Origin of the sequence: Methyloglobulus sp. (genome assembly GCF_046714055.1) — a bacterium.
GTDB lineage: Bacteria > Pseudomonadota > Gammaproteobacteria > Methylococcales > Methylomonadaceae > Methyloglobulus.
Genome location: NZ_JBKKBJ010000103.1, coordinates 1 through 40378, shown reverse-complemented (window position 1 = coordinate 40378; position 40378 = coordinate 1). Strand labels below are relative to the sequence as shown.

The following is a 40378-nucleotide window of genomic DNA, read 5'->3' as shown; positions in this document are numbered from 1 at the left end:
TGTCATAGCTTAAGGCTTTACGTTCCAGGTCTTCGGCAATTTTGTGTTTGCCGCCATGCACCACACGCGCATCCAATAAACTCTGGAAAATGGTTTGCCTAAATACGCTGGTGGTAAACATCATCTCTGACATGATGTTGGCCAGCAGGTGTCCGCTAAATTTACGCCGCACCCTTCCTCGTAGATGCTCGGGTGTTGCTACACGGGTAGGTGACAGGATATGGATGGTTATTTTTGGAAATAAGCGTAAGCGGACGACCTTGTGCAGTCTTGAAAAATGGGTATATTGTCCGCCCGAAATACGGATGGGCAGGACAGTAGCCTGTGATTTATCAGCGACCATACCCGTGCCATCATAGACTTTCATCAGTCCACCGGTGACCGTAATACGCCCTTCGGGAAAGATAACGGTGCGGGTATCGTTACGCAAATGGTGGATCAAATCCTTCAGGGACATAGGATGGGTGGGATTCATCGGAAAAATCTGCGACAAACCCAGGAAAGGCTGCAACCACCAACGCTGCGAAATATGCGTGTTAATGGAAAAAGTGATGTCATCCGGCAGAAAAACCCACAACAATAAAGGATCGAGAAAGGACGTGTGATTGGCAATAATCAACACCCGCTCCCCGGCTTTTTCATAATTTTCCACACCATTGATTTCAACCCGGTAAATCAAGGTCAGGATTAATCCCACGATCTTGCGTAACACTTTTTTCAGCATAACTACCTCCTGACATTATCTTAGCAGACGTTAAAAATCTGGGGATGATAAAAGTTTTGTAGGGTACGCTGTGCGTACCTTCCAACGTTTAAAGGTACGCACAGCGTACCCTACAAACCTTCGTGTTCTTCGTGGCCTTCGTGGTAGAAATTCTTTAGATATTAAGATCAGTTATGACCGAGAACATCGTCAATCGCCTGCATAATCCGGTGGGTTTCGGTGAGGGCGACGATGATTTTTTGGTAATGCAGGATGTCTTCAAAGGTTAGTGTCCTGCCGTGGCGGTCTTTTAGCCATTTTTGCGCGGGTTGGTAGCCGCCGATGTAGAATTCCCAGGCGATGACGGGGACGCCGTCAAAGTATTGCTGGTCGTTAATCCAGACCTTGCCATTGTCGAAATCATTATTGTTGATTTTGCGGGTGACGGTATTGTCGCCATCCATTGGGTACGTGGTGATAAGGTCATTCACCACCGGACTATCGACCCACAGGGATGTGGGGAGTGCGGCAGAGGGCATGGAACCCTCGCCGCCCAGTAAATGGAGCTGGCGCAGTTCGCTGCCCAGTTTTACCAACGGCCAGAAGGTGTGCGGGTCTGGATAAGGGATGCGGGGAAAGTCGGTTTTCAGGAATTCCTTGTAGGTTTCGCGGTAGTTGGGCGAATGCAGCACCGCATAGATGTAATCGAGCAGGTCGATGGGAGCGAAGCCTACAGGCGCAACATTTTTGTCCCCAGGTTGCCTGATTTCTGTTGCTTGCATGTCTTCAAGAGGCGCGTCATACCCGCCGGGATGCGGGTATCCAGTGACAGGGATGTTAAGGTATCCCATCCCTGGTCTCTGGATTCCGGCGACCTTCATGGATGAAGGAAGTGCGGACGAGGATATGGAATCATCGCCGCCAATCCCTGCCGGAATGACGGTGGATTTTTCCGGCGTAAAGGTCAAGCCCAGCTTTTCCGCAATTTGCTGGACGATGACAGGGTTCAGGTTGGGCTGTCTGGCGTTGGATTCTTGCAGGGATTGTTGTCCAGTGGTTTCCGGGTAGAGGTAGAGAGGGAAAACAAGACCTGCGCCATATTGACCAGCTACCCCAGTAAAATTAATGTCGCAAATCGTATTACATACAAAAAATCCGAATTTTTCCGTAATTGCCTGTCTTGGAAAAAGTATTCCCACATTTTCGCCTTTCAGAAAATGTTGCATGACTTTCTCACGACCTCTTTCGATTAGGTCAAATGAATAGTAAATATACCTGTTATCAAATGGACGGTAGTGGATTTTCTTAATACTGTTTTTATTGAAGATTCCATGTCGTTTAGAATCTATCCATTCTTCTTTTTCATTTAGAGCCAATTTATTTTTTAATTCTTCGTTGGTGGCGGAAGACGAATAAAAACTTTCTATCCGACTGGATAGGGTGTTTTTATCAATATCAACCACAAAATCATCTCGATGGGTTTTAATGCCACTCGAATTAACCGGAAACAACTCGCTCACCGAAAAGCCCTGTTGGTACTGCCCCAATACCCCATAATCCTTAGCCACAAAAAAATACTCCGGCGCACGGCATTCAATCCTCTGCCACGGCAAGGTATTGATGCCGTTATCCAGCAACGTCCGGTATTTGTCTTTACGCAGGCCATAGCTATCCAGGTGGTAAACTTCGGCTAAGGGTTTCTCCATCAGGAAAAATCCTTTTAAAGATTAAGAGGCGGCAACGGTTCCCGACCATTTGCCGCACTTCCACCGTCCCTGGCGGTCGGCTGAATGTCCTTACTAATGACATCCTTAATATAGTCATTTAACGACTTGCCACATTCTGCGGATTTTTTAGCGGCTTTTTCATGCAACTCCTGGCCGATCCTGATATTGAACGAGCCTTTAAAGGGCTTTTTAGGCTCCCGGGTTAATTCTTTACAGGTCGCAAGATAGTCATCAACTGAATCTTTAAAGTCGTTTTCAAGTTCTTCCAAAGTATTACCTTCATACAAGATCAAATCAGTGATATTGAGAATCTTGCCAAATAAGCAGCGATCTTTTAGGCTGGTTTCAATTGAGCCTTGATAACCTTTGTAATTAAAACAATTCATTTTTTAACCTCTCAATAATTTCTTTTCGCACATAGTGCTTAATCGCTTTATCTGGGTGGGGTTTGTGCGTCTTGATAATGGTATTGGTTTCTTTATGGAAAAATTTAACACGCGAACCTGCACCTTCGATTTTAATGAAATCCAATAACGTCATGAGCCGCTCAAGTTCATCCCAGGTAAATTCCGATTCGGATTTAAGTTTTTCAATTAACTTATCTTTCTTACTCATGGCGTTATTGTAAAGCAACTATTATTTAGTTGCATAATTTTTAAGTTTGACAAAAATATTGATGGAAACGCCCTGCATAATGTCGAACACGTTCTCATCCTTGCCGCCATCAACTGTGGTTTCTTTCTTTTTGCTGTTGCCGTGCAGGTCGAGGATATAAATCTTGTCGAAGGTTTCCAATAAGTGCTTACGCATTTGTCGGTGGATTACGCCGTCGATAAAGCTGTTATTGGAGATATACGCCAATATGCCTTCGCCGTTCTTTTCAATAAAATGCGAACCGTACCGGATAAACATGATGTAATCGTCCGACAAGGGCTGGATGTTTTTTTCGTTGAGGTCTTTTTTGTAATCGGCAACCAAGCGTTGTATCCAGTCGCCTTTATTGCTGCTGCTGACCGAATATGGCGGGTTGCCCATGACCACCATCACTGGGGTATCTCGCGCTTGATGTTGTTGGCCTCGTTGGATTCCTTTGCTAACCAGGAGGCAAACAGGGTGCCGGTGTCAGGGTGGGATTCTTCCAGCGAATTGGTCAGGTAGATGTTCAGGCGCGGCTGTTTTTTGGGTTTGTAGCCGGTTTCTTTCAACAACAAGTCCAGCTTTAAATGCGCCATGGAGTAAGAGGCCATGAGGATTTCAAAGCCGTGTACCCGTGGGATTAGGTGCTCTTCTACGTACTGGCTCCAAACGCCTTGTTGACCCTTAAATTTTTGGTGGATGTGTTTGATTGCGGCGGCCAAAAAGGCCCCCGTCCCTGTTGCAGGGTCGAGTATCTGGACTTTATGGACTTCCTTATCGGCCTTTTCCAGTTGGGTGTAGTTGGTTTTGCCCTTGCCTTTGATGACGGGCAGTTCAACCTGAATGGTGGTTTTGCTGTTATCCGCCAGACCTAACGGCAAGTTGAAGTCGGTTTTTAGGATATCATCGACGGCGCGGACGATAAAATCAACGACAGGTTCTGGCGTGTACCAAACGCCCCGGCTTTTCCTGAGTTTGGGGTCGTATTCAGCCAGAAAGGTCTCGTAAAAATGGATGATGGGGTCGGTTTGCCGGGTGGCTTTGCCGAAGTCTGCCAGAATTGCCCTAACATCGGCGGCGCGAAAGATGTCCGCCAAGGCATCGACTATCCAGGTAATGCGGCTGTCCAGATCATAGCCCGCTATGTATTGGAACAGTTTTCGCAAGAACGGGTTGCTGTGCGGGATAAGTTCGGCGGCTTCCTGCCGGGAAAAGGTGTCCAGGGTTTCATCATGCAGCCGAGCGGCAAACATGCCGTAAGCAATAGTTTGGGCGTAGATGTTGGCAAATTGCCTAGGGTCTATGTCATGCAGCAGTATGGATAAAGGCATCCATTTGGTCGCGCAGGGTGTTGTCGGCTTCCTGTTGCTGGTCGTTGCTTAAGGCAGTCTCGATAATATTGGCAAGCAGTTTGGCTTTCCCGGCCATCATATTGGCAAGTTTGGATGGCGATTTGATGGTTTGTCCGCGATGTGCGGCAAAATCCGTCATCAGGTCGGTGAAGTGCTTGAACTGCTCCGGCTTGGGTTGGAGTTGCCCCCCTTTAATGTCAGCCAACCGAATACTGGTGATTGGTAAACCATCCCAGAAAAACCGGAATTCCAGGTAGTCGGTGATAATCAGGTTGTCGAGCGAGTTTTTGTAGCGGTCGAACTGCTCTTTGTAGTCTTTGTTGTCCAGGGATTTTCCGATGTCCTTGGCTTCTATGTAACCCAGCGGAATGTGAGCCTTGATCAAGATATAATCTGGCGCACCGCAAGCGATATGGGCAGGCTCATTGGTGACCAACACGCCGGGCAATAGGGTTTCCAGCAGCGCCTGTAAGTCGCCACGGTAGCTGTGCTCGCGGGAAATGCCCGTTTTATAACGCTGGTTTATTTTGCTGAGATAATTTTGGACTTTATCCATGATTTCGTCCCTTTGAGTTTTTTGTGGGAACTATAGCATTTTGCCCGTGACATCGCTTGAACAGGAAAAATTTATCGCACAAGGCTATGATGCAAACATTTGAAAATTCTAGAGCCTTGATTGTGCAGAATTAACAACGCGTGAAAATACTTAAATCTATATTTCAAAAATATTAAGTGCTGTTTCGCGCCATCCCAAGCCTAACCGACTACCATATCAAAGCACTGTAATTACAGGGTTTTATTGTTTCTACTTGTTGCATTCAGTCCCACGCAAGCGCATAATATCCGTATACCAAAGTGAGTACCAAATTTTTCATAGTACACATGGGAGGGATTATGGCAAACAAAATAACCGATTTAACGATCAAAAGCTGGTTTGTCGGACGTTTTGAAGGTAGGGCGTGTAGCAATGGCCTGTATCTTGTTTACCGTGAAACAATGGCTACCCCATTATGGCGATTCCGTTACCGTTTGTCTGGGCAACAAAGGCAAATGTTTATAGGCAGCTATAAGGATTTATCCCTTGCCGAAGCCACGAAGGAAGGCAAGCGGCTTAATGCCTTGGTTGCGTTGGGGCATGATGTGGCGAAAGAAAAACAAGACCGTAAACTGGACGGAACGCCACATAAAAACTCAGGAGCTTGGGGTAGTTGGCCGAAATTAATCCTGGAAGGCGCAAGTTTATTAGGTAAGCGGTCGGCAGTAAAGGTGTTACTTGAAGGAGAAAAAGCTGCGGAAGCAGATTACGCTGCAGCACTAAAGGATCCCGCTTTGTCAGCAGATATTCATACTTTGATTGAAACGAAACTGCTTCCTACCCAACAATCACATATCCGCTCTTTAGACCGGGTTTTGGATGCGATACCTGCTTAGGGATTCACAAGCTATTAGCTTACCTTTTCATAATGTCACAGAAATACGTAATGTTATATTTAGCAGCTTGACCCATCCTGTAAGATGGGTAGAGCGAAACCCATCTTACAACTCATTGTTTATAAACACACAAACCACTTGGCTTTTTCAATTGCGTCCTAGCGTTGTTGATACTCCTAATACCTCTCCGCTAAGCTTATTGTTATGCAAAAATGATTATTACCATAATATATAACTGCCATAGGATGCATCTTAGCGTATATTGGTCATATGCCAACCGAATGGATGACAAACAAATTGTCACTACAACTCTTAAGATAAACAACCAACCGTCATATAAAGAGCGATAAGTTTGGTTATATTACGGGATATGAGGATCAGGCTACCTCATTTCGAAAGTCCGCCGAAGTTATCTTGTTAACCACCATCATGGCGGAGATAATCGGTGATGCATCAACGAGTACAGCTTGTTAATGCAATTGACCGGCCATCAACCATCTGAATTATGAGATATTATGATTTCTTTCCCTAGGCTTGAATGCTGGAATAATATGACAAAAATGGCAACCGTTGTGGCGGAGGTTGACAAAAAACGGGTGCTTTGCCGCATCTCGTATGAGAGTCTGAGAGCTAAATTTGGAGCCTCAGATGATAAGCTTATGCAGTCAATAGCCCAACATCGTACGGATATACAAGAGGCAGCGAGAAAGCTCATAGAGCGGGATTATTATGAAGAGGACGGTTCCGTTCTGATCCAAACTGACGACCTCTAGTAGAAACCAGAATTGCGCCCGCATCGATGAGTCTGGGTGCAGGAAATACACTCTCATTTTACAAGAATCCATCCGACAAACTAATGTAGTTCGCGCATTTATAAGGGAATTACAAAGAAGCTTCCGACAACTTAATGAGGTGGTGATTTTAGCTAAAATTAAAGAGGCTTGTTCGCATGTATCCAGTCACTGTTTGCTGGTTGCAATTGTCACTACCGTTTTATTAGCTTTTAGACTCTTTCTTGGATTTTTTTGCGGCCTTCTTTTCTTTTGGGCTTAGTGCAGGTTTTTTCTTGTCTTCTTTATTACTTTTTTGTTCTTTGCTCATTAGTCTTTTTCCAAATGATTGTGGGGGGCTGAAATTAAGTGCAGATAGGATTGGAAATTCACTGCTCGGTGAATTAATTTGATACTCAGGTATCAGCATACTCTCATGCAGTAGAAAGAACAACTTATTGCAGGAGATCTCTTATAGCCAATTTCCGCTGCCAAATGCATAAAGGGTTTGCCAGATGCCTTGGTTAGGTATGATGTCGAGTTCTTTATTGCTCACACAACAGCCCAATTAATTCATCAAACGCCTATACAAAGAAATTATGCCTACATCCCGACAAATCATTGATCAAACAAAAAAATGGATAGATAACGTAGTGGTGGCTTGTAATTTTTGTCCTTTTGCCGCTCAGGTAGTCAAGCAGAAAAAGGTCCATTACGAAGTTGAAACTAGTACGGTTTCGAATATCTGTATGGGTGCTGTGTTACGGGAACTAACCCGATTGGATAATGATATCAATATTGAAACCAGTTTCCTGATATTTCCGTATACATTCACACAATTTGATGATTTCCTTGAACTGGTATCACTTGCCGAGAAACTATTAAAACAAAACGGATACGTCGGCATTTATCAATTAGCTAGCTTTCATCCCTTGTACCTGTTTGCCAACTCCCCTGAAAATGATGCCGCAAATTATACCAACCGTTCTGTTTACCCCATGCTGCATTTGTTACGAGAAGCCAGCATTGACAGGGCTTTGGAACATTATAAAAGCTCGGAAAACATTCCGTCCGCCAATATCGATTTTGCCCGGGGAAAAGGCTTATCCGCCATGAAGAAGCTAAGAGATACTTGTTTTTAGGGCTAGATGACTCCGTTCGCAATCTTTCTCAATTGTGTGCAAAGCACAAAATAGCTCGTTATTTACCCTGCTGAATAGATTTCTAAACATCACTTACCTGTTGTGTATTGATTTTTGAAAACACCGTTTCATTCAGCCATTACCTAGCAAGAGGCTCACAATGAAGGCGAACAGCAACACCATTTTTGGCGGTTTGTTGCCGTGGAAAGTAAAATTCAACAGGATCAATACTTTTCGAGGCCATATAAAAGAGAAACCGCCGTTAAGGGCGGAACTCTTCAGCGCTGATCAAATGGAACGTCATGGCAAAACGTTGGCGGACTCACACCGATTGACCAAAAAGAACATACCCGATCAACTTTTAAAAAGATTGTCGGATAATGAAAGCGTACTCGTCGAATGTACCCGGGTGCTGACGGAAACGATCAACGCTAATCGCCGGCTCACACCGGCCGGAGAATGGCTTCTCGATAACTTCTATTTGATAGATGAGCAGATCCGTACCGCCAAGCGGCATTTGCCAAAAGGTTATAGCCGTGAACTGCCGCGCTTGTCGAATAGTTCTTCCGTAGGACTTCCACGCGTTTATGATATCGCGCTGGAGACAGTAGCGCACGGCGATGGACGGATAGACCCGGAGAGTCTTAGCCGTTTCGTGATGGCATACCAGACGGTCACACCCCTTAAATTAGGCGAATTGTGGGCTATCCCCATCATGCTGCGTTTAGCACTGATTGAGAATCTCCGGCGTATTTCAATCCGAATTGCCGCTGGCAAAATCGACCAAGACCTTGCTGATTCGTGGGCGAGTCAAATGATAGAGATTGCCGAGAAGGATCCCAAAAGCCTGATTCTGGTCATCGCGGACATGGCGCGATCGAACCCGCCAATGACAACCCAGTTTGTTTCGGAATTTGCGCGTCATTTGCAAGGCCAGGGCTCCGCTTTGGCCTTGCCTCTGACTTGGATAGAACAGTTGCTTGCCGAGTCGCATCTGACCATCGAGAAGTTAGTCCAGATGGAGGGTCAGCAACAGGCCTCCGACCAGGTTTCTATCGGTAATAGCATCGGTAGCTTGCGTTTACTAGGTGCGATGGACTGGCGCGAATTTGTTGAATCCATGAGCATTGTTGAACGAACCCTGTGCGAAGATCCGAGTGGTACTTACGGTAAGATGGATTTTGTCACCCGAGATCGTTATCGGCACGTCGTGGAAAAGATCTCCAGGAACAGCAATCAACCAGAACACGAAATAGCAAAACTTGCGCTCCAATTGGCAAAGGAGTGTCTAGATACTAAAGGTCGCGAAGACCGAAGTTCCCACATCGGATTTTACCTTATCGACAAAGGATTACCGAAACTAGAACAAACGGCTGGGATGCGTTTGCCTATGGGCGAAGCATTGCAACAACTGATTTCCAGATTTCCTTTGTTTTTCTTTTTGGGTGCAATCGGCTTGTTAACAGTCAGTATCACCAGCTACTTAGCGATGGTGGCTTACGTCGAAGGCTTGCGGAACTGGCACTTGGCGCTGTTAATTTTCCTATCAGTTCTTGCATCCAGCCAACTTGCAGTGGCGCTGGTGAACTGGCTGGTAACGTTATCCGCTACGCCTTATTCGCTACCGAGAATGGATTTCTCTGTTGGAATTCCTGTGTCATATCGAACATTGGTTATTGTGCCAACCATGATGACCAGTGTTCAGAACATAGAGGAGTTGATCGAGGCACTGGAAGTGCGGTTCCTGGCCAATCGAGACGATAATCTGCATTTTGGCCTCTTGACTGATTTTCTCGATTCACACGAAGAAACGGTTCCTGAGGATAAACCGCTATTGCAGCTGGCAAAGGCGGGAATCAACCAATTGAATGAAAAGTATCCAAAGGCTCTAGGTAACACTTTTTTTCTTTTTCATCGCCCGCGCCGATGGAACCCGCAGGATCGGATTTGGATGGGTTACGAACGTAAGCGAGGTAAACTTGCAGACCTGAACTCCCTGCTGCGCGGGGGTGACTCCAGCCAATTCTCCCTCATCGTCGGTGAAATAGCAGCCTTGTCGGATGTGAAGTACGTTATCACCCTTGATACCGATACTCAGCTTCCGCGTGAAGCCGCAAGACAGTTTGTAGGCACCATGGCTCATCCGTTGAACCGTGCTTGCTACGACAAAGTTAAGCAACGTATTTGCGATGGTTACGGAATCTTGCAGCCACGCGTAAGCGCCAGCCTTTCAGGGTTGAATCCAACGCGGTATGCACAATTATACGGGGGAGAACCTGGAATTGACCCGTATACACGCGCTGTCTCGGATGTTTACCAGGATGTATTCCAAGAAGGCTCGTTCATTGGTAAGGGAATCTACGATATCGATGCGTTTGAACGCTCGCTCAGCGATTGTTTTCCAGAGAACCGTATCCTGAGCCACGATCTTTTGGAAGGTTGTTACGCGCGGTCTGGATTACTAAGTGATGTCCAATTATACGAAGAACATCCCACTCGCTATACTGACGATGTGAGCCGACGGCACCGTTGGATTCGTGGCGACTGGCAGCTAATGGGATGGCTGTTGCCTAGCGTACCCGGGTTGGATAGCCGCCGTCAGAAGAACCCGCTTTCGGGACTGTCACGATGGAAGCTCTTCGACAATCTCCGACGTAGTCTTACCCCTTTGGCATTGACACTGATATTGCTGGTAGGATGGACAGTCTGGCCTTTGGCCTGGTTTTGGACAGGGTCTGTGATCAGTATTCTACTGATACCCGCATTGAGCGCTTCCACACTTGACCTGTTTAGGAAGCCTTCAGACCTGTTGCTGAGGCAACACCTCGCTGCAGAAATACGTTCTGCTGGAGAACGTTTAGCCCAGGCAGCATTAACACTCATCTTTCTCCCTTATGAAGCCTACTTCAGCTTAGACGCGATCATGCGCACAGTCTGGCGTATGCTTATCACCCATAAACGACTGCTGGAATGGAGTCCGTCAAATGAGGTCAATCGGAATAGTCAAACTAATCTTCTCACCTCTTGCCGTTCGATGTGGATCGCCCCAGTTATCGCCCTGAGCATAGGTATCACTTTGGCACTAACAAGACCAGAGGTACTGGCTATGGCAGTTCCCATTTTACTATTATGGTGGATCTCGCCCGCTATAGCCTGGTGGATCAGCCTTCCGATCACTCGCCGCGAGACGAAACTGACTGCTGATCAAGCCTTTTTTCTTAGGAAAATATCCCGCAAAACCTGGGGCTACTTCGAAACCTTTGTCGGGCCAGAGGATCATTGGCTGCCACCCGATAACTTTCAGGAGTACCGTGATGTCGGTGTTGCACATCGCACTTCACCAACCAATATGGGACTCGCTTTACTGGCGAACCTGTCTGCCTACGATTTCGGTTATATTCCTAGCAGCACCCTTCTAGTACGAACAAAAAACACTCTGGGCACGATGTCGGCCTTGGAAAAATATCACGGGCACTTCTACAACTGGTACGACACACATTCCATGCAACCGTTGCCACCTTTATATATTTCCACAGTGGACAGCGGCAACCTTGGGGGCTATTTGTTGACCTTGCGGCAGGGATTGCTTGAGCTACCTGACCACCCGATTTTAGGTGTGCAATGTTTTTGTGGGCTTCTTGATACATTGGGAATTCTGGTGGAAGCAGCTGAAGGTGCTACACCGGCCCTACTCACTCAATTTCAGGCCGAACTCGAATTTGCCAACAACTCACGGCTGATTACACTCGCCACCGCGAGGCTCTGTTTTGAAAGGTTGACATCACGCGCGGAAACGTTTGCCAATAGCGTTGAGGCAGTTGAGAACGACCTGAAGGGATGGGGACGTACCCTTGCTCGGCAATGCCGCGCCATCCTAGATGAGTTGCTGTTCCTGGCACCGTGGGTTGTGCTGCCAGCCCCGCCAAGTGGGATTGACAACTTCCCTGACATCACCGGGATGCCAACTCTGCGGGAACTAGCAAGAAATGATATGCCATCGTTATCAGTTATCGATAGGCTGCTGATCGAAAACCAAAGGCCCGAGGTGCGCGACTGGCTAATCCAACTTCGGCTGCTCATCCAAGAATCCAGCCAACGCGCAAATGATCGAATTGCAATCATAGAAGGTCTGGCACAGTTAACAGACGAACTAGCGAGTATGGAGTATGGCTTTCTGTTTGACAAGCCGCGCCGTTTGCTGACAATCGGGTACAACGTTGATGAGCTGCAACGTGATTCGATTTATTACGATCTATTGGCTTCGGAAGCGAGATTGTGTAATTTCGTGGCAATTGCGCAGGAACAAATACCTCAGGAGAGCTGGTTTGCCTTAGGGCGGTTACTGGTTGCCAGCGAGGGAAAGACTGCTCTCCTGTCATGGAGCGGATCCATGTTCGAATACCTAATGCCACTCCTGGTGATGCCGGCTTATGAAAACACATTGATCGATCAGACGCAAAGGGCGGTAGTACAGCGTCAAATTGAATATGGAAAGCAGCGCGGTGTAGCGTGGGGCATATCAGAGTCCGGCTTCAACACGGTCGATGTTCATCTCAACTACCAGTACCGCGCCTTTGGTGTGCCTGGCCTGGGACTGAAACGAGGACTTGCCGAAGATTTGGTCATTGCGCCGTATGCCACTGCGCTCGCATTGATGGTCGCGCCTGAGGCGGGATGCCTAAATCTGCAGCGACTCGCCGCTGAAGGTTTGTTAGGAAAATTTGGCTTCTATGAAGCGGTTGACTACACCCCATCGCGTCAACGAAGGGGAGAATCGAGAACTGTGATTCAATCCTTCATGGCCCATCATCAGGGCATGAGTCTTCTCTCCTTGGCTTATTTACTGCTGGATCGTCCGATGCAGCGTCGATTCGCGTCTAACCCCTTGTTCCAGGCCACTATGTTGTTACTCCAGGAGCGAATCCCTAAGGCCTCTGCTTTCTATGTGCAAGCCGCCGAAGTCTCTGATGTTTTGAAGTCCTCCAGCGAACTGCAAAGCCAAGTAAGGGTAATCAACAACCCAAATACACCCATACCGGAGGCACAGTTGTTGTCCAACGGCAGGTACCACGTGATGGTGACGAATTCCGGCGGTGGCTACAGTCGCTGGAAAGATCTCGCCGTCACGCGCTGGCGCGAAGACAGTACTTGTGACCACTGGGGTACCTTCTGTTATATCCGCGATATGACAACTGGTGCGTACTGGTCTACCGCCCATCAACCAACGCTCAAACGATCTGAACATTATGAAGCGATTTTCTCCGAGGGACGAACAGAATTTCGTCGCCGCGACCACGATTTTGATATGCATACCGATATCGTCGTTTCACCCGAAGATGATATCGAAATGCGCCGAATCCGTATCACCAACCACGCTCAGACACCTAGAACCATCGAGGTGACCAGTTATTCGGAAGTGGTACTCGCATCATCTGCCTCGGACAACCTTCATCCGGCATTTAGCAACCTCTTTGTACAGACCGAAATCGTCGATCAACATCAGGCGATCCTGTGCTCTCGCCGTCCGCGTGCCCTTAATGAACCAACACCGTGGATGTTTCAATTGATGGCTGTGCATGAAAGCGAGTCCAACGGGGTATCTTATGAGACCAATCGTGAACAATTCATTGGCCGTGGTAACGACCTTGCCGCACCCAAAGCCATGGTTGATTCCGGAAGTCTTTCGGGCAGCGCAGGTGCAGTACTCGACCCAATAGTTGCCATTCGTCATCAGATCACACTCGATCCGGAAGCATCAGTGATCATCGATCTGGTAATCGGTATCACCGATACACGTGAAGCCAGCCTGGAACTGGTGGAGAAATACCATGACCGGCGGCTCGCCGATCGTGTTTTCGATCTGGCCTGGGCGCATAGCCAAGTTGTCCTGAGGCAGCTCAATGCCACGGAAGCCGAAGCCCAACTCTATGGAAGGCTCGCAAATTCAGTTCTATACACCCATTCTTTGCTGCGCGCAGATGCCAGTGTTGTCATCAATAATCGTCGCGGGCAGTCCGGTCTGTGGGCCCACGCCATTTCCGGCGACCTACCGATCGTACTGCTGCAAATTAAGAACATGAGCAATATCGATCTGGTACGCCAATTGGTGAAAGCCCATGCCTACTGGCGCTCAAAAGGTTTGGCGGTGGACCTTGTGATCTGGAATGAAGATCGTGACGGATACCGACACACACTACAGGAACAAATCATGGGGCTGATTGCCTCGGGAGTTGAAGCCAATTTGATCGATCGCCCGGGTGGAATCTTTGTGCGACATGCAGACCAAATATCCAGCGAAGACCGCATTCTGATTCAATCGGTCGCACGCGCCATCATCAACGACAGCCGAGGAACATTGGCAGAACAGATCAACCGTCGCGCTCCAATGGAAGTGCGTGTTCCCCGATTCAAGCCGAGCCGAAGCCAACTTCAAGCCCGCCCTGTAGACGCCGAGTTACCACGTCGTGAGGATCTGATCCTCTTCAACGGACTGGGAGGATTCACCAAAGATGGGCGCGAATACGTCATTACACCTGCGCCCGGTCAAATGACACCGGCACCCTGGGTGAATGTGATGGCCAATCCATTCTTTGGAACCATCATCTCCGAGAATGGGCAATCCTACACGTGGAGTGAGAATGCCCACGAGTTCAGGCTTACACCTTGGCACAACGATCCGGTGAGTGATCCGAGCGGAGAAGCCATTTATCTCCGCGACGAAGAGACTGGGCAGTACTGGTCGCCGACACCACTCCCTTGTCCTGGAACGGGTGGTTACATAAGCCGACACGGATTCGGCTACAGTGTCTTTGAACACAACGAAAGCGGGATTCATACAGAACTCACCGTTTACGTCGCACTGGACGCTTCAGTCAAGTTTTCAGCATTAAAAGTACGCAGCCTATCGGGTCGATACCGACGGCTTTCTGCGACCGGCTATGTCGAATGGGTGCTGGGCGACCTGCGCCCGAAATCAACTCCTCATGTAATTACAGATTGTGCTATCTCTGGTGGCGCATTATTTGCCTCGAATCCATACAACAGTGAGTTCTCCGATCGGGTAGCGTTCTTCGACGTGGACGACTCGACCCGCACCATAACAGGTGACCGCAGCGAGTTCATAGGACGCAATGGCACCCTTCGAAGACCCGCCGCCATGAATCGGTCTTACCTTTCAGGCAAGTTCGGAGCGAACCTGGATCCCTGCGCTGCGCTCCAAGTCTCATTTGAACTGGACTTAGGCCAAGAGCGTGAGATAGTCTTCAAGTTGGGTTTAGGACGAGATGCTAACGATGCCAGGATGTTAGTGCAACGCTTTCGTGGGCCAGTAGCTGCGCTCGATGCGCTTAGAATGGTTCAGCAATACTGGGTTCGAACCTTGGGGGTAGTGCAAGTGGAAACGCCTGATCCGGGTATCAATATGTTGACCAACGGCTGGCTGTTGTACCAGACCTTGTCCTGCCGCTTGTGGGGACGGAGCGGGTACTATCAATCAGGCGGAGCATTCGGTTTTCGTGATCAATTGCAGGACGTTATGGCGCTGGTCCACTCCGAACCCCACAGGGTACGCGAACAGCTATTATTATGTGCTGAACACCAGTTTATTGAAGGCGATGTTCAACATTGGTGGCATCCGCCCTCTGGTCGCGGCGTTCGAACACATTGCTCAGATGATTTTCTCTGGTTGCCATTTGTAGCCAGTCGCTATATAAGGATCACGGGCGACTCCGCCGTGCTGGACGAACTTGCCCCGTTTCTGATGGGGCGTCCGGTCAATGCTGATGAAGACTCCTACTACGATCTGCCTAGTCGGTCTGAAGAAGTCGAAAGCCTCTATCAGCATTGCGTTCGAGCTATTCTTAGAGGGCTTCGATTCGGTGAACACGGCCTGCCCTTGATGGGCTCGGGTGACTGGAACGACGGCATGAACCTGGTCGGAATGGGCGGCAAAGGTGAAAGCGTCTGGCTGGGCTTTTTCCTTTGTGAAGTGCTGAAGCAATTTACCGAGCTTGCGCGCTTGCGGGGAGACATACCCTTCGCCGAGCGTTGCCATGCAGAGCGATTTCAATTGAGCCAGAATATCGAACAACACGGCTGGGACGGCGCATGGTATCGCCGCGCTTACTTCGACGACGGTATGCCGTTAGGTTCTATACGCAACCCGGAATGCCAAATAGATTCTATTGCCCAAAGCTGGTCTGTGCTTTCGGGTGTCGGTGCGCCTGAGCGCACAACGAAAGCCATGCAAGCACTCAATGAACATCTTGTCCGCCGTGACCATTCACTGATCCAGCTTTTGGCTCCACCCTTCAACACTTCAAACCTAGACCCTGGCTATATCAAGGGATATGTACCAGGTGTCAGGGAGAACGGAGGCCAATACACCCATGCGGCCATTTGGGCGACGATGGCTTTCGCACACCTTGGTGATAACACAAGGGCATGGGAATTGATGAACATGATCAATCCGGTAAATCACGGGAAATCTCCAGCAGGTATTGCTGCCTATAAGGTGGAGCCTTACGTTGTAGCTGCCGACGTGTACGCGGTTGCACCCCATACTGGCCGGGGAGGATGGACCTGGTACACCGGTTCCGCTGGATGGATGTACCGGCTTATCACTGAGTCACTGCTGGGTTTCAAGCGAGAGGGGGCATCCTTGCGTATAGAGCCATGTCTCCCTGACGATTGGACGAATTTCAAGATACGTTATCGCTATCGGGAAACGTTCTACCACATCAGCGTGAGGCAGACAGCAACTGTTGAAATGAACCCAAGCCTTACCCTAGATGGCATCGTACAGCAGGAAGACATTATTCCGCTGGTAGATGATCACATAGAGCATAATGTTGAGATCATAATTGTCCGGCAAGGATTATGATTATTGCTGTTGTTCCTCAAAAATAAATTCATTCTGGAGGCATTTTTCTATTTTGACGAAATGAAATTTTTTTACTAGCTATGTTTGGCATTCATGTACGGTATTGTTTAACAACATCTGTCAGTCTGTTGATTGTCTCTGCGAAAGGCCGCAATTTCTAACGTGACCGACTGCAGTTGGCCGGAAACTACAAGTACTACGAAATTTCAAACGGTTGCTTTTGCTTGGCAGATATTTTTCATAATACGGACGGATTTAGTTTCTCTTTCCCTTAGTGCGACTTTTTTTCATTTCTGGGGTAAGGAATTCGTACAATTGTCTATATTGATGGCGTGGTTAAGCATGTTTGTCATGTTCAAAATCCAACATTGGATGTTGTCACCGTAAAGTTTTTTACTGCCCCAGTCATTACACGGGTTGCAACACAAGGCGATAAGGCGTTGCAATCCCAGCAAAGCTATAATAAGGCACTGATAAACAAGCACCTTGAAACCATGGAAATCATTAACGGTCACTATATCCTGGAGAAAAGCAGTCCACCCTAAGCAACCTATCGACAAGCAAGATCGGGTTGAAGTCTGGCGGTTAGAAGAAAAACAAACCGACGTAAACATTGCCCTGCAAATCTGTCGTGATGCCGCGCTTAAGCATTGCGAACATGCCGTTTTGGTGTCCAGCGATTCTGACCTTGAGCCCGCACTGGCTTTTTTAAGGCAAGATTTTCCTGATTACCCGATTGGATTAATTTTGCCAAGAAGGGAATCGAACGAAACGAAACGAAACGAAACAACGTCCACCTAATTCAAACCTGTCTGGCTTGGTTGATTGGACTCGTACACACATTCGCAATGATGAACTTCAAAAATTTCAATTGCCGGATAAAGTACCCACCAAGAAAACACCCGCCGTTAAGCCCGATTATTGGTAAAGCATTTATTGTTTAGTGCCTTCCTGAAACAACCCGCAAGGCCGCTAACCACGCGGCTTTTTTTAGTTGTTTTCTCTATCAATCTCGCCGTGTATCATATAGATTAATTACAAATAGTGTGTACCAAGGCGTGTACCAAATTTCTTACAATAGCCTACATGCTATATATAAATCATATATATATGAAAATACTTAATCTATATTTCAAGAATATCAACTCCTTGGAAGGCGAAAACCGGATCAATTTCGAGCAAGCGCCTTTTACCGATACGGGGGTTTTTGCTATCACCGGGCCTAACGGGTCGGGTAAGTCGAGCATCCTGGATGCCATTACGTTGGCGTTGTATGGCGAGACGTTCCGGTTTGATAAGCCTGCGCAACATATTATTACCCAGCACACCAACGAGAGTTTTTCGCAAATTGAATTCGCCCTGGGTGTGGACAAGTACCGCTCAAGTTGGCATGTAAAGCGCGAGGACGGCAACCCGCGTAGTGATGTGTTGCCATCGGAAATGCAACTTATCCACTTGAATAATGGCGAAGAGGTCGTAGCCAATACGCCGCATCAGGTTTGTGCCAGTATGGTCGAGATCACCGGCATGAATTTCCGCAGTTTTACCCGCTCTATAATGCTTGCCCAAGGCGATTTTGCCGCGTTCCTCAACGCTCTGGACAACGAACGCATGGACATCCTGGAAAAAATCATCAGTACGGATATTTATGCGGACTATAAAAAAGAGGTGACCGATAAGCTGGCCGATGCGCAAAAAAATCTGCTGTATTTGCAGCAAGATTTGGCGGCTATCCCCTTAATCGAGCCGGAATCGCTGGAAGCCTGTGAACTGGATTTAGCTGATTTTAGCGAACAAACTGCGGATTTTCAGGAACAAATTAACCGCTTGACTGCGCAACAAACCGTAATGGCGGAAACATCAACCATTAGAATTCAGATTGAATCCCAGGAAATCAGGCTACAGGATGCCATCACCCAACGCTTGGCCGTACAGAAAAAGCTGGATCAGTTAGCCGCTGCTGAAAAAGCACTGGATTTTAAGGACGGCATCGAAACAATCAAACAAAAAAAGCAGGTTCTGGAGCGGGAGAATACCGCGCTGACGGCTTTGCGTAATGAACTCAAACAGATAGAAGGCACGCTGGCCTTACCCGAGTTTGATACGAGTTCCTTAGCGCAACAAGATTTGGCATCCAGGCCGGAATCGTTCACCGAGCAAAAACAAACCATTGATAGCATAAGGAACCAAGTTAACTTGTTTAATGCCAACTGGCAGTCTGAAATTATCTTGTTGCGGTCTTTGTCTGACCAAATTGCCGAAAAACAAACTGCATTGGACGAAGTATCCAAGTGGCTGGAAGAACACGCGATTGACAAACCTTTGCTGGAAAATTTTCCTGAGCTCGACCGCTTGAAAAATCTGCGGATAGCTCTGGATGAATTTGACGAAAAAAAGAAAGCGCTAGGCAAGTGGACAAAATCCACCAGCGCGGCATTGCAAAAAAACAAAGCCAATATAGACAATAAAAACAATAAGCTGGTGCAGCTAAACCGGCAATTAGCGAATGAGGAAAAAGAGCTGGAAGAGCTTGCACAAGGCAACAGCCTGGAGCAGCTTGAAGAATTGCAAACAGAGCAGAAAGAGCGGGTCAAAGCCTTCGAGGAATTGGTTAACCTGGCTGTTGCCAACGAAAAATTGTCACCGCAGTCATCCTTTTTTTTCGGACTGTTTGGCAAGAAAAATGCGCCAGACCGTGACGCAGAAGAACTAGAAACCGAACTTGAGGCTTTAAAACAGCAACAAAAACAAGAAGAAAACATCCGCTTGGCATTGGAAAGGTCGGTTTTTAATGATGCGCTGTTGGCGCGTATGTCGCAAGACCGCGCCCATCTCATTGATGGTAAACCCTGCCCGTTGTGCGGTTCTACCGAGCATCCTTACGCAAAACGCCCACCCGCCCCGGCGAATTCCCAACAAGCTTTGTTAGATCAGCGCATAAAAATAAAGCGATTAAGCATCCAGTTTAGCCAGCTTGAGCAGCAAGTCATACTGGCGCGAAAATACGCAGAAAGAAATCATGCCAATCAGAATCGGCTGCAACAGATTATGGCCCTGTGGCTGAGGTTGTGTAACCAGCTGAATACGGCCAGTGCAGATCTGGACATCAAGAAAACGGGCATGATGAAACGGTTGCTAAAGACCGAATCTACAGATCTGAAAAATATAGCTGTTTTGTTGAGCAAGTATAAAGGGACGCAAAGTAGGATAGCCAATCTTAAAGCAGCAATCGAGAAAAATACGGCCAGTATTGGGCACACACAAGCCACCATACAAACGATAGACGCGGAATGGCAGACCGAACCGCAACGGGTGGCAGAGACTGAGACTGGCGGCGCCAAGGTTCAACAGGAAGAACAGGGACTGGTGGCAAAACTGACTGAGCAACTATCGCAGTTAGGCGAAAAACTGCCAGCAAAAGGCAAAGAGAATGTGCTGGTTGACCGCCTGAATCTTCGCCGTCAAGATTACGAAAGTTATGCCTTCCGAAACAAAATTTTGACAGAAGATATGGAACTGCTGCTATCAGAACAGGTTACCGGTCAAGCCCAAATCAATTCCTATAAAGAAAGGCTGAATTACACCAATAACCAGTTACATACCGAAGAAGTGGTCGGTTTACATCTGGCGTTGGTGGAAAAGCAGAAATTCATTGCCGATAAAGAGCGGCTCATCGGCCAACTAAACGCTGAGACAAAGAGTTTGGATCAGGCCATTGCCGATAAAATGCAGGGAACCCCATTCACCAGTTTGGATGAGATCAGCCAAATTTTGGAATTGATGACCAGCCAGCCCGAATTTGCACAGCAAAAGGCACGGTTGGATGACGATGTCGTTCTGTGGGGGGCGGAACTGGAAACGCTTTATGGGCAATTGGAAATCCATGAAGGCAAAGGTAAGCCTGAGTTAACGACAGAAGAAATCGAACTTAAATTAAAGACTGCCAAAGAAAGAATGGAACTGGCGGGGCTTGAATCCCAACGGTTGGAAACCATAGTCCGCGAGCAACAACAATTAAGGCAGAAATACGATGCCATCCTGGCACAACTGGAAAGCCAGCAAGCGCTAGTCCAACAGGCGAACGCCGAGGTCGCGGAGCTATCGGCAGAACATGGAATGGCTTTTCGTCGACGTGTACAAGAACGGGTGGTTGAAAGGTTGTTATCGCAAACCAATGCGACGCTGGAAAAAATCAGCGGGCGTTACTATATCCGGCAAAAGCCCAGCGACAGGGGCTTGGCCCTGGAAATTGAAGACACCTACCAGGGTAATGTCCGGCGCTTACCCAAAACCTTATCAGGCGGTGAGAGTTTTATAGTCAGTCTGGCGCTGGCATTAGGGCTTTCGGAATTGGCGAATAATGGCAGGTCGGTGGATTCCCTGTTCCTCGATGAAGGTTTTGGCAACCTGGATGCAGAAACCCTGTATACCGTGATTAATACCTTGGAGGGCTTGCGTGCGCATGGCAAAACCGTGGGCGTTATCTCGCATGTGGAAGCCGTACAGAAACGCTTTAAGGCACAACTGCAACTGGTCAAAAAGCCGAATGGTTTGGGTGAGTTGAGGAAGGTGTCTTGAATGGGCGGGTTCTAAACTAATCCGAAATCGACAACTCTGAACAAGTGACCATCCGTCCTGCTTGTCGAAAGGCCAGGGGGCTCCGACAGGCTTCGCAACCTACACAATTTGGTGGATTACGCCGCGCCATACGCGGACGTGTAGGCTAGGTTGAGGAACGAAACCCAGCATTCGGTGCGCATTCGCTGGGTTTCCGCTAAGCTTCAACCCAGCCTACGCGCTACCAGTCCCGCGCCCGCCACCAATCCCCCTTTTTTCTCGGTTTCGTTGGGTCGTAGTAGATTCCAGTCAGCTTTCTTTTGAATTCATCGGTAACGACGCGGGCATCTTGTTTTGTTTTGACAACACGAGGGGTAATCAATACCACCAGTTCAGTTCTGTTTTCATTTCTTGTAGTAGAACCAAACAATGGGCCTATATAAGGCAATTCGTGTAAAAAAGGTATCCCACTCTTGATGAATTCATCGTTGCTTGTTATCAGCCCGCCTAATGCGAAAGTTTCACCATCTCTTACAGCAACCGTGCTTTCGATCTCTCTATTTCGAATGGTAGCAGTAGTCGTAACACCAACAGATGTTTCGGTATCCAATGGCTGAGGTACTACATTACTGACAATCTGACTGATATCCATAATGACCATGCCATTGGAATTGACTCTAGGTGTCACTTCTAAAGTGACACCTGTGTCCTTGTACTGTATCTGATTAGATTGGGCGATACTTGCCCCATCCGTTCCACCTGCGATGGGTACCGAGGTAGAGCTGGTTTGTAACGGTACCTGATCACCTACATTTATTTTCGCCTCCTGGTTGTTTAAAACCATCAGGGAGGGTGATGAAATAATTTTTACATTGTTTAGTTGAGATTGCGCATTTAACACTGCTTTGACGGAACCTGAGCTATAGATAGCGCTCAAACCCCCTGTTGCTCCAGCTAGAGCGGCAACAGCGGCAGCGTCCCCTAGTTTCCCTGCAACAGAGCTAGGACTGCTACCGAGTCCTAGGCGGTTAGTTGATAAATACCACTGAATACCATACTGTAAATCATCCTTTAAAGTCACTTCGGCTATCGTGGCATCTATCAACACTTGCAACGGCATGATATCCAACTGCTTAATGACCGGAAGGATTTTTCCGTATTCCTGCGGTGTGGCGATAATAATCAAGGAATTATTGGCGATATCCGCGACAATTTTTGTGTCATTGTCAGCGGATCCACCCCCTGCTCTTGAACCCTCAGCCTTACTTTTTTTGCGTTTGACCGAGGTTTTGTCAGTTTTTTGGCTATTGTTGCTATCAAAAGAATCCTTATTGGTGACCTCCCCCGATTTTTTTCCGGCGGCCACTTTTGCGGATTTGTCCCTAGGTTGTCCGCCGGTAAAAATTTCATTCAGCGTACTTGCCAATTCCTCAGCATCCATGTGTTGTACCTTATATACATTGACGCCGCCACCCGCTTCAGTATTGGCCCTGTCCAGCCGGTAGATCCAGTTTTCAATATCCCGGAGATAGCTGGCCTGATGGGTAATGGCTAATACCGCATTCATGCGCTCAATGGCCAGAAAGCGGAAAAACTCACTGTCTTCCTTGCCGGATGAGGTGTTAAAAACAGTTTCCAGCTCGTCTATGATTTTGTCCGGCTCAACGTGGTTGAGGGGAAACAGGGCAAATGACCGGCCTCTCAATACATCAATGTCAAAGGTGCTAACCATATCCATGACCCGCGCCAGTTCGTCAGCTGTGCCTTGTACGACCAAGGTATTACGAGTGCTGTCTACATTCAGGATGGTTTTATCGTGAACCAAGGGTTTCAAAATGTCGGCGATTTCCTGGGCGGCGACATTCCGTATTGGAATGACCCGAGATTGGAATCCAGTGCTGCTGCCCACTATAGAGGAACTGTACAAAGCCTCTGAGGTGGGTTCGATGTGATATATTTTGCCGTCCTTAACCAAAGCCGCATTGTTCATGCGCAAGACCATTTCCAGGGTAGGCAGGAGTTCCGCTTTGCTAAGCGGTTCGGTTGTATTAAGCGTGACCTTGCCAACCACTTTAGGGCTTAGTACATAGTTTTGCCCAAGTATGTCGCTTAGTATGACTTTGGCGACTTCACCCAGGTCGGCATCGTCAAAATTCAGGCTGTAAGTGCCAGGGCCTCCGGTTTTGGTCTGTCTGTGAGTTTCCGTTTTGGGAGCAAAACGATCCCGGGCCGGATACATTTCGACCTTCGATTGCAGGGCACCGTTAACCGGCGTTTTGTTTTGCAGCTCTTGAAACACAACGCTGTCATCGAGCCTATCTGATTGTTCTTTGGCTACCGGCGTGAGCGGTATTTTGGTAGTCCGTTTGGGGCCCAGTAGCTCACAGCTAGTAAGCATTAAGCCCAAGGCGATCAAGTAGCCAGCCTTAATAAGGTTACTGAAATTGTTCATTATCGCTATTCTCGAAGTAAGGTTCACTGGATTCATCGGGGATAAGCTCAGGTTCGGGCACCTCTTCAGGCTCTGGCTCAGGTACGGGTTCAGGAGTGGGTATGGGTTGTTGTTGGCTGGGAACTAACGGCTGCCCGGGCTGGTTGGGTACGGGCGGCGCAATCAGCGATCTGCCGGCATTGCTGGCCAGCCCCTTCGGCTTAGGCTTACGCAAAGGCAATTCTTTTTGCTTACCGCCTTGGCTGACGACCACTTTGTCTTTGTGTATCTCAGTCAGTTTCCAACCGTCGATGTCGTTATCTTTGGTAATTTTCCGGTAATTATCTTTGGGGACTTTGGTGGCCGTCCGGCTAAATAATGCGTACAGATTCTTTTGGTAGGTATAAATCCCATTAAGCGCCCAGTTAAATGTTTCCGTTGCTTTCGCTATAGGTGTTGCCACAGGATCAGGTTCATTGACTGGCTTCCTGCCTTGAATGAACAGCGGCTTTGCTACCAGATCCACATAACTGGTTTCGGGTTGCTTGGTCAGTTGTATAGAAGGCAATCCTGCGACTGGCTTTTTTTCCTTATCGACGGCTTGAATGGATTCCAGTAACTGCTTCTGTGCGTAGATGGCATATAACCACTCGCAAACAATAATGAAGCACAATCCGGCGCAAAGGGCGGCGAGGAACTTGATCAGTTTCATGTTCATTGTGGCTGCACTCTCATGAAACCGATTGCCTGAAAATTGATGTTCAGTCCGTTGCTGGGTTCAATCTGGCGGGTCAACCTGTTTCGGACGTTGCGCATCGGCCTTATGTCCAACTGCTCGATAACAATCAGTGGGGTGGCAGTTTCCAGCTTGTACAGCACTGCCCGTAACACTTCAATGTTGCCGGTCATCCTGACACTGACGGTAATCCAGCTGAATTTATCTTTGTTATTGGGTGGAAGCACTTGGGTGCTGCTCAATTGTCCGCCTGCCTGTACGATGGCTTGTTTGATAAACTCCTGCATTTGTGCGGAAGCGAGGGCACTAGTGCCTTGATTGTTAAAATAGCCTTGTTCTTCGTGTTGCTGTTTCATTGCCTCAATATTGCCGACTACCGCATCTTTTCCGGCCAATATTTGCTCATATTTTTTCAGGGTAAACGCTAGGTTTTCTTTGGCTTCATTCAGTTCCAGCCCTTTGCTGATGATAGGCAAGACAACAATCAAACCGACCAGCAGCACCACAAAAACCAGAAGGCCTACAGCCAGCCAGCGCTGTGTCTGTGGATTATTGCCCAGTTCCATTTTTATCCCCTGCCTTGGTAATATCAACGGTAATTTGGAATCGTTCCAGCTTGGTCACATTATCACGGGTAACGGGCGAGACAAACTTTGCATTGGCAAAAAAATCAGACGCTTCCAAAACCGAAATCAGTGTTGAAGCGGCGGGTGATTCGCCCTGAACCTGCAATTGACCGCTCGCATACTGTGCATAAGTTAACCAAGTATCGTCTTTTATCAGTTTGCTTAAGGTGTCCAGTACGGCCACAACTGGGGGTTTTTCGGTTTTTTTCTCAATCAATTGTTTGGTTTCGTCCACCAATGCGTCAACTTCAGCTTGTAAGGCCTTGGTACTTTTGGCCGCTTTTTCGATAGCATCAATCTTTTCTTCTAAGGCTTGGACTGAACGGTATTCAAGCCAGACCGGCAAGGCCAAGGTTGCCACCATAAGCAATACCACCGAGCCAGCCAAGGCAGCTTGAATCAACTGTGCTGTCTTGTCTGTTTTTTCCCGCAACCATTCTGGTAACAGATTATAAGGTTCTTCGCTTTGCTCAAGGTCGTTGGCGAAAAGCTCATAATCCACAAATTTCGGAATCATGCCAAATGTCTTGAGGTCTCCGTAGAAGGTATCCAGCACTTCCCGGTTGGTAAGAACTAGCATAACCCTGATTTGTCCAGGCTCGTTAACTACATCCAGCGCTTTGACAGCATAGTAGGCCTGCTCCGCCTTAAATGGGGAATACCTGGATAAGTCGTAGGTAACCACTTGGTAAAGGTTTTCCTTGGCGGCGGCAGGCAGTGAGAGTTCTTTTTGAATGGCGTATTTTCTGGATAAGCGGAAAATCAGGCCGGCTTTTTGTAAACGTTCGTCGGCTGCCAGCATTTCCTTGTATTTTGACATTCCCAGCTCATCCCGATCCAGCTTTATAAGCGGTTCCTCACTACCCTCAAACCAGTAACTCAAGGCAAATTGATTTCCCTCCGGGCGTACAATGAGCGTGCCATGCCGATCGCTAATAAGCTGTTTAATCCTGTCTGGGATCAAAAAGCTAAGTTCGCGTTTCCACCAGCGGAAGAATTTTTTAAAATCCAGATCAATCGCTGAGTTCAGGTTCGGCATATTGTTTTACTAAAAATTCGCTCATTTCGTCGGTAAATAACGACTTTTCATTGGCAGGATTGCGTTGCCACTTTAAAACTTTGAAAGGAACTGACGGGATGCCATCAAATGCTACTGACTGGGTAGCATCTAATTTCGCAACTGTGGCAGTGACTAAAGCGCTGGTTTCATCAACCATCCGCGCTTCAGAAACAATCGTTACCGTCTCATTGGCACTAGCCCCCCCCCTGACCAGGCTAGCTGGAAATTCCGGCGCAGGGAGGCCGTTTTTCCCGCTCTCAAGTCTAGCCGCAACAAAACTTGCAATCAAGCTAGCATCCAAGCCAGGCACAATATTCAGGACGTTAGCTGAGGCTAGCTTAAGATTAACCTGCGCTTGGCCTGAATAAACGGTGATGAGGGGTTCAAGCCAATTGAACACGCGCCCGTCCATTCCTAAAACCATCTGTAGTTCTTCCACCGTTTGAAAAGGTTTGTTGCGTGGATGATATTTTAGCCCTGCGTCCCGGTATTCTTTTTTTTCCGCCCCTTCAATGTTAAGCAGGTCGTCCTTGTCGCGCCAATCAAGAATCGCGCCGATCAGTTTGGCTTGCAGGTCTTCCTCTACTGGCACCTGCGCTATAAGGCCCAGCAGCAAGGGCGGATCGGCCTTATTAATATCTATTTTACCGGCTTCTGACAAAAGCCGTAGCCGGATTTGAGTGTTGCCAAAATCCACTTGATAAATGTTGCCATCAGTGCGCCAGTGCTTATTCTGCTCGGGATGAAGCAGCATCATCTCGGCGACGGCAATTCCCGCTTCTGCCGCTGCTACAGCCCCGGCGTTATCCTTAATGCCGGCGACAATGGTTGATTCCCTGCGCATGGTCAGGGCAAAGCTGCCTGCCATGATGGTTAACAGGCTTAATATCCATAAAACAAGCACCAAGGCAAAGCCTTTGGGTCTGGATTCTACCTTAGAACGGCTGATTTTCCTATCATTCTGCTGTTGAGGTGGACGAATATTCACTGTTCCCCTTCTATCGCAGCAGCCTCTGCTGCCGCTTGCCCTTCATCGGTCAACAAATTGTTGGATAGTCCGACTGCCTTGAGTTCAACGATCATTTCCGGCCAGAAGCTACCGTCATCGCGCCCTATCTTGATTTTGACCAGACGGGGCGGCGTTTCCTTCTCCAGCCAGTCGTCCTGCCATAAGCCCTCGGGTTGGGATTCGTCCAATCCGAAGTAACTGAATGAAAAATTGCGGACATGCCGCAACAAGGTGATTTCTTCCTTGCGCCATTCTTCGCCCTCTGCCACCGGATAAAAGGGTGTTATAGAGACTTGGATAAGCTGTCCGTCGCCGTCGTTAATCAATTTTAAGGAAAACAGTTGTAGTCCTGATTTTTTGGCGCTGGCCGGAAATGCTGAAACAAACTGCAACTCCTGGCTTTTGCCCCGAAAAGCAAAGACCTTGTTCTCTTCAGAAAAATCATCCCACAAGGGTTTTGCAGTGCTTAGGTGATGTTGGAAAAATTGATAAACGACTGCGACATCGTTGACTTCGGTGATTTTGTCTTCGCCTTTTTGCCAACTATCTGCGCAAATTTTCATGCTGCTGAACAATAAGACAACCATGATACCAAGCAGCGTCATGGCAATAAGCACTTCTATCAGGGTAAAACCCGCATTAGCTTTACGATGCAGCATTGTCTTTTGCGGCCAGCTTTAAGGTGGTTAACTGAATCTGGCGGCCGTCGCTTTCGCCATTTCCCCACACTACCGTTACGTTGACCTTATAAAGCTGTGCAGCCACATTTTTTGGGTCGATACTTTCGTTGCTCAGAAAATAGGGGCTTACGGTTAGCGACCACTGGTATTTTTTATTTTCCACGCCGGAACTCTGATGATCCTTTAGCGGTACTTCCGATCCCGTTTTGGCTATGAGCGATTCAGCGATTTGCACGGCAATCGTATAATCCTCGGCGACCATAGCCGTATTGACACCGCCGGAAAATATTCTTAGCAAGATACCCAAGGACAATGCCAGGATCGAAAAGGCAATCAGAATTTCCAGTAGCGAAAAACCCTGTTGCTTTGTTATCTCACTTGTTTTCAAGTTCGACCTGTCCTGTTAACCAGTTGATGTCAATTTGCCAAGTGACGGAGTTCCTTTCCAGTTTGATCCGTCCACCGCTGGATGAGCCGTCGGGGAAAAACCGTATGTTGGCCATGCCTTTCCCGGTCAGTTCTTCTTGGGCCGTGACGACAGTAAGGGCTATGGTGTCAGGGATGGTAAACACCTTGTCCCGGCCACTGACGGTATAGATGTTTTCGTTAAGGTCAAAATTCACCGTCGTTTCCTCGTTGGTGATGAGTGCCTGGCCTTTGGCAAACCTTAAGGCAGACACCAGATCCCTGGCAGTGGATTGGTGTTCTGTAGCATCGTTTCCTGAGGAAATATTGAGTCCAATGACCGAAAACCCCAAAATCACAACAAACAACACCAGCAGTAATTCCAGCAGGGTGAAACCTTTGCTGGAGGTTGGAATAATGCCAGTATGCTGATTTTTTGTTACGATGTGCTTAATAATAGTCTCGGAATTTCGCGGCTTCTTGGGATAAAACACTGTTACATCTTTTCGAAAGCTGATGGTTTGGAATTGGCAGAAACTTTCTACATCCTGCATTGCCGCTTTTGGGAAATTTCTCACCACGTAGAACACGAAGGACACGAAGTTTTTCTATTGTTTCTTCGTGTTCTTCGTGGTGAATGAGAATTCCGCAAACTTAGCTTTCCAAAATGCCCATCATTCCCAGCTATTCAGGTCTTGGTCTTCGCCTTCACCGCCTTCTTTACTGTCAGCACCCAAGGAAGACAGGTCGAACTTGCCATGCTCACCCGGGGAAGTATATTTATATTCCTGTTGCCAGGGATCAAGCGGAATTTTGGATTTTCGTAAATAAGGGCCATTCCAGCGTTGTGCGCCGTCAGGGGATTCGATCAAGGCATTCAAGCCTTGCTCCGAAGTGGGATAACTGCCGACATCGAGCTTATACATATCCAGCGTCTGTGAGAGGTCTTCAATTTGCACCTTGGCCGCTTTGACTTTGGACTCGCCCATGTGTTTCATCACTTGTGGCCCGACTATCCCGGCCAGCATGGCAATAATGCCGAGTACGACCAATAATTCCAGCAAGGTAAAACCTGTTTGTTTGCGGTTGTTGAATTGTTTCATAGCCAAGTTCCGTTAAAAAGCCAAGTCGTTAACGCTCAATATAGCCAGTAAAATTGACACAATAATGCCGGCGATCATGAGTCCTAAGGTGATGATTAAAGCGGGTTCAAGCAGTGCCAGCAGCCGTGTTATGGATACCCTGAGCTGTTTATCATATATCGTAGCGACGCGTATCAACATTTCTTCCAAGCGGCCAGTTTCTTCGCCAATTTTGATCATTTGCATGGCCATTTTGGGGAAAATTCCTTTGTCTTGTAAGGCATCAGACATGTGTTTGCCCTGTTTTAACTGCTCCTCGGTATCCTGGATGGCATCCGCCAACACCAGATTGTCCACGGTTTCACGCACAATAACCATTGCGGAAAGTATGGAAACCCCATTGCCCAATAAAGTTCCCAGTGTCCTGCTGATATTTGCTGTCTCCTTGTTCAGTATAATGTTTCCGGCTAGCGGAAGCTTTAAAAATAGGCCGTCCCAGACTTTTTTCCTGACCGGGTCTGCCATTTGTAAACTCATGTAACTGGATGCCAGAACTACCACGCCAATCAGGATCCACCAGTATTTTTGCAACCACTCCGCCAACCCGACTACAATTTGCGTTGATACCGGTAACTCCTTGCCTGCACTTTCGAACATTTCAGTGAATTGCGGCACCACAAAGGTTAGCATCACAAATAATGATGCTAAAGACATGGTCAATAAAATAGTAGGATAGATTAAGGCCGTGCTTACGGTATCCTTCAGTTCACGGGAGCGTTCCAGATATTCTGACAGCCGCGCCAGCACTTCACCCAAATTACCGCCTGCTTCACCGGCGCGTAGCATATTCAAATAGAACTTGGAAAAAATACCCGTCTGCTTTTCCAAGGCATCGGCCAATGACGAGCCGCCTTTGACTTTCTCCAGGACTTTTCCGATCAATTTGCTCAAGCGCCCGTTATCGTCAGTCAGGTCGATCAATACTGATAATGACTTGTCCAAAGGCAGGCCTGATTCCAGCAAGGTTGCCAGTTCGCCGGTAAACAGGCCGATGTCTTTTTGCGATAGTTTGCTTTGTTTTCCGCCCAAGCTTAGCCCTAAAAATGACCTGCTTGTGGCTGGCACTACACTGATCGGTATATAGCTTTCTGATTGCAAGGCCGAAATCAGCGCTTGTTCATCGACGGCATCCCTAATGTTTTCCTCGGTTTCACCGGAACTATTGATGACTCTGTACTTGAACAATGGCATTCCGTGTTTCCGTTCAAGTTTCCGAGGTTACGCGCATGACTTCTTCTATCGTAGTGACACCTTGGATGGCTTTGGTCAGGCCATTCTCAAACATGGTTGACATGCCTTCTTCGATGGCAAGTTTTTGGATAACGCCCACTTCTTCATGCGCCATGATTAGCTTACGAAGGGGATCGGTCATTTGCAGGAATTCGATTATCGCCATTCGTCCACGGTAACCCATACCGCCACAAGACGCGCAGCCCACTGGCTTGTATAAGGTAATATCGCCTTCAGGGGAAAATCGGCGTAAACGCAGTTCCTTAATCAATTCAGGTGGTGCCTGATAAGGTTTTTTGCAGTCTGGGCACAGCTTCCTCACCAGACGTTGCGCCAATATGCCATTCACAGTGGAAGTCAGCAGGTATTCTTCCAGCCCCATGTCCAGCAAGCGGGTGACACCACCTGCGGCATCATTCGTATGCAGGGTTGACAGCACCAAGTGACCGGTGAGGGCAGATTGCACCGCGATCCGCGTCGTTTCCAGGTCACGCATCTCGCCAATCATGATGACATCGGGGTCTTGGCGGACAATGGAGCGCAACGCCGATGCAAAAGTCAGGCCGATCTGCGGTTTAGCCTGGATTTGGTTAACGCCTTCCATTTGGTACTCCACCGGATCTTCAACGGTGATGATTTTCCGTTCCGAGGTGTTCAGTTGCTTTAATGCGGCATACAGGGTGGTGGATTTTCCGCTACCGGTGGGCCCTGTAATCAAGATAATACCGTGTGGCTGTGACAATACTTCAATAAATTGCTGCAAATGCCGTCCGGCAAAACCTAGGGCGGCAAAATCGAACACCGTGTTTTCTTTGTCGAGAAGCCGAATGACGACGCTTTCCCCATACATGGTCGGTATCGTCGAAACCCTCAAATCCAGTTCTTTACCTAACATCTGCACTTTGATGCGACCGTCTTGCGGTAGCCGCCGCTCGGCAATGTTCAGCTTTGCCATAATTTTAATACGGGAGATTACTGCGGCGGTTGACTTGACCGATGGCGCATCAATTTCCTTTAGCACACCATCCACGCGTAACCTGACCTTCAAAGTTTGTTCAAAAGGTTCAATGTGGATATCTGAGGATCGGGTTTCTATCGCCCGTTGCATAATCAGGTTAACCATTTTGATGACTGGCGCTTCACTCGCCAGATCTTTCAGGTGTTCCAGATCTTCCTCGCCAATGTCGTCAACATTCAGGTCATCGATGGTCTTTTCCATAGCCGAACGGCCTTCGCCGTATTGCACTTCCAAGGCTGCGTCTATTTCTGAAAGCAAACCCACTTTGGCGACGATATTTTTTCCCGTTACCAGCTTTAATGCGTCTATGACGAATTCATCTTCGGGATCCATCATAGCAGCCGTAATCGACTGTCCGTCCTGTCCCAAACCGATCACATGGTATTGTTTGAGAAAACGTAAGGGCACGCTTTCAGGGAGTTGCATTTCCAGCGGATACTGTTCCGGTTTTACTTTTTCGAACTGACCCGATTCAACAAAAGCATCGGCGACATCAAGTTCTGAGCATAAACCCAATTTCACCAGTAATTGGGGTAAGCTTTCTGCCACCGATGTTTTTTTTACCCGTTCGACTTTTTTCAATTCCGAAGCGGATAACTTGTCCCGTTGCTTAAGAATCCCGAGTAAAGCGTGATAGGGTTCAGCTTGCTGTGTCATGTAAGTAGCGTTTTTTCAGTGTTTTGGTGGTTAGATAACAATGTGTTTGCTTGGTCGATAATTGTAAGTTCGTCTATGTCCCTTATCGAGTAATCCTCTTTGTTGAGCTTGTAAGGATTGACGGTTGAATGGGACTTAATCACCTTGTTTATATCCGTTTGATAAGCCTGCCTGATGGGTGTAGGGCCAAAAATCGTAATCGAAGGCTTGTTTAATGCCCAAGCCATGTGGGTTGGCCCAGTGTCGTTACCTATCACTAAATCTGCCCTGGCGACCACTGCTTTCAAGCCATTCAAATCCAATTTGGGCAACATTGTAATATTAGCACATTGCCTAGACATCCATTCCGCTTTGATTTTTTCCTGTCCGTTGCCCCATACGACTAGACAGTTTTCCTGTAACGCACGGGCTATGTTCACGAATTTTTCAGGGGGATAGTTTTTGCTTTCCCAGGTCGAGCCTATGACAAACACAATCGTGTTGCGGTTGATTGAAAAAAACCCGTCAAGTTGCGGATTGGCATTCTCGGCGTATAAAAAAGGTTTTTTACTGAGAATTTGATCGCTGGTAATTTTAAAGCCAAGGGGCGTCGATAGTACGTAAGCATTCCGGTCGATGGTGTTTTCATGATAAGCACAAGTTACTTTTACATCATAAAACCAGGACGCGGTTTTTTCCCTGATGGAACCCGCATCGAATCCTGCTACGCGTTTGCCCAGCAGTCGGGCGGTGACAGCCGATTTAATAAGCCCTTGGGCATCAATGACCAGATCATAATGATTCTTGGCATAGTGGCGAATTTTTTTTATCTCCTGAAAAATCGCCAGTTTATTTTTTTTTAATGCTTTGAGATTTACGGTGAATATGTGCGATATATCTGGGTTGTTTTGCAAAATTCCGGCAAACCGATCTTCCACAATCCAGTCAATTTGAATGCCAGGCGCATTTTGCTTGATGAACTGTAGCGCAACCATGGCATGAATAATGTCCCCCAAAGCGGAAAGTTTGACAATGGCTATGCGCATGGATAGTTTTAGTCGCCAATAAGTTCAAGAATTTGTTCGGGTCTTATTCCGGCCAAGCATTGGGTGTGGTCTTTATGACCGACAGGATATAAAGGGCAAACACGCTGCCGACAAGGCGCACAAGGGAGATTTAAAAACACGGTTTGGCCTTTTTTGCAAAGTGGTGGTGCCAATTCAGGTGGAGTCGATCCATAAATAGCGATGACATTTTTATCTAATGCTGCAGCCAAGTGCATAAGCCCTGAATCATTGGCGACAACAGTATGAGCTAGCGACATTAGGTCAACCGCTTCGGTTAGGGAGGTATGTCCGATAAAATCCCGGCATTGATGTTGGGTTGCCTTATTAATGGCCACTGCCGCTTCTTTATCTTTCGCAGCACCTAGCAACCATACTTGCCAGCCTTGCTGGATTTTTGCCTCAGCAACCTTGGCGAAATACCCTGGTGACCAACGTTTGGATGGACCATATTCAGCGCCAGGACACAAGGCGAGAATTTTTTCAGTCAGTGCTAAGCCAAATTTCTGGATAACAGCTTCCTGACCGGCTTTGTTGGCAGGAAGGCTTGGCTCTTGATAGCCGGGAGGTTGCGGGGCGTTTTTAGGTAATCCCAGGGCAACGAAGCGCTGCACAGTCATCGTAAGTGCGTTTTTTTCCAACCGTCTTATATCATTGAGCAAGCCCCAGCGGCATTCGCCCCGGTATCCGGTGCGCAGGGGGATATTGGCAAAAAACGGGATGAGTGCCGATTTCCATGAGTTTGGCAGAATAATGGCTAGCTCGTACCGTTCTGCCTGTAATTGCCGACCGAGTTTGATTCGGGTCATCAAGCCAAACTGCCCACGATTCAAAGGGATGACGATTGCCTTTGAAACTTCGGGTATCCTGTCCAGCAAAGGTAACGGCCAAGCGGGAGCCAGCACGTCAATAAGGCAGTCTGGAAAAGATAGTTTGAGAGACATGAACAGGCTTTGCGCCATGATCATGTCGCCAACCCAGGATGGCCCTACAACTAAAATTTTCACTAGGTCATTCGAGCTTTTAGACCACGTAAGTCAGCCATTCAGCATGATCGGCTCTGCGTCCATGTACGTAATCAAAATACAAGGCCTGCAATTTTTCCGTAATCGGGCCACGGGAGCCATTACCGATGATCCTGCCATCATATTCCCGGATCGGCGTTACCTCCGCCGCAGAACCGGTAAAGAACGCTTCATCAGCAACATACACTTCATCACGGGTAATGCGTTTTTCGATAACTTGCAAGCCTTGTGCGGCAGCAATCGTCATAATTGTGTCGCGAGTAATGCCTTCCAAGGCAGAGGTGGTTTCCGGTGTGTACAGCTTCCCATTACGGACGATGAACAAATTCTCACCGCTACCTTCGGCAGCATAGCCTTCATGATCCAGTAATAATGCTTCGTCATATCCTGTAGACAACGCTTCCTGCAAGGCCAATATGGAATTGATGTAATTGCCATTCGCTTTGGCTTTGCACATCGTGCTGTTGACATGATTACGGGTATACGATGACGTGCGGATACGGATGCCTTTTTCCATATTCTCAGCGCCCAGATACGCGCCCCATGTCCAGGCAGCAACCATGACGTGAACTTTCAGGTTGTCGGCCCGCAATCCCATGCCCTCGGAGCCATAAAAGCACATCGTACGAATGTATGCCCTATCCAGCTTGTTTTTGGCGATTGCTTCCCGCTGCGCTTGATTGACTTCATCCTTATTGAACGGCATGGGCATGTTCATGATATGGGCTGAACGGAACAAGCGGTCGGTATGTTCCTGCATTTTAAAAATGGCGGTGCCTTTTTCAGCATGATAAGCACGCAGCCCCTCAAACACGCCGCAGCCATAATGCAGGGTATGTGCCAGTACATGGACTTTGGCATCCCGCCATGCAAGCCATTGCCCATCCAGCCAGATAAAGCCGTCTCTATCGTCCATAGTCATCATTCATTCTCCAACCCTTAATATTTCACAATTATTTCAATTATCACTAGTTTCCATGACCTTATGCCAGATGTCTTCAACTTGCTTTTTCATCCCCTCAACCTCGCTCTCATCAATGATCGCCCGGTCGCCCTGAAGCACTTGCTTGTGCCCAGTGTCACGATAAGCGCAGTAAGCGGTTTTCAGTGTTGCCGCTTCGGCTTGGGTGATGAAGCCTTGTTGGGCTAAGCCTTCCAGTAGCCTGACATTATCGGTATCAGTCGTTAACGCTGCATGTTTTGCGGCGTGAGCTAAAGCGCCGAATTGTACTATAAACTCGATGTCAGCAATACCGCCTTTGCTTTGTTTCAAATCAAATTTGTTGGCTTCTTTGGTGTCGTGGGCGACGCGCATTTTTTCGCGCATGTCCCGGACTTCAGTTTTCAGTTGGGCGGCATCTCTTGGTAAGCTCAGGATTCTCTGGCGAATGGACTCATATATTGCCTTTAGGCGTGGATCACCTGCAATAAACCGGCCTCTCACTAAAGCTTGATGTTCCCATGTCCACGCCTGATTTTTCAGGTAATCTTCATAAGTGCTGATGTGCGTCACCAATAAACCTGAATCGCCGCTGGGCCTTAAACGCATATCCACTTCGTAAAGCACACCGGATAATAACTTGGTGTCCAGGATATGCCGGATTTTTAATCCCAAACGTCCATAAAATTGTGAGCAGGAAAGCGGTTTTGCCCCTGTAGTCATAGCATTGCCATCAGGACAATCATACAAAAACACAAGGTCAAGGTCGGAACCGTAGCCCAATTCAATACCGCCCAGCTTGCCGAAACCGATCACGGCAAAATTGATGTTCTCCTTGTCCGTGCCTGGAGGAAAGCCGTGTTTTTCTGTCAGCATTAGCCAAGTATATATGACACTGTTTTCAACAATGCATTCGGCTATATAAGTCAAATAATCACTGACGACCATGATGGGGATAGCACCCATAATATCGGCTGCGGCAACCCTAAGCACATTGAGATGCTTAAATTGCCGTAACACTATCATCAATTGTTCGAGATCCTGGATTTCGACAGAATCAACTATCCCTTTAAGTTGTAGGTTGAGATCATCTCTTTTCAGCGGCTCATATAGGGTGCGCGTATCCAGCAATTCGTCGAATAATACCGGATACAGCGCCAAGTAGTCACAAATCCATACGCTGGCAGAGGCGAGGCGGATTAATTGCTTGAGGGCACCGGGGTTTTCCGATAACAGGGACAGATAGATATTTCTGCCTGCGACTGCTTCAAATAGCTTGACCAGTCGTTTTAAGGTTTCATCGGGATTATCGACCTGCCGAGCCGACGCTATGAGTTGCGGGATTAAACGATTGACAACGCCCGCACCCTTGGTCGTCATACGCCGCAGTGTGGTCGAATTTTTGAAGTCTTTGATGGCTTTCAAGGTTTCATCGGTCTCCTGGAAGCCGAAGGTTTTCAAATTTTCCTTCAATTCGTCGTCATCGGCTATGCAGGCCCAGATCTTTTGGCTAGTTTTATTGCTGCCTTCCTGTCTTGATAAGGAGAAAACCTGACCAAAGACCGCATGGACGGCTGCCCTGACATCATCCAGTTCGGCTTTAAAACTGTGCCAATCCGAAAAGCCCAAAGAATGGGCGAGTATCACCCTGGCTTGTGCCGACGTAGGTAAATCGTGTGTTTGTTGATCCTGATATTGTTGGATATGGTTTTCCACGCGGCGCAGAAAGCGATACGAATGGTTTAGTTGGTCTGCGTCCGCTTGCGGCAGCAGTTTCAGCTTACTTAGGATGCTTAATACATCCAGGATTCCGCGTGTTTGCAAGGTTTTTTCATGACCGCCGCGAATGAGCTGAAAAGCCTGCCCGATGAATTCAATCTCGCGGATGCCACCCGGCCCCAGCTTGATATTCTCCATGCGATCCTTGCGTTTTAATTCCTGGGTGATTTGTAATTTTAATCCACGCAACTCTTCAAATGCGCCGTAATCTAGGTAACGCCGGTAAACAAAGGCTTTCAGCATGGCCATTAGCTGAGCGCCCGTTTTAAAATCACCGGCGACTAGCCTTGCTTTAATCATGGCATAACGCTCCCATTCCCGAGCCTGGGTTTGGTAATAATTCTCCATGCCGTCGAAGGACATGATTACCGCGCCGCTATCGCCGAAAGGACGTAAGCGAATATCGGTGCGGAACACAAAACCATCCACGGTGATGTCATCCAGCACCCTGACCAGATTTTGGCACAGGCGGGTAAAAAACTCGCCGTTGCTGGTGGACTTTCGGTCGGGCAGTACGCCTTCCTCGGGATAAGCAAAAATCAGGTCGATGTCCGACGAATAATTCAACTCATAAGCGCCGAGTTTGCCCATGCCCAGCACTACGATCTTCTGTGGACTGCCATCGGCAAGTACCGGCGTGCCGCGTAGTTCGCAGGCTTGCTGGTAGAGAAATGCCAGCGCATACTGAATACAGGCATCGGCAAGCTGCGATAAATCCATCAGCGTTTCCGCCAAATCCGCCCAGCCCGCCAGATCCCGCCAGGCAATCCTCACCATTTCACGGCAGCGGAACTGGCGTAGTTTGGTCATTAATTCGGCTTCATCTGCAATTTCCAAATTTGCCAGCTTGTTTTGATAGGTGAGTTCGGAATATAGGCCGTCCAAGTCGCCCGAATTGACCAGGTCAACCAACAGTTCGGGTTTACGGGTGCAACTTTCGGCAACGAATTCGCTGGAACACCAGACTTTGGGGATGGACTGGATTAGCTTGTCGGTTGTTTTGAGTGTGAGGTTATATTGATTGAGTTGGGTTAGCCAGTGTTCCAGGCTGGATTTGGCTGGGGCTTGGAGTTCGGGGGGGAGGGTTTGGAGTTGGGGTTCTAGGTCTTTGATTGTAAGCATTATGTTACGATTATTGCTGGTTATCTGGGGATGTTTCGTCTACTTTGGCTTTGCTTTGTTGGGTAATCTATAAAGCTTTCAACTCAGCCTACTCGACTTATATTGTTGATGGGTCAATATTATACTTCGATTCAAAAACCAGAAGATCAGAAGGATTCTTGTTAAACTCACCAGTCAACGTATCGTCATAAATATAATTTATCCTCAGCCAACGATATCCAACATGGCTATTGAAAATAGGAAAAAGTATTGCTAGATTGATGATGGTCAGCCATCCCATCTCCGATCCAAACGCTACCCTCGGGAATTTGTTCGTCAGTCAGTTTTGCTTCCATTGCAACAATATCTTCACGAATTTGAAAGTCCATTTCTAGGCAAGAAATATAACTATTTCCGTTTAAGTAGGATAATGCTTTTGGGTCAATGAGAACACCTGCTTGGGCTAATCGACAGCATATATGCTTAACGTAATATTTGATAACATTATCACGCTGGTTTTGCCAAGCACTCTGAAATATGCTCGAAAATTGGAGTTGCTTTGTAGCTATGATAATCGATGAGTTGAAATGTATATATTCGATAAATTTGTCATACGCACGGTCAAATGGTTGACTTCGTGTGCCATTACACTTCTTGCACAAATTAGATTCAAACACTAATTCTTTTGATTTTGGCCCTTGCACTACTCGTTCATTGCCCTCAACAAATCGTAATAGAGCATTTTGAGCCTTAAACCAGCTATGACCAAATAACCTAACTATGTCTGTGCGTTTGTACTTATGTTCTCGTGAATTGTCAGTACTGCCGCACCACCAACATTCTCCATTGTAGTTATATCGCTGGATCATTTTATACCCTCTAGCCTTTGTCACTTCAATCCACAAGCTTCTCAGCCGGTATGACGAGTTTCGAAAATAGCCCTTGTTGCGGTTGATTTTAAAAGCTATTATCATATCTAGCACGCTTAAGTAAGCATGTGAAGAAAGTGCGTTCTTACAAATCACTTAACTTGGCGTTCAAATGGATGCCTTACCGCTTCGCCGCCTAATTCTGCGTTAGCTTTTAAATGGAGAGAACTATGAAGTTTCAACTTGTATTGCTTACCCTTATCATATCTGCGTCAGCAGTTGCTGCTGAGATACCTCTGAATGTCCCATCCGATCCGAAAGCACTATTTTTCGTTTTGGAGAAAGGGGGCAGTGAATCGGAGCGCACAATCGTAACAAAGAGAGTCGGATCAAGTGGCACCGGCTATTCTAAACGACTCTACAATTGCGCTGATAACACCGTGAAATATCTTGGCACTGGGGACAGCTTGGAAGCTATGAACAAATCTAATCCAGATCCAAAAATGGGTTCGATCTCTGAGGGTTCAATCGCATATTATGTTGGTTTTGAAGCATGTAAGTAGCAAGTAAGGCGGGTCAAGACCCGCCTTACAGTTTTGTTCCCAGTGTTATTAACACTCCAAATTTTGCCCTACCGCTAAAAATGTGTTCTCGAAAGCACGGTATGTTGGAGTTCGTTCCACGCTTCAACCTAAGAATTGCCCAGTTTTTTTATGATGGATTTTGCCAGATTTTCGTTGATTTCGGTGTGCCGAGGTATTGGCTGTGATTGTTTGGTTTGGGGATTGGTGTACCAATCGTGCCGCCCACCATTGCGGACGAGAACGCAACCCATTTTCTCAATGATTTGAATTAAATCGCGTCTTTTCACTTACGCAACTAATAACTCTTCGACTTTACGAATGTAAGGCACTTGACCCGATTCAAGATCAATTAACAAGTCTTTAAGGTTTTCGATTAGTTCCTCTTTAGTCATGCCCTGCGTTTGGTAGTCAGGGTATTCATTAAGAAAACCAATAAAAAACCCGTCATCTTGCCACGATGTATATTTGACTGCTCTCATAGGTGTCCTCGATGAAACAACGAATTTTGAAAATTAAACTAACCACGCATAGGTTACTACCAAAATAGTTATACTCACAATAACTAAGGTATTTCCAGCCCGTATCTAGTTAAGGAACCTCTGAACAACCCAAAGAAAAATTTATTGTTTAGATTGCAAAAGCCGTCACAGGCCTAAAACACCTGTATTTCCCTTTTGTTTTCACCCCTAAACCAGGATTTGTCCCGGTTTAGGGGGGGTTGCGGGCGCAGTTATCCTGCAGCCGCCAGCAAAGCCACCCTGGCTTGGCACAAGTTCGCCAACGCCATCAGCGAAAACACTTGCGCGGCATTCTTGGCCAGCCCCTTGTAACGGGTCTTGCGGTA

32 protein-coding genes and 1 pseudogene are annotated in these 40378 nt (G+C 47.5%); 7 read left to right on the top strand and 26 right to left on the bottom strand.

The window, feature by feature from the left end; translation table 11 throughout:
* From ACLQ6D_RS06545 to ACLQ6D_RS06515, 7 genes are all read right to left on the bottom strand, one after another.
* The coding region (locus ACLQ6D_RS06545; protein ID WP_411726482.1) for a 1-acyl-sn-glycerol-3-phosphate acyltransferase at nt 1-724 on the bottom strand (724 nt) is incomplete at its 3' end.
* A 167-nt stretch (nt 725-891) separates the two neighbouring features.
* The gene (locus ACLQ6D_RS06540) at nt 892-2409 is read right to left on the bottom strand and encodes a type ISP restriction/modification enzyme (protein ID WP_411726481.1); all 1518 of its coding nucleotides are present in this window, start codon (nt 2407-2409) and stop codon (nt 892-894) included.
* 14 nt (nt 2410-2423) lie between these two features.
* Nucleotides 2424-2816: a type II toxin-antitoxin system HicB family antitoxin gene (locus ACLQ6D_RS06535; protein ID WP_411726480.1), complete on the bottom strand. Its 393-nt coding sequence runs from the start codon at nt 2814-2816 to the stop codon at nt 2424-2426.
* Nucleotides 2803-3045 carry a type II toxin-antitoxin system HicA family toxin gene (locus ACLQ6D_RS06530; protein WP_411726479.1) on the bottom strand — a complete coding sequence of 81 codons (243 nt, stop codon included), beginning with the start codon at nt 3043-3045 and terminating at the stop codon, nt 2803-2805. The genes ACLQ6D_RS06535 and ACLQ6D_RS06530 overlap by 14 nt, the downstream gene beginning before the upstream one ends.
* Before the next feature lie 21 nt (nt 3046-3066).
* Nucleotides 3067-3474: an Eco57I restriction-modification methylase domain-containing protein gene (locus tag ACLQ6D_RS06525; protein ID WP_411726484.1), complete on the bottom strand. Its 408-nt coding sequence runs from the start codon at nt 3472-3474 to the stop codon at nt 3067-3069.
* The gene (locus ACLQ6D_RS06520; protein WP_411726478.1) at nt 3474-4397 is read right to left on the bottom strand and encodes a hypothetical protein; all 924 of its coding nucleotides are present in this window, start codon (nt 4395-4397) and stop codon (nt 3474-3476) included. Before ACLQ6D_RS06520 ends, ACLQ6D_RS06525 begins: the two co-directional genes overlap by 1 nt.
* Complete coding sequence (locus ACLQ6D_RS06515) at nt 4372-4974, bottom strand: hypothetical protein (RefSeq protein WP_411726477.1); 603 nt, start codon at nt 4972-4974, stop codon at nt 4372-4374. Before ACLQ6D_RS06515 ends, ACLQ6D_RS06520 begins: the two co-directional genes overlap by 26 nt.
* 338 nt (nt 4975-5312) lie before the next feature.
* Here ACLQ6D_RS06515 and ACLQ6D_RS06510 point away from each other — a divergent pair, with 338 nt between their 5' ends.
* The 6 genes from ACLQ6D_RS06510 (at nt 5313) to ACLQ6D_RS06485 (ending at nt 21220) form a co-directional block, all read left to right on the top strand.
* Nucleotides 5313-5849 (top strand): Arm DNA-binding domain-containing protein, encoded by a 537-nt coding sequence (locus ACLQ6D_RS06510; protein WP_411726476.1) that lies wholly within the window; start codon nt 5313-5315, stop codon nt 5847-5849.
* 515 nt (nt 5850-6364) lie between these two features.
* The gene (locus tag ACLQ6D_RS06505) at nt 6365-6622 is read left to right on the top strand and encodes a DUF1488 family protein (RefSeq protein ID WP_411726475.1); all 258 of its coding nucleotides are present in this window, start codon (nt 6365-6367) and stop codon (nt 6620-6622) included.
* 596 nt (nt 6623-7218) lie between these two features.
* The gene (locus ACLQ6D_RS06500) at nt 7219-7761 is read left to right on the top strand and encodes a DUF1415 domain-containing protein (RefSeq protein ID WP_411726474.1); all 543 of its coding nucleotides are present in this window, start codon (nt 7219-7221) and stop codon (nt 7759-7761) included.
* Nucleotides 7762-7921: 160 nt separating this feature from the next.
* Nucleotides 7922-16642 carry a GH36-type glycosyl hydrolase domain-containing protein gene (locus tag ACLQ6D_RS06495; RefSeq protein ID WP_411726473.1) on the top strand — a complete coding sequence of 2907 codons (8721 nt, stop codon included), beginning with the start codon at nt 7922-7924 and terminating at the stop codon, nt 16640-16642.
* A 486-nt stretch (nt 16643-17128) separates the two neighbouring features.
* Nucleotides 17129-17443, top strand: a complete 315-nt coding sequence (locus tag ACLQ6D_RS06490; protein ID WP_411726472.1) for an NYN domain-containing protein — start codon at nt 17129-17131, stop codon at nt 17441-17443.
* A 309-nt stretch (nt 17444-17752) separates the two neighbouring features.
* Nucleotides 17753-21220 carry an AAA family ATPase gene (locus ACLQ6D_RS06485; RefSeq protein ID WP_411726471.1) on the top strand — a complete coding sequence of 1156 codons (3468 nt, stop codon included), beginning with the start codon at nt 17753-17755 and terminating at the stop codon, nt 21218-21220.
* Between the two features lie 220 nt (nt 21221-21440).
* Here the strand turns inward: ACLQ6D_RS06485 and gspD are convergent, their stop codons facing one another.
* From gspD to ACLQ6D_RS06405, 16 genes are all read right to left on the bottom strand, one after another.
* Nucleotides 21441-23651, bottom strand: a complete 2211-nt coding sequence (gspD, locus tag ACLQ6D_RS06480) for a type II secretion system secretin GspD (RefSeq protein ID WP_411726470.1) — start codon at nt 23649-23651, stop codon at nt 21441-21443.
* On the bottom strand, nt 23635-24348 hold the full coding sequence (locus ACLQ6D_RS06475) for a hypothetical protein (RefSeq protein ID WP_411726469.1): 714 nt from the start codon (nt 24346-24348) through the stop codon (nt 23635-23637). Before ACLQ6D_RS06475 ends, gspD begins: the two co-directional genes overlap by 17 nt.
* On the bottom strand, nt 24345-24932 hold the full coding sequence (gspM, locus tag ACLQ6D_RS06470; protein ID WP_411726468.1) for a type II secretion system protein GspM: 588 nt from the start codon (nt 24930-24932) through the stop codon (nt 24345-24347). The genes ACLQ6D_RS06475 and gspM overlap by 4 nt, the downstream gene beginning before the upstream one ends.
* Entirely contained in the window at nt 24916-26031 is a 1116-nt protein-coding gene (locus tag ACLQ6D_RS06465; RefSeq protein ID WP_411726467.1) for a PilN domain-containing protein, read from the bottom strand. The genes gspM and ACLQ6D_RS06465 overlap by 17 nt, the downstream gene beginning before the upstream one ends.
* Nucleotides 26006-27040 carry a general secretion pathway protein GspK gene (locus tag ACLQ6D_RS06460; RefSeq protein WP_411726466.1) on the bottom strand — a complete coding sequence of 345 codons (1035 nt, stop codon included), beginning with the start codon at nt 27038-27040 and terminating at the stop codon, nt 26006-26008. The genes ACLQ6D_RS06465 and ACLQ6D_RS06460 overlap by 26 nt, the downstream gene beginning before the upstream one ends.
* Nucleotides 27037-27720 (bottom strand): prepilin-type N-terminal cleavage/methylation domain-containing protein, encoded by a 684-nt coding sequence (locus ACLQ6D_RS06455; protein WP_411726465.1) that lies wholly within the window; start codon nt 27718-27720, stop codon nt 27037-27039. The genes ACLQ6D_RS06460 and ACLQ6D_RS06455 overlap by 4 nt, the downstream gene beginning before the upstream one ends.
* The gene (locus tag ACLQ6D_RS06450; protein WP_411726464.1) at nt 27707-28129 is read right to left on the bottom strand and encodes a prepilin-type N-terminal cleavage/methylation domain-containing protein; all 423 of its coding nucleotides are present in this window, start codon (nt 28127-28129) and stop codon (nt 27707-27709) included. The genes ACLQ6D_RS06455 and ACLQ6D_RS06450 overlap by 14 nt, the downstream gene beginning before the upstream one ends.
* A complete protein-coding gene (locus tag ACLQ6D_RS06445; protein ID WP_411726463.1) occupies nt 28116-28745 on the bottom strand; it encodes a GspH/FimT family protein in 630 nt (209 codons plus the stop codon). Before ACLQ6D_RS06445 ends, ACLQ6D_RS06450 begins: the two co-directional genes overlap by 14 nt.
* 75 nt (nt 28746-28820) lie before the next feature.
* The gene (gene gspG / locus ACLQ6D_RS06440) at nt 28821-29249 is read right to left on the bottom strand and encodes a type II secretion system major pseudopilin GspG (RefSeq protein ID WP_411726462.1); all 429 of its coding nucleotides are present in this window, start codon (nt 29247-29249) and stop codon (nt 28821-28823) included.
* Between the two features lie 12 nt (nt 29250-29261).
* Nucleotides 29262-30479 (bottom strand): type II secretion system F family protein, encoded by a 1218-nt coding sequence (locus ACLQ6D_RS06435; RefSeq protein WP_411726461.1) that lies wholly within the window; start codon nt 30477-30479, stop codon nt 29262-29264.
* Nucleotides 30480-30492: 13 nt separating this feature from the next.
* The gene (gene gspE / locus ACLQ6D_RS06430) at nt 30493-32193 is read right to left on the bottom strand and encodes a type II secretion system ATPase GspE (protein ID WP_411726460.1); all 1701 of its coding nucleotides are present in this window, start codon (nt 32191-32193) and stop codon (nt 30493-30495) included.
* On the bottom strand, nt 32190-33218 hold the full coding sequence (gene waaC, locus ACLQ6D_RS06425) for a lipopolysaccharide heptosyltransferase I (RefSeq protein ID WP_411726459.1): 1029 nt from the start codon (nt 33216-33218) through the stop codon (nt 32190-32192). The genes gspE and waaC overlap by 4 nt, the downstream gene beginning before the upstream one ends.
* Before the next feature lie 8 nt (nt 33219-33226).
* A complete protein-coding gene (waaF, locus tag ACLQ6D_RS06420; RefSeq protein ID WP_411726458.1) occupies nt 33227-34243 on the bottom strand; it encodes a lipopolysaccharide heptosyltransferase II in 1017 nt (338 codons plus the stop codon).
* A 16-nt stretch (nt 34244-34259) separates the two neighbouring features.
* Entirely contained in the window at nt 34260-35183 is a 924-nt protein-coding gene (locus ACLQ6D_RS06415) for a branched-chain amino acid transaminase (RefSeq protein WP_411726483.1), read from the bottom strand.
* A 36-nt stretch (nt 35184-35219) separates the two neighbouring features.
* Nucleotides 35220-38102, bottom strand: a complete 2883-nt coding sequence (glnE, locus tag ACLQ6D_RS06410) for a bifunctional [glutamate--ammonia ligase]-adenylyl-L-tyrosine phosphorylase/[glutamate--ammonia-ligase] adenylyltransferase (protein ID WP_411726457.1) — start codon at nt 38100-38102, stop codon at nt 35220-35222.
* Between the two features lie 227 nt (nt 38103-38329).
* Nucleotides 38330-38950: a hypothetical protein gene (locus ACLQ6D_RS06405; RefSeq protein ID WP_411726456.1), complete on the bottom strand. Its 621-nt coding sequence runs from the start codon at nt 38948-38950 to the stop codon at nt 38330-38332.
* Between the two features lie 230 nt (nt 38951-39180).
* On the opposite strand from ACLQ6D_RS06405, the gene ACLQ6D_RS06400 reads away from it, so the two are divergent.
* Nucleotides 39181-39513, top strand: a complete 333-nt coding sequence (locus tag ACLQ6D_RS06400; RefSeq protein ID WP_411726455.1) for a hypothetical protein — start codon at nt 39181-39183, stop codon at nt 39511-39513.
* A gap of 128 nt (nt 39514-39641) precedes the next feature.
* Here the strand turns inward: ACLQ6D_RS06400 and ACLQ6D_RS06395 are convergent, their stop codons facing one another.
* The 3 genes and pseudogenes from ACLQ6D_RS06395 to ACLQ6D_RS06385 form a co-directional block, all read right to left on the bottom strand.
* A complete protein-coding gene (locus tag ACLQ6D_RS06395; protein ID WP_411726454.1) occupies nt 39642-39821 on the bottom strand; it encodes a type II toxin-antitoxin system HicA family toxin in 180 nt (59 codons plus the stop codon).
* The gene (locus ACLQ6D_RS06390) at nt 39822-40013 is read right to left on the bottom strand and encodes a type II toxin-antitoxin system HicB family antitoxin (RefSeq protein ID WP_411726453.1); all 192 of its coding nucleotides are present in this window, start codon (nt 40011-40013) and stop codon (nt 39822-39824) included. It lies immediately after the preceding gene.
* Between the two features lie 251 nt (nt 40014-40264).
* Nucleotides 40265-40378 (bottom strand): annotated as a pseudogene (locus tag ACLQ6D_RS06385) (IS5/IS1182 family transposase); the annotation flags it as partial.

Excerpts from the sequence above, each read along its gene's own strand:
- ACLQ6D_RS06540 (WP_411726481.1), bottom strand. The coding sequence starts at position 2,409 with ATGGAGAAACCCTTAGCCGAAGTTTACCACCTGGATAGCTATGGCCTG.
- ACLQ6D_RS06535 (WP_411726480.1), bottom strand. The coding sequence starts at position 2,816 with ATGAATTGTTTTAATTACAAAGGTTATCAAGGCTCAATTGAAACCAGC.
- ACLQ6D_RS06530 (WP_411726479.1), bottom strand. The coding sequence starts at position 3,045 with ATGAGTAAGAAAGATAAGTTAATTGAAAAACTTAAATCCGAATCGGAA.
- ACLQ6D_RS06525 (WP_411726484.1), bottom strand. The coding sequence starts at position 3,474 with ATGGTGGTCATGGGCAACCCGCCATATTCGGTCAGCAGCAGCAATAAA.
- ACLQ6D_RS06520 (WP_411726478.1), bottom strand. The coding sequence starts at position 4,397 with ATGCCTTTATCCATACTGCTGCATGACATAGACCCTAGGCAATTTGCC.
- ACLQ6D_RS06515 (WP_411726477.1), bottom strand. The coding sequence starts at position 4,974 with ATGGATAAAGTCCAAAATTATCTCAGCAAAATAAACCAGCGTTATAAA.
- ACLQ6D_RS06510 (WP_411726476.1), top strand. The coding sequence starts at position 5,313 with ATGGCAAACAAAATAACCGATTTAACGATCAAAAGCTGGTTTGTCGGA.
- ACLQ6D_RS06505 (WP_411726475.1), top strand. The coding sequence starts at position 6,365 with ATGATTTCTTTCCCTAGGCTTGAATGCTGGAATAATATGACAAAAATG.
- ACLQ6D_RS06500 (WP_411726474.1), top strand. The coding sequence starts at position 7,219 with ATGCCTACATCCCGACAAATCATTGATCAAACAAAAAAATGGATAGAT.
- ACLQ6D_RS06495 (WP_411726473.1), top strand. The coding sequence starts at position 7,922 with ATGAAGGCGAACAGCAACACCATTTTTGGCGGTTTGTTGCCGTGGAAA.
- ACLQ6D_RS06485 (WP_411726471.1), top strand. The coding sequence starts at position 17,753 with ATGAAAATACTTAATCTATATTTCAAGAATATCAACTCCTTGGAAGGC.
- gspD (WP_411726470.1), bottom strand. The coding sequence starts at position 23,651 with ATGAACAATTTCAGTAACCTTATTAAGGCTGGCTACTTGATCGCCTTG.
- ACLQ6D_RS06475 (WP_411726469.1), bottom strand. The coding sequence starts at position 24,348 with ATGAACATGAAACTGATCAAGTTCCTCGCCGCCCTTTGCGCCGGATTG.
- gspM (WP_411726468.1), bottom strand. The coding sequence starts at position 24,932 with ATGGAACTGGGCAATAATCCACAGACACAGCGCTGGCTGGCTGTAGGC.
- ACLQ6D_RS06465 (WP_411726467.1), bottom strand. The coding sequence starts at position 26,031 with ATGCCGAACCTGAACTCAGCGATTGATCTGGATTTTAAAAAATTCTTC.
- ACLQ6D_RS06455 (WP_411726465.1), bottom strand. The coding sequence starts at position 27,720 with ATGCTGCATCGTAAAGCTAATGCGGGTTTTACCCTGATAGAAGTGCTT.
- gspG (WP_411726462.1), bottom strand. The coding sequence starts at position 29,249 with ATGAAACAATTCAACAACCGCAAACAAACAGGTTTTACCTTGCTGGAA.
- ACLQ6D_RS06435 (WP_411726461.1), bottom strand. The coding sequence starts at position 30,479 with ATGCCATTGTTCAAGTACAGAGTCATCAATAGTTCCGGTGAAACCGAG.
- gspE (WP_411726460.1), bottom strand. The coding sequence starts at position 32,193 with ATGACACAGCAAGCTGAACCCTATCACGCTTTACTCGGGATTCTTAAG.
- waaC (WP_411726459.1), bottom strand. The coding sequence starts at position 33,218 with ATGCGCATAGCCATTGTCAAACTTTCCGCTTTGGGGGACATTATTCAT.
- ACLQ6D_RS06415 (WP_411726483.1), bottom strand. The coding sequence starts at position 35,183 with ATGACTATGGACGATAGAGACGGCTTTATCTGGCTGGATGGGCAATGG.
- glnE (WP_411726457.1), bottom strand. The coding sequence starts at position 38,102 with ATGCTTACAATCAAAGACCTAGAACCCCAACTCCAAACCCTCCCCCCC.
- ACLQ6D_RS06405 (WP_411726456.1), bottom strand. The coding sequence starts at position 38,950 with ATGATCCAGCGATATAACTACAATGGAGAATGTTGGTGGTGCGGCAGT.
- ACLQ6D_RS06400 (WP_411726455.1), top strand. The coding sequence starts at position 39,181 with ATGAAGTTTCAACTTGTATTGCTTACCCTTATCATATCTGCGTCAGCA.
- ACLQ6D_RS06390 (WP_411726453.1), bottom strand. The coding sequence starts at position 40,013 with ATGAGAGCAGTCAAATATACATCGTGGCAAGATGACGGGTTTTTTATT.